The sequence below is a fragment of the Streptomyces sp. 2A115 genome, assembly GCF_052245575.1.
Classification (GTDB): domain Bacteria; phylum Actinomycetota; class Actinomycetes; order Streptomycetales; family Streptomycetaceae; genus Streptomyces.
The window spans coordinates 112,676-154,006 of sequence record NZ_JBQQCG010000018.1; the positions used below are offsets into that span (position 1 = coordinate 112,676).

Here is a 41,331-nt window from a genome sequence, read left to right on the forward strand (position 1 = left end):
TGCTGGAGCTGCTCTTCGCTCTCAACCGTCGCCCCCGCCCCTACAACAAGTATCTGGAGTGGGAACTCGACCGTTACCCTCTGCCCGACTGGGACACCCACATGCTGCTCGCCGCCGTGGAACGCATCTCAGCAACGGGCGACGTGCCCCTACAGCGGCGGCTCTTTGCCCGTGTCGAGGCAGTGGCCCGGCGGGACGGGCACGACGCGGTGCTGGACGCGTGGGGCGAGGACCTCGACCTGATGCGACCGTAATAGGAGGATGGCGGCGCGGCCGGCCCAGTATCACGGCCACCGCTCCGCCCGATGCGAGACCGGCCGCGCCCGCAACTGCGCTTCTCGGCCTTGCCCTTCGGGAGATCCCAGGGGCTGGTCCGGGTCATGCGGCTCAGCGGGGCACGCCATCCGCCGACTCGCGCGATTCGCCGACTTGCGCGGCGTCGGCTCGTGCGGTTCGCCGGCTCGGCTCGTACGAGTCGTACGGCTCGTACGAGCCGTACGACATGACCCTCGAGTCCAGGGGGCGAACACCCGAGGGCGAGGGTCATGACACAGCGTCTGGAGAGGGGCAGCCCTGACCGGGGCTCAGCCCTGCTGGAAGAGCTCCGCCGGCAGCGGCTTCAGGAGCGCGTACAGGTCGTCGGTGATGGGACGGTCCCAGGCGGCGATCGTCACCAGCACGTTGTCACTGCGGTCGAACTGCACGCAGGAGATGCGCGACTCCGAGAGCTTGAGGCGGCGCACGATGAGCAGGTTGTCGCCCTGCATCACCGGCATGTCCTCGGTGCCGACGACCGTGACCTCTTCTTCGTTCTCCAGCGCCAGCAGCAGCTGGGCCACCTCGAACGGGATCTCCCCCTCGGCCACGTCCCGGGCCGGCGATCCCTCCGGCAGATTGCCGATGATCATCGCGGGTCCACGACCGCCGAACAGGTCGTAGCGCAGGAACACACCCTGACAGCTGCCATCGGGCGCGGGCAGCAGGCCCGCGCCGAGATTGCCCGGCCAGTCGCCCGGGTCCATGGCCAGGACGTCGAATTCGGGCCCGGCGGGGGTGGCGCTGCGGCGGCGGAGGAACGACATGCCGCAATGGTACGTGCCCCGACGGGTAGAACGGCGTGGGGTCGACGGCTGTTGGCAAGTGCACGTTGGCCATCACGCGTTGGCTGGGGAACGGTCTGCCGACGGTTGTAGGCCATCGGGTGTTGTCGCTCCGGGTTGGCCTTCGGGTTCGGCCCTCTGGTTGGCCTTCGAGCGCAAACGCGGGACGCATTCGTCAACGGACGTTTGCCAACGCTGGTTGCCTCGCGGCAGGCGTGCGCCACCGGCCGATTGCCCACATCCGTCAGGGCCATAGACGCGCGCCAGCCGCATCACCAACACGCGTTGGTCAACGAGTGTTGGCCTACATACGTTGACCCACGCTGGTCGGCCCCGGTGGTTGCCCTCACGCGTTGGCCCACATCCGTTGACTACGACCGCCGCACCGAACCGCCGAGCCCGGTTCACCACCTCGAACGCCCAACACCTCGTCCACGGCGGCGAGTTCACTTTCGCGTTCGAAGAGTGACCTGCTGCCATGGTGGTGCAGCCGACGCGATGAGCAAGTGCGCACCGTGACCTGCAGACACCTCAGCGTGCGCCCGGAGCGGGAGCGACCGCCGGGAAGTCGTCGACCGTTACCGACCGGAGCGGTCGGCCAGCTGTTCCAACAGGGCCACGGCCTCGGCGGCCCGCGCGTGCGGCACGAAGAGGTGGTCGTGGTGGAAGCCGGCGACGACGTTGCAGCTCAGGCCGGCTTCGGCCAGGGCCTGAGCGACGGCTGCGGTGAGGCCGACCGCGTCCAGCGCCGAGTGGATGCGCAGAGTGATCCAGCCCGCCACATAGTCGTACGGCAGGCGTGCGGCGTCGGCGTCCTCCTGCTGTACGACCAGCGTGAGCCCTTCGTCCTCGACGACCGTGACGACCGGGGAGAGTCCGGGTGGTGCCGTGCCGCCGGGGACGGTGGTGAAGACGTAGCGGCCGGGGTGGAGGGCCGGTTGCATGCCGCTCAGCAGTCGACCGAGGTCGCGTTCTGCGCTTGCGTTCATATGCGGAGGTTATGCCGTCTTCTTGTGCCGCTCGTGGTGGCGGGCGACACGGGCCCGGTTGCCGCAGGAGGGCTTGCACCACTCCTGGCGCGGGTGGTCCTTGAGGAAGTAGCGCACACAGCGCGGCGCGTGGCATGCGCGCAGCCGCTGTCGATCGGGGCTCGCGAGGAAGGCGATGGCCGCACGGGCGAGCGTCGCGGTGAGCCCGGCGCCGCCGTGCACGGGTTCCTGGCGTACGACGGGGTCGGCTCCCGCGGGCCACGACAGTACGGGGACGGTCGGCGCCAAAGCCGCCCGGGCGTTGAGCCGCTCGACGGCGTCCCGTACGGGCATCAGCCGGGCGGCGTCGGCCGGGCTCGGCTCACCGGGGCGCACGGAGTGAGCGAACAGGGCGCGGACCGCGGCGCGCACGTCGCGTACCGCGGCCAGCTCGGCCTCGTCCACCCCGTTCGCCCCCTCCGCCCAGCCCACTCCCTCCGCCTCGAACCCGTCGGCTCCGGCCTCCGGGTGCTCGCGCACCCAGGCCGTGAGGCCCGCCGTGGTGGCGAGGTCGTCGGCGACGCCGCCGTGGCCGTCGTGGCGGATGGTCAGGGCGAGGTCCAGGGCGAGCCGTGCGTCCGGGCCGATCGAGGCGTTCATGGGCTAATGATAGATTCAACCGCATCCATTAGTGAACGAGCGCATCGATGAACGCACGAGCGGGGAGTGCCTGTGGAGGATCTGCGTCAACTGCTGCGTGGCCTTGAGGTGTTCGCGGGTGAGCTCCCCGTGTTCGATCCGTCCGCAGCCCCGGATACGCCGACGGAGCTGTTCACGGAGTGGCTGCTCGCGGCCGTGGACGCCGGGGTGCGCGAGCCGCACGCGATGACCTTGTCGACGGCCGGCGCCGACGGGAATCCGACGGCGCGGACGCTGATCCTGAAGGGGCTCGGCCCCGACAGCTGGCGGTTCGCGTCGGACGGCGGCAGCGTCAAGGCGCGGAACCTCGCCGAGCGGCCGTACGCGGCGCTCACCTTCTACTGGCCGCAGCTCGCCCGGCAGGTCCGGGTACGCGGCCCGGTCGTACCCGAGAGCCCGGAGGACAGCGCGGCCGACTTCCTGGCGCGCGGCGCCGGGGCTCGCGCGGAGGCCCTCCTCGGCCGTCAGTCGGGCCCCCTCACGGACCTCGCCGAGCGCGATACGGCCGTCAAGAAGTCGCTGGCCCGCCTGGCGGCCGAGCCGGATCTCGTGGCGCCGGGCTGGACCCTGCACTCGGTACACGCCGAGTCCGTCGAGTTCTGGCAGGGCGACAAGGAGCGACGGCACACGCGGCTCGCGTATCTGCGGTCCGGAGAGGGCTGGGGCAAGCAGCTGCTGTGGCCATGAACAGGCGAGGTGCACGCGGAACGCGGCGTACGCGGAACGCGGCGTGCACGGAACGCGGCGTGCACGGAACGCGGCGTGCACGGAACGCGGCGTGCACGGAACGCGGCGTGCACGGAACGCGGCGTGCACGGAACGCGGCGTGCACGGAACGCGGCGTGCACGGAACGCGTACGTATACGTGCCGGTCAGCGGTCAGCGCCCTCCGCCCCGCCCGGACTCAGCTCTCATCGCTGTCGGGCGGCACCACCGCCACCGGGCTCGCCGCGTGCAGCAGTACCGCCTGGGTGACCGAGCCCATCATGCGGGCGGGTGCGATCAGCCGTCGGCGGTGGCGACCCACCACCACGAGGTCGGCGTCCTTGGAGGCCGCGACGAGGTGACCGGCCGCGTCGCCGGGTACCGCGTACAGGTCGACGCGGACCTCGGGATGCCGCGCGGTGTGCGGGGCCACGAAGCCGTCCGCCAGCGTCCTGGTCTCGGACTCGATGGCGTCCTGGTCGATGATCATGGACGACGGGAAGTCGCCGGCCTGTAGCGGCCAGGGATAGGCGGCGACCACCTGGACCCTGGCCTCGCGCCGGGCGGCCTCGGCGAACGCGAAGGCGAGGGCCTCGTCGTTCGGGCTGTCCACGTGCAGACCGACGACCACGCGCGGCCCTGGTCGGACGAGCTCGGAGTCGTGCACCTCGCGTCCGGGCCGTGGCACCACGACGACGGGACACTCCGCCTCGCGCGCGGCGGCCAGGCCGTTCGAGCCGAGCAGCAGGCTCGCGAAGCCGCCGCGGCCGCGGGAGCCGAAGACCATCAGCTGTGCGTCGGAGCCGAGGCCTGGCAGCACGGCGGGGGGCCGGCCGTCCAGGGCGACATACTCCGTCACCGGCTGGTCGGCCCGGCCCTCCAGACGACCGCGCACCTGGTCGAGGACCCGGTCCGGCTCCTGCTCCGGCTGTCCGGCGGTGAGGATCTCGGGCCGCGCCCAGGGCGCGTACTCCCGCACATGGACCACCCGCAGCGGCGCCCCGCGCCTACGTGCGGCGTCGAGAGCCCACTCCAGGGCGCGCATGCTGTCGTCCGACCCGTCGACCGTCGCGATGACCGGCAGGGTGCTCATGGAATCCTCGCCTCCGCAACGCCGTCTTCCGTTTCCTGGGGCCAGCCTCGCTCAGGCCTGACCCCAGGAAGGGCTCGAAGATCGCGTGTCCGGAAAAAGGGAAGGAAAACACCCCTGGTGTCGTGTCGGCGTCCCTCACGTCCTCTTACGTGAGGTCGAACTCCCCCTCCCGCGCCCCTGACACGAACGCGCCCCACTCCGCGGGCGTGAAGATCAAGGAGGGGCTTTCCGGGCGGCCACTGTTGCGCATCGCGATGAATCCCTCGACAAAGGCGATCTGCACATCTCCCAGCCCACGGCTGCTGGAGTGCCAGTCGGCGTTGCTGAGGTCAAGCTCCGGCTTGTCCCAGCCCGCGAGCGGGTGCTGCTGGATGGTGCTCTCGGCCACGTCCGTGCTCCTCCCGGTTCGTCGTCCGCGGCCAGCCTAGCTTTCGCTTACTGCCGCGCACAGGCCACGTGAGGGGGACAGCTTCAGGAGACGGGCGGCACGGCTCCGACCAGCCACATCGAGAAAAACTGGGACCCACCGCCGTAGGCGTGCCCGAGGACGCGGCGGGCGCCGTCGACTTGATGCTCTCCGGCCTGCCCACGCACCTGAAGTGCGGCTTCGGCGAACCGGATCATGCCGGAGGCCCCGATCGGGTTGGTGGACAGCACTCCGCCCGACATGTTCACCGGCAGGTCGCCGTCCAGCTCGGTGACCCCGGACTCGGTCAGTTTCCAGCCTTCGCCCTCGTCTGCGAAGCCCAGATTCTCCAGCCACATCGGCTCGTACCAGGAGAACGGGACGTACATCTCGACCGCGTCGATCTCGCGGCGCGGATCCGCGATGCCCGCCTGCCGGTACACGTCGGCCGCGCAGTCCTTCCCGGCCTGCGGCGACACACCGTCCTTGCCGGCGAACATGGTCGGCTCGGAGCGCATCGCGCCGCCGTGCATCCAGGCGGGCGGCCGCGGCGAACGGGCCGCTCCCGCACGGTCGGTGAGGATCATCGCGCAGGCGCCGTCCGAGGAGGGGCAGGTCTCCGAGTAGCGGATCGGGTCCCAGAGCATGGGTGAGGCCTGGACCTTCTCCAGGGTGATGTCGTGCTCGTGCAGGTGCGCGTACGGGTTCTTGAGCGCGTTGCGGCGGTCCTTGTACGCGACCAGAGAGCCGACCGTGTCGGGGGCGCCGGTGCGCCGCATGTACGCGCGCACGTGCGGGGCGAAGAAGCCGCCGGCGCCCGCGAGCAGGGGCTGTTGGAAGGGGATCGGCAGGGACAGGCCCCACATGGCGTTCGACTCGGACTGTTTCTCGTACGCGAGGGTGAGGACGGTGCCGTGGACGCGGCTCGCGATCAGGTTCGAGGCGACGAGGGCGGTGGAGCCGCCGACGGATCCCGCGGTGTGCACGCGCAGCATCGGTTTGCCGACCGCGCCGAGCGCGTCGGCGAGGTACAGCTCGGGCATCATGACGCCCTCGAAGAAGTCGGGTGCCTTGCCGATGACGACGGCGTCGATGTCCGCCCACGTCAACTCGGCGTCCGCAAGCGCGCGTTGGGCGGCCTCGCGGACGAGTCCCGCGATCGATACGTCCCTTCGCGCCGCGACGTGCTTGGTCTGGCCGATCCCGACGACGGCCACGGGCTCCTTGCTCATCGCGGTGCTCATCGCGGGTCTCCCTCCAGTACGGCGACCAGGTTCTGTTGCAGACACGGGCCCGAAGTGGCGTGCGCGAGCGCGCGGTTGGAGTCGCCGCGCTGGATCCGGGCGGCCGCCTCGCCGATGCGGATGAGGCCCGCGGCCATCATGGGGTTGGCGGCGAGCGCTCCCCCGGAGGGGTTGACGTCGACGCTCGCGTCCAGCCGCAGGGCCTTGCGCAGGACGACTTCCTGGGCGGTGAAGGGGGCGTGCAACTCGGCTGTGTCGACGGGCCGTTCGAAGGCTCCGGCCTTCTCGGCGGCCAGCCGTGTGGACGGCGAGTCGGTCAGGTCGCGTACGCCGAGACTGTGTGCCTCGATCCGGTGGTCGATGCCCCGGATCCAGGCGGGCCGCTCGCACAGTTCGCGGGCCCGCTCCCCCGCCGCCAGGATCACGGCGGCCGCCCCGTCTCCGATGGGCGGGCAGTCGCCGGTACGGAGGGGACGTACGGCATAGTCGCCTTGCGGCACCGAACCTCTCAGCTGGGCATGGGAGTTGGCCGTGGCCGACTGGCGGCTGCGGGAGGCGACGGCGGCCAGGGCCGGCTCGTCCGTGTCGCCCGCGTCGATGAGCGCCTGTGCCTGAAGGGCGGCCAGGGCTATGGAGTCCGGCCACAGGGGCGCCACGTAGTACGGGTCGAGTTGCCGCGTCAGTACGTCGCGTACGGAGCCGGGTGAGGACTTGCCGAACCCGTACACGAGCGCGGTGTCGGCCTCGCCGGTGAGAAGCTTGTTCCAGGCCTCGTACAGGGCCCATGCCCCGTCCATCTCCACGTGCGACTCGGAGATCGGCGGCCAGGCGCCGACCCCGTCGAGCGCCATCGTGAAGGAGAAGGCGCGGCCCGCGAGATAGTCCGTGGACCCGGAGCAGGTGAAGCCGATGTCGCTGGTCTTGAGGCCGGTACTGGCCAGGACTTCGTGCAGGACGGGCATGAGCATCTCCACCTCGGAGAGCTCGTCGGTGGTGCGGAGGTGGTCGGTCTGCGCGAAGGCGACGACGGCGACGTCCCTCAGCGGCCTCGGGGCGGGCATCTACACCAGCTCCTTGTACGTGTCGTAGTCCGCGTCGGGTTCGCCGGTGGGCCGGTAGTGGTCGGGGTAGCGGCCCCCGTCCGTCCACACCGGCTCGACGCGCAGGCCCATGCGTACCTGGTCGTAGGGGATGCCGCCAATACGGCCGTGCAGGGCGAGGTCGGCGCCGTCGAGGGCGATGTGCCCGTAGACGTAGGGCACTTCGATGTCGAGGTTCTTCGCCTTGATGTTGACGATGCAGTAAGTGGTGAGGGTGCCGCGCGGCCCCACCTCGACCTGTTCCGACGTGGCCACACCACAGGTGGGGCAGGCACCCCGCGGCGGGACGTACACCTTGCGGCAGGACGGACAGCGCTCACCGACGGCCCGCCGCCCGGCGAGGGCGTTGATGTAACCGGACGCGGCGCGGCCGGGCGAGTAGGTGTAGTCGAGACGGGCGGGGGCGACGATGCCCGTCACCGGGTTCTCGAACCGGCCGTCGTGGACGGTGGGTTCGGGGGTTTCGTGGGCTTCGGGGGTGCCCTCGTACGGTTCGAAGCAGGCGATGTCCGTGATGGCGCCGGCGCGTTCCCCGGCCCAGCGGATACGGACGCGCATCCCGGTGCGTACGGCATCGGGTCCGGTGGCGTCGAGGGCGTGCAGGAGGGCGGTGTCCGCGCCGTCCAGTTTCACCAGGATCCAGGCGAACGGGGTGTCCAGGGGTTGGCCTCGGCGGGGTTCGTGGTTCCAGGCCCAGGTGGTGACCGTGCCGGTGGGGGCGACCTCCACGAGGTCGCGGAGGTCTTCGGAGGTGACGGGGTCGTACTCGACGGGCGGAACGAGCGTCCGGCCGTCGCCGGTCTTCACTCCGAGCACGACGCGCTCGCGCAGCCCGGTGAGGAACGCGCTCTGGACGGGGCCGAGGGAGCGAGTGAAGGGAAATTCGACGACAAGGGGAGCTTTGAGGACTTCGGGCACGGGGTTTCTCCTCACAGGACGGGGCTGCGCCCCGTCAGGGGCACGGGACTGTGACACATGCGGCCGCGACCAGCGCCCCTGAGGGGCGCGGGGAACTGCGCGACCAGCCACAACGGACCCGCAGCTCCGAACCGGCCTCCAGCAGAGCTCACTCCCGCCGATACACCGGCGGGCGCTTCTCGGCGAAAGCCCGCGCCCCCTCCTTGGCATCGGCCGTATCGAAGATCGGCCACCCCCGCTTCAGCTCGGCGGCAAGCCCATCGGCCTCGGTCATCTCCGAGGTCTCGTACACAGACGCCTTGACGGCCTCGACGGCGAGCGGACCACACGCGTTGATCTGCTCGGCGATCGCGAGGGCCTTCTCAAGAGCCGTCCCGTCGGGCACGACATGCCCGATCAGGCCGATGTCGGCGGCCTCCCGCGCCGAGTACGGGCGGCCGGTGAGCAGCATCTCCAGCGCATGCGTGCGCGGAATCTGCCGCTGGAGGCGCACCGTCGAACCGCCGATCGGGAACAAGCCGCGCTTCACCTCGAAGAGGCCGAACGTGGCGGACTCCCCCGCGACCCGGATGTCGGTCCCCTGGAGGATCTCGGTACCGCCGGCCACACAGTGGCCCTCGACCGCCGCGAGCACTGGTTTGCGTGGCCGGTGGTGGCGGAGCATCGCCTTCCAGTGCAGATCGGGATCGGCCGCGAGGCGGTCCCGGTACTGCTGCCCCTCCATCCCCTTGCCCGCCAAAGCCTTGAGATCCATGCCCGCGCAGAAGGCGCCGCCCGCGCCGGTCAGGACGATCGAGCGGATGGCGTCGTCCTCGTCGGCCTCGACCCAGCCGTCGTACAGGCCGACCAGCATCGGCAGCGAGAGCGCGTTCTTCGCCTCGGGCCTGTTGAGCGTGAGCACCAGTGTGGCGCCTTCGCGCTGCACGGTGAGGTGTTCCGTCCCACCCATTGCCGTCCTCCCGTCTCAGGAACGAGAACAGGTTGCAGTAGGCGCGGGATCAGTTCAAGGGTTTTCTGACAGTCAGTCAGATTTCTTCTGCGCGGACCCTTCACAGTTGTGGCGGGCTTTGCTCTGATGACCGGCGAAGCGATGGACGACGTGGCTCAGCGATCGGCGGAGGTGTCGAAGCGATCGGCGCACGTCTCTTCGTCGATGGTTGCCGGGGTCAGGAGGAGCGGTGGAGTACAACCTTGCCGACCTGTTCGAGTCGGTTGTCGACGTGGTCCCCGACCGCGAGGCACTCATGTACATCGACCACCCCGGCACGGGCGCGGAGCACCGTCTCACCTACGCGGAGCTGGACTCGGCGGCCAACCGGATCGCGCACCACCTGATCGACAGCGGCATACGCCCTGGCGAGCATCTCGGGCTGCACCTTTACAACGGCATCGAGTATCTGCAGAACGTGCTCGGGTGCCTCAAGGCGCGGATCGTGCCGGTCAACGTCAATTACCGGTATGTGGAGGAGGAGTTGGTCTACCTCTACCGGGACGCGGATCTGGCGGCGCTGGTCTTCGACGCGGAGTTCACCGAGCGGGTGGCGGCGGCGCTGCCGCACGCTGCGACCTTGCGGCATCTCATCCGGGTGGGGGCTCCGGCACCGGACGCGCCCGCGCTGTCGGCGGTGGCCTTCGCCGACGCCGAGGCCTCCGGATCACCTGAGCGTGGGTTCCCGCCCCGCTCGGCCGACGACCAGTTCATCATCTATACCGGCGGCACGACCGGCATGCCCAAGGGCGTGATGTGGCGTCAGGAGGACTTGTTCTTTTCGGGGTTGGGCGGCGGCGCCCCGACCGGTGAGCCGGTGAAGAAGCCGGAGGAGCTCGCTGAGCGGGTCGCGGCGGGTGGTGACGGGATCACGTTCTTCCCCACGGCTCCGCTGATGCACGGCACTTCGACCCTCACGGCGCTCATCGGCTTCAACTTCGGCCAACGCGTCGTGATCCACCGCAAGTTCGCGCCCGAAGAGGTACTGCGGACGATCGAGAAGGAGAAGGTCACCAGCGTTTCCCTGGTCGGCGACGCGATGCTCCGGCCGCTCATCGACGCGCTCAACGGACCCATGAAGGGCACCGACTGCTCCTCCCTGTTCAGCGTCTCGTCCTCCGGCGCGATCATGTCGGAGACGGTGCGCGAGCAGTTCCAGGCGCTTGTGCCGAACGTGATGCTGCTGAACAACTTCGGCTCGTCGGAGTCCGGTTTCAACGGCACGGCGACGGAGGACTCGGGCCCGGACCGCGGCTTCCGGATACGCGTCAACTCACGTACGCAGGTGGTGGATCCGGCCACGTACGAGCCGGTCGCCGTCGGTGAGCCCGGTCGCATCGCGCAGCGCGGACACGTGCCCCTCGGCTACTACAACGACCCGAAGAAAACCGCCGAGACCTTCTTCCAGAAGGACGGCGAGCGATGGGTCCTGCTCGGCGACATGGCAACCGTCGACGAGGACGGCATCGTCACGGTCCTCGGCCGCGGCTCGCAGTGCATCAACACCGGCGGCGAGAAGGTGTATCCGGAGGAGGTCGAGCAGGCGCTCAAGTCCCATCCGGACGTGTACGACGCACTGGTCGCCGGGGTGCCCGACGCCAAGTGGGGCAACCATGTGGCTGCCGTGGTGCAACTGCGCGAGGGAGCGGGGCGCCTGTCCCTGGACGACATCCAGAGGCACTGCCGCACCCACCTCGCGGGCTACAAGATCCCGCGCCAGCTGGTGATCACGGACACCATCCAGCGTTCGCCGAGCGGCAAGGCGGACTACCGGTGGGCCCGTTCGGTGGCGGCGGCGGACCACTGAGCCCGCGCCACCCCCGCGGCGAGCGCGCCCACTCCCACCACCGGCCCGGTCATCATCGGCGGGACGCGGGCCGTACCGGGCTGAGCGACACGTTCGGGTCCCCGTCCGAGCGGCACGTTCGGGGTCCCCTTCTGAGCGCCCGGCCCGGCGAGGTGCGTCGCCGAGGGCTCAGGGCGTGGGCTTCGAGCCGTACGCCGTCAGGAAGCGGTCGCGGAAGGCGTCCATGCGCCAGACCGGGGCCGTCGAGTCGGGCTTGAGGCCGTCCGTCCAGTTCCAGTCGTCGATCTTGTCCAGTACGGACTTGTCCTGGGCGACGATCGAGATCGGCACGTCCCGGCTGGCGTTGTTGCCGCTGACCTTGGCCATGGGCTGGTGGTCGCCGAGGAAGACGAGCACGGTGTCCTTGCTGCCGTACTTCACCACGTAGTCGATGAGGCTGGTCACCGAGTACTGGATGGACTTCCCGTACTCCTCCTTCGCCTTGTCGGAGTCGTAGAAGACGTCCGAGGCCTCCTTGCCCGCCTTCTCGATGTCCTTGTAGACCGAGCCGTTGCCGACCTGGTCCCAGGGGACCGTCTCGGGGAGGGGCGCCCAGGGCTGGTGGCTGGAGGTCAGGATGATCTGCGACATCAGCGGCTTGTCCTGCTTCTTGCCGTGCTCCAGTCGCTCGAAGGCCGACAGAGCGTACTGGTCGGGCATGGTGGACCAGCTGAACTTGGGGCCCTGGTAGCCGAGCTCCCGGGAGTCGTAGACCTCTTCGAGGCCGTAGAACTTGCCCTCCGGCCAGTTCTTCTGCACGCCCGGCATGATGCCCACGGTCCGCCAGGCGCCGGTGCGCTTGAAGGCGCCGGTGAGGGTCAGGTGCTCGCCCGCGGTGACGGTGCGGTACCGGTTCTGGTTGTTGATCCACAGGCCCGACAGGAAGGTGGAGTGGCCGAGCCAACTGCTGCCGCCGTACGTCGCCGAGGTGAGCCAGCCGCTCTTCGCGGCGAACCCCGCCTTGCCCAGCTCCGCGTTCTTGGCCGCGAGGGTCGCGTCGACGCCCGGCGCGATGTCCTCGTCCTCGACCGCGCTGCGGCCGTAACTCTCGATGAAGGTGAAGATGACGTCCTTGCCGCGCAGACCGGTGAGGAGCTGATCGCCCGGGGTCTTGCCGAAGGTGTCCTTCTTGGCCTCCTTGGCGAACGCCGCCTCGTCCTTGAGGGTCGCCTGCACCCGGTGCAGACGGTCCTCGACGAGGGCGAACGTGCTCCTGGCCGCGATCGGCGACCCGGTGCCGAGCTGCAGGCCCAGCGCCGCGCAGGTCACCCAGACGGTCCCGGCCACCAGCGTGGCGCGGCTCGCCACGTCCCGGTTCCGGGCCATGACGTTGCTTACCCGGAGCACCGCCAGGATCATCAGGGCGAGCACGAGGAGAACGAGGACGACGACCCCGATCACTGCGCCGATCGCGCCGCCGTTGCCCATCGAGTCCTTCATGTACGCCTGGGCGTCGTCGAAGAGGACCCAGTCGAGGACCACGTTGAATCCCCGGCCGAGGAACATGTTGAACCCGATGTCGAGGAGACTCAGGATCGTCAGCAGGCCGAGCCCCAGGCCGGCGAGGCCCGCCATCACCAGCCGCGGTCTGCGCGGCAGGACGAACAGGACAGCGGCGCCGAGAACCGCCTCCACCGGGATGCGTACGAACAGGCCGGGCCGGAACTTGTCCAGCGAGGTCGGCATGAGCAGCGCGAAGCACACGAGCGCGAGGGACAGGGCCGTGACCGCCCACCCCACGTTCCGCACCGCGACCGGGTGCCGGTCCCGCCAATTGCGAGCGGCGGCGGGAGTGTCGGGCTCGTCGGGGGCCGGGGCCTCGGACGGGCCGTCACTCGCGGAGGCATCCTCCTCGGATACGCCCTCTTCGGAACCGGTGCGCTCCTCGGCCGCGGGGTCACCCCCGGAGGGGGTGCTGCTCTCGCCTGCGGGAGCCTCATGGGACGCGGTGCCGTCCACGGCCGCGGGAGCCTTCGGCGACCCTGCGCTCGCCTCGACAGCAGGGCTTTCGTCAGACGTGGCCGTCGGAGGTACCTCCGACGGCACGTCCTCCTCCGGGGTCGTCCGGTCCATGTCCGGCAGTTGACGAGAGCTCGTGGTGCGCGACAACCCGAAGGTCCTTCCTTGCGAAACCCGGTGGCGACACAGCGGACCGGGCTCGGGACAGTCCGAGCCGCCGTTGTCTTCCCTCTGTACGGCTCACCGGCGGTTTTCGTTCAATCGCCGGGATTTCCCTCATCGGAGCTTCCGTCATCGGAGCTCCCCTCCTCGGGGCCGCCTGCCCGGGAAGCCTCCCCGAACCGGTCCCTCAGTTCCCGCTTGAGGATCTTCCCGCTCGCGTTGCGCGGCAACTCGTCCACGAACAGCACCCGCTTCGGCGCCTTGAAGTGGGCCAGCTTCTCGCGCGCGTGGGCGACGAGCTCGTCCTCGCTGACCTCACCGCGGGGTACGACCACCGCGGTCACAGCCTCGATCCACCGCTCGTCGGGCAGCCCGATCACCGCGACCTCCGCCACCTCGGCATGCGTGTAGAGGGCGTCCTCGACCTGCCGCGAAGCGACCAGGACGCCGCCGGAGTTGATGACGTCCTTCACCCGGTCGACGACGGTGAAGTACCCCTCGGCGTCCCGCACGACCAGATCACCGGAGTGGAACCAGCCGTCCCGGAAGGCATCCGCCGTCTCCTCCGGCTTGTCCCAGTAGCCCTCGCACAGCTGCGGCGAACGGTAGACGACCTCACCGGGAGTGCCGTCGGGCACGTCCTTGCCGTCCTCGTCGACGACCCGGGCATCGACGAACAGCACCGGACGGCCGCACGAGTCCAGCCGCTTCTTCCTGTGCTCGCGTGGCGCGAGGACCATGGAGAGGGGGCCGATCTCGCTCTGGCCGAAACAGTTGTAGAAGGCCAGCTTCGGGAGCCGTTCGCGCAGCCGCTCCAGCACGGGCACCGGCATGATCGACGCCCCGTAGTACGCCTTGCGCAGCCCGCTCAGGTCGCGGGTCGCGAAGTCGGGACGGTTCGACAGACCGATCCACACGGTGGGCGGTGCGAAGAAGCTGTCCGCGCGACCGGCCTCGACCAGGTCGAAGATCTGCTCGGCGTCGGGCGCGTCGAGGATGGTGTTCCGGGCGCCGACCGCGAGATACGGCAGCAGGAACACGTGCATCTGCGCCGAGTGGTAGAGCGGCAGCGAGTGCACGGGCAGGTCACCCGCGCTCAGGTCCAGGGCGGTGATCGCGCTCAGGTACTCGTGCACCAGCGCGCGGTGCGTCATCATCGCGCCCTTGGGCAGGGCCGTCGTGCCCGAGGTGTACAGCAGCTGCACCAGGTCCTCGGTGCGCGGCTCGGGTCCGTCGTACGGAGGCGTCGAGGCCAGCCGTGCGAGCAGCGAGTCGTCGGCGTCTCGCAGCGGCACCACGCGTACGTCGTCGGGCAGTCGCCCGGCGAGGTCCGGGTCGGCCAGGACGAGCGTGCTGCCGGACTGGCCGACGATGTACGCGAGGTCGTCGCCTGTCAGGTTCTGGTTGACCGGCACGTGCACGAGTCCGGCCCGGGCGCATGCCAGGAAGCCGATGAGGTACGCGTCAGAGTTGTGGCCGTAGGCGCCGACGCGGTCGCCGGGGGCCAGGCCCGAGGAGTGCAGCACCTGCGCCGCGCGGGAGACCGCGTCGTCGAGTTCGGCGTACGTCCATGAGCGCTCGCGGTAGGTGACCGCTACCCGAGCCGGGGTGCGCCGGGCGCTGCGCCGCAGCACCCCGTCAACCGTGCTGCCGTGTCCAGGCGTCATGACACGTGATCCTCGTTGCGTCCGGCGAGCGGGGTCAAGTCTCGCGGAGGACGCCGAGTGTCGCCGAAGGAGGTCAGGACCGAAGCACCGTCATGGTGCATACCCGTTGGTACGCTCAACCGCCCCTTCCCTCAATGACGTTGGGACACGATGCGCACCCGCCGGGACGACAGCGCCTGGCACGGCAACAGGGAGCGGCGGCACGGCAGGTGACACTCCGAGGCCTGCGGCGTGCTCAAGGCGTGGGACCCCGGCACGGACACCGAACAGCCGGGGCGCTGCTCTTCGACCGGTTCTGGCGGAAGCCGCTCCTCGCCCGCGCCGAAGGTGGTGCGGGTACACGAGTGAGCTGGTCCTGTGGTCCCGTCCCACATGGGGCGGGACCACACGGGACAGAACCACACCGCGCGTCACCCCACTCAGGTGCGCCCCTCCCAATAGGGTTCCCGCAGCCGCCGCTTGTACAGCTTCCCGTTGGGATCGCGCGGCATCGTCTCGATGAAGTCGACGCTCTTGGGCCGCTTGTACCCGGCCAGTTGGCGCTCACAGTGTCCGAGGATCTCGGCGGCCAGTGCCTCGCCCGGTTCGAAGCCGGGGGCGGGTTCGACGACCGCCTTGACCGCCTCGCCCCAGTCGTCGTGGGGAATCCCGAAGGCGGCGGCGTCGGCCACGGCGGGGTGGGTGAGCAGCGCGGCCTCGATCTCGGCCGGGTAGATGTTGACGCCGCCCGAGATGATCATGTCGATCTTGCGGTCGCGGAGGAAGAGGTAGCCGTCCTCGTCGAGATAACCCAGGTCACCGACGGTGAAGAAGTCGCCGATGCGGTTCTTCTTCGTCTTCGTATCGTCCTTGTGGTACGAGAACCCGCCCGTGCTCATCTTCATGTAGACGGTGCCCAGTTCACCGGCCGGCAGCCGGTTTCCGTCGTCGTCGAAGACCGCGAGTTCGCTGATGGGCCAGGCCTTGCCGACCGTGCCCGGCTTCTTCAGCCAGTCCTGGGCGGTCGCGAAGGCACCACCGCCCTCGCTGGCCGCGTAGTACTCCTCCACACTGTGGCCCCACCACTCGATCATGGCCCGTTTCACATGGTCGGGGCAGGGGGCGGCGCCGTGGATGGCGTGCCGCATCGACGACACGTCGTACGCCGCCCTCGTGGGCTCCGGCAACGCCAACAGGCGGTGGAACTGGGTCGGGACCATATGTGTGTGCGTGCACTTGTGGGTGTCGATGAGGCGGAGCATCTCCTCGGGCGTCCACTTGTCCATCAGCACCAGCCGGTGCCCGATGTGCAGGGACGCGCCCGCGAACTGGAGCACCGCCGTGTGGTAGAGCGGCGAGCACACCAAATGCACATTGTCGTCGAACGGCTTGATCCCGAAAATGCCGAGGAAGCCGCCGAGATACGCCTCCTCCGGGAGCTTGCCGGACAGCGGGCGCCGTATGCCGCGCGGGCGGCCCGTCGTGCCCGAGGTGTAGTTCATGACCCAGCCGAGGGTGCGGTCCTCGGGCGCCGACTCGGCCTGTCCGTCGAGGAGTTCGGTGTACGGCCGGAAGCCCTCGACCGGGCCGACCGCGTACCGCCGGTCCGCCGGGAGCTTCGCCTCGTCGGCCGCGTGGCGTGCGGAGTCGGCGAACCGCTCATGGGCGATCAGCACTTTGGCGCCCGAGTCGGAGACGATCCAGGCGATCTCGGGGCCGACGAGGTGGTGGTTGACGGGCACGAGATAGAAGCCGGCCTGCGTGGCGGCGAGGTACGCGGTGAAGAACTCGATGCTGTTGGGCAGTACGACCGCGAAGGCGTCGCCGCGTTCGAGCCCGGCGGCGCGCAGCCCGTGCACCAGCCGGTTGGCCTCGGCGTGCAGCCGTCCGGCGGTCCACTCCTCTCCGTCCGGCGCGACGAGGACGGGGCGCTCGGGGTCGGCGGTGGCCTGAGCCCAGAAACCGATGGGGGGCTGGCTCACTCCTGGCTCCTTCCGGCGATCCGGTTGACGCGGTCGACGGCCTTCTCGAAACCGCGCGTGAGGTCGTCGAAGACCTCCTGGACACTGCGTTCGCTGTTCATCCGGCCGACGATCTGCCCCACGGGCGTCCCTAGCAGCGGCTCCACCTCGTACTTCTGGATCCGTGAGACCGCGTCGGCGACCAGCAGGCCCTGCAACGGCATGGGGAGCGGGCCGGGTCCGTTCGGGTCGTCCCAGGCGTCGGTCCATTCGGTACGCAGCTGCCGTGCGGGTTTCCCGGTCAGTGCGCGCGAGCGGACCGTGTCGCCGGACTCGGCGGCGAGCAGCTTCTGGGTCAGGGCGCGCGAGTGCATGTCGGCCTCCGTGGTGGTGAGCCATATGGAGCCGAGCCACACGCCCTGGGCGCCGAGGCTGAGCGCTGCGGCCACCTGTTGCCCGCTGCCGATGCCGCCCGCCGCCAGTACGGGCAACGGGTCGACGGCCTCGACGACTTCGGGCGTGAGCACCATCGAGGCGATGTCCCCGGTGTGGCCGCCCGCCTCGTAGCCCTGCGCGACGACGATGTCGATGCCCGCCTCGGCGTGCTTGCGGGCGTGCCGGGCGCTGCCCGCGAGCGCGGCGACGAGCACGCCCTGGTCGTGGGCGCGCTCGATGACATCGGCGGGCGGTGACCCGAGCGCGTTGGCCAGCAGTTTGATCGGGTAGTCGAAGGCGACGTCGAGCTGGTTGCGGGCGACCTGCTCCATCCAGCCGGTGATGCGCCAGCCGGAGGCCTCCCCCTCGGCGAGTTCCGGCACGCCGTATTTGGCCAGGGTGTCTTTGACGTACTGGCGGTGTCCCTCGGGGATCATCGCTTCCACGTCGGCCTCGGTCACGCCTTCGACCTTCTTGGCGGGCATGACGACGTCCAGTCCGTACGGCCTGCCGTCCACGTTCGCCTCGACCCAGTCGAGGTCGCGTTTGAGGTCGTCCGGCGCGGTGTAGCGGACCGCGCCGAGCACGCCGAATCCGCCCGCCCGGCTGATGGCAGCGGCGACAGCGGGGAACGGCGTGAAGCCGAAGAGGGCGTGCTCGACTCCCAGTTTCTTGCTCAGCTCCGTCTGCATGGGCGCAGGATGCCGCAGTCCTCCGGACGAGGGAAGGCCTTTTCTGATGCTCCGTCAGATTTCTCGGGTCAGGGTGGCACCGTTGACACTTCCCGCGTCTGACACAAAAGTTTCACCGGGCACAGCGAACTCGGAAAGATACTTTCAGGCGGCACGGCGGGAGGCTCTCAGATGACGGACAGAGCGGGCGGCGGGCCCACCCGCCGCCAACTGGGCCGGGGCTTGACGGCGTTCGGCGGCGCGCTGATCCTCGCGCCCCTCCAGGCGGCGTCGGCCGCGCCCCGCACCACCGAGAACCACGGCCGGCCGACCCTGCGACGCGGCTCCGCCGAGCGAGCCGGGCTGCTCCCCGCCCAGCTGCGCCAACTCGTCGTCGACGCCGAGACGTTCCTCGTGCCCTCCCCCAAGTACCCCTGGTACGCCGGCGCCGTGCTGCTCGCCGGACGCGGCGGCACGGTCGCCCTGCATCAGCCGATCGGCAAGGCGGTGCGCTACTCGGCGTACGACGAGAAGACCGACACCGGCCTGGAGTTCGCCGCCGACCAGCAGATTCCGATGGCCGAGGACACGGTCTTCGACCTCGCCTCCGTCTCGAAGCTGTTCACCTCGATCCTCGCTGTGCAGCAGATCGAGCGGGGCGCGCTGGAACTGGAGGGGAAGGTCGCCTCGTACCTGCCGGACTTCGGCGGCGCGGGCAAGCAGGACATCACGATCCGCCAGCTCCTCACCCACACCTCGGGTTTCCGCGCGTGGATCCCGCTCTACAACGCGCCGACGTACGAGGAGAAGCTCCAACTCATCTGGAACGAGGCGCCGCTCAACCCGCCCGGCACCAAGTACCTCTACTCGGACCTCAACCTGATCTCACTCCAGCTCGTCCTGGAGAAGATCACCGGCCAGGCTTTGGATGCCCTGCTCCGAAACGAGATCACCGCGCCGCTCGGGATGCACCGCACCCGCTTCAACCCGCCGGCCTCCTGGAAACCGAAGATCGCCGCCACGGAGGACGCCCGCGAGCCCTGGTCCGGGATCGACCGCGGTCTGGTGTGGGGCGAGGTGCACGACGAGAACGCATACAGCCTTGGCGGGGTCGCGGGTCACGCCGGTGTCTTCTCCACCGCGTGGGATCTCGCCGTCCTCGGCCGTACGCTGCTCAACGGCGGCTCGTACGGCAGGGCCAGGATCCTGTCGCCCGAGTCGGTGGAACTGATGTTCACCGACTTCAACACCGCCTTCCCCGGCGACGAGCACGGCCTCGGCTTCGAGCTCTACCAGCACTGGTACATGGGCGCGATGGCCACACCGCGCACGGCGGGCCACACCGGCTTCACGGGCACGTCCCTGGTCCTCGACCCGACGACCGACTCCTTCCTGATCCTGCTGGGCAACTCCGTTCATCCTGTGCGCAGTTGGCGTTCCGGCTCCGCACCCCGGGTCGCCGCCGCCAACAATCTGGCCCGCGCGGTACCGGTCCGGCCGGCCCGGGGGCGTACGGCCTGGTTCTCCGGCATGGCGAACGCGACGGCGGCGACGCTGGCACTCCCCGCCCTCGACACAGCCCTCCCCACCTTCGCCGACCGCGCTCGACTGCGCTGCGCCCTGTGGTGGGACATCGAACCCGGGTCGGACTCCCTCCTCCTGGAGTCCACGGCCGACGGGGGAGCGAGCTGGCAGCCGCTCCCCTTCACGACCACGCGCCACGGTGAGGATCCGCGGGAGCACCCGGCCGGTTCGGTCACCGGCTGGTCGGGCCGGGTGTGGCACCGGCTCACGGCGGACCTCCCGCCGGCCCGGCAGCTCACGCTTCGCTGGCGGTATGCGACCGACCGGCTGTACGTGGGCCGTGGCGCGTACGTCGAGAGCCTGCGGGTGGAGGTCGGCGACGACGTGGTCTTCGACGCGTCACGGCCGGCCGACGCCGCGCGTATCGAGGCGACGGGCTGGACCCCTTCGGCCGACTGAGGGTGGCCGAAGGGGCAGATCGGCCGCGTCAGCTCAAATGCACCCACTCGGCCATGGACGGCACGCCCTCCTCGTCGACGAGGAAGAGCATGTACCAACCCGGCGGCGCGATATTGCGGTTGTCCGTCACTCGCGCGTCGAGTGTCCCACCGCCCTGCCGTGCGATCGCCAGCTCGACAAGTCGCTGACTGCTGTCGAAGGAGTGCGTCGTGACCCCGTTGCGCACCAGCGAGGCCCATCGGATGGAACCCGCCTGCGGAGTCACGACCGTCACCGTCTCTCCGTACTGCCACTCCTCGGGAACCGAGCCGATGGTCGGTCGCGGTCCTCGGAAGAGGTAAGGCGGGCTGAAGACCTCCAGCCGCAGCTCCTCGTTCTCGTCCGGCGGCTCCCAGAAGACCGAATCGCCGCCCTCCGGGTTGCCGCCCGCCGCGACAACCCGGCCGTCCGGCAGCAGCACGGCCGTCGAGTGGTAGAGGCGTGACACGGTGGCGGCCGCCATCAGGCTCCAGCTTCCCGAGACGGGGTCGTAGATCTCCGCCTCGTGCCGGGCCAGGGGCTCGTCCTCCTGCTTCAGCGAACCGCCGCTGACGAAGACCGTGCGGTCGGGCAGCAGCACGGCGTTCAGGTGCAGCCGCGGCAGGCCCAGTGGCGCTGCCGCCGTGTAGCGGGGCTCGCCGACGGTGAGGTCGACGACGCTGACCGCGTCCGTCGCGTCCGTCTTGTCGGGTATGCCGACCGGACCGCCGCCGATGACCATCACCCGCTGGTCCTGGGCCGGGGGAAGGATCACGCTGGCGGACTGGTTGCGCATGTCGGGCACGAACAGGTCCGGGACCGCGACGACCTGAACGGGGTTGTGCGCCAGGTCGAGGATGCCGGGCTCGACGTCGAGCGGGTCGTCCATCCGCCCGCCGGAGAAGAAGACCCGGCCGTCGGCCATCAGGAACAGGTGGGCGTACAGCGGCAGTCCGGGGAAGCCGTGCTCCAGGTTCGTCACCTGCCAGCTGTCCGTCGCGGGCGAGTAGGTCTCCAGCGTCTGGTTGTGACCCGCGCCGGACTCGTCGAGTCCGGTTGTGGCCAGCACGGTCCCGTCACCGAGCGTGATCAGCGTCGGGTACCAGCGCCCGTGCGCCATCGGCGCGGCGAACGACCACTTCCCGCTGGTCGGTTCGAAGACCGCGACGTCCTTGCGGCCCTTGAACGGGCCGTAGTCGAGCGTGCCGCCGGCGGACAGCATCCGGCCGTCGGGGAGGAAGGCGTCGCCGCCGCAGAACATGTCGAAGGGCCGGTCGTCGGCCGTACGCAGGGTCCCCGGGTGAGTGAAGGTGTTGCCCGGCGGGTCCCAGACGACGCTGGTGAAGACTCCCTTGTCCTCGTCGCCGAAGACCGGGCTGTCGAACCGCTTCTCGCTGCTGCCCGACCCGGCGAAGAACAGCACGTCGCCCTTTGGCAGCAGCGCGGTGTGCACCGCCAGGACGCCCGAGTGGAAGGGCAACAGCTCCCAGCTGCCCTCCCGTGCCGGGTCCGGGTCCAGCTCCAGCACCTCGTACAGGCCCTGGTTCTGCTGCGGTGGGGCGTCGGCCATCGAGGCGAACAGCCTCAACCGCCCGTCGAGTTCCGCGACGGCGATCCCGCCGCCCTGGTTCTGCCAGGAGAACCAGTTCGGCACGCCGCGCCACTCTCCCCACCCGCCGCCGGGCAGGCCGTCGGGACCGAGGTCCCGGGCGATCCGGTAGAAGGCCTGGTTCTGGTCCGGGGCGTCGTCGATCTGGAAGACGATCAGGTCGCGGCCGCCGTCCCGGTCGAGGTCGGCGACCGCGACGCCACAGGCCGCGTTCTCCCACGAGAACCAGCCGGGGACGTCCCGCCACGGCGTCCAGCCGCCGGTCACGGCACCGTCCGCGCCGAGTCCGCGGCCGATCCGGTATAACCCCCGGTTCTGCTGCGGCCCGTTGTCGATCATGAACACGAGCAGGTCGCGGACGCCCCCCGGGTCCGGCGGCGTCACGGCGACGGACACCCCCTGGTTCTCCCAGGAGAACCAGTCGGGAATGCCGATCCAGGGTGTCCAGCCGCCGGTCACGGCACCGTCGGCGGTCAGGCCACGGCCGATCCGGAACAGCCCGCGGTTCTGCTGAGCCGCGCCGTCCACCATGGCGACGACCAGGTCCTGGCGGCCGTCGGCGTTGAGATCGGCGAGGGCGACCCCGGCGCCCTGGTTCTCGTGGGAGAACCAGCCGGGGACATCGGCCCACGGCGTCCAGCCGCCGGTCACGGCACCGTCGGCGGACAGGCCACGGCCGATCCGGAACAGCCCGCGGTTCTGCCCCGGCGGGTTGTCGACCATGAACACGAGCAGGTCATGGCGGCCGTCGCCGTCGAGATCGGCGACCGCGACCCCGGCGCCCTGGTTCTCGTGGGAGAACCAGCCGGGCACGGGCCGGAACATATTCGGCATGGCGCATTCCTTTCGGTTCGGCAGTGGGCCGGAATCCGGCGGCCAGATTCCTGTTCCTGTTGTTGCTCTTCCTGTTGTTGCTCTTCCTGTTGTTGCTCCTCCTGTTGTCGCTCCTCCTGTGTTGCTCTCCCTGGATCGAGGCTGCGCCTGCCGCCGTCGAGCGCGCGCAATCCCCCCTCGGCTCGCCGCCCAGGTAACCGGGGACGGCGGGCGGGCGCATCGGGGAAATCCCTCGAACCCGGGGAATCGGTCCAGTTCGGGTCCAGGCCGTCCTGCCGGTCATGAATCGGCTGCGGCGCCTGGCGCTGGAAGAGCCGGAGATGGTCCGGCTCGGCTCGCCGGCCGGGTGGGGCGGAGACCGGGCCGTGGGGCATCAGCGTGCGGGTGAGTTCGGTGCGGGAGCGGACGCCCAGCTTGCGATAGATGCGGGTCAGGTGGACCTCGACGGTCCTGTGCGACAGGAACAGCGCGCCAGCCGTCTCGACGTTGTTCATCCCGTCGGCGATGGTCCGGGCGCGACCTGTGTTTCCTGCGGCGTGAGCCGGTCGAACGCGGGGGAAAGGTACTGGGCACCGGGCGCTCACCCGCGGCGGCCAACTCCACCGCGGCCCTGGCCGCCCAGGCCCGGGCTCCCAGCGACTGGGACGTCACGCAGGCCGCCGGCAGCGGCAGTCGGGCCACCGCCGGACGGCGGAATCGGCGTAGCACTCGCCGAGGCAGAGCCGGGTGCGGGCGGCCAGGCCAGACCGGTGGCCCGGGCCCGCCCCTCCAGCTGAAGCACAGACGGCAGTCCGCGACACTTGTCTCCAACCGGCCTGTATCAGACGGGCGTTCGCGAAACGGGCCGCCCGCACGGGACCCATCGCGGCCATCCACCATCTCGGCGAGCACTGCATCCGCAGCACACAAGGGCCCCGGCCGAGCCGCTCACGCCCGCCCTCAGGCGGGCTGGTACTCGTCGTGGCGGCGCCACCAGAAGCCGGACTCGTTGCGACCGAGCGGGGCGCGATCGAGCCACTTGTACATGCCCCAGAGGTCGTCCACTCCTCGCTCGTACGCGGAGTAGGTGTGGTGGACGACGCCGTCGTCCAGCACGAAGGCGCTCACGCCGGGCCCTTCTCGCCGGTACGTCGCCCAGTCCGTGCCCACGCTCGACGCGAACTGGCCGAGCACGGGATTGCCCTCGCCCTCCGGCGGCCGGAAGTCCACCGTGCGGAAGTTGTACTCGACGGCGCCCGAGTCCCACTCCTCCTTGGTGTGCGACGTATGGAAGTCGTACTTGAAGTCGCCGCCGAACGAAGACGCCCAGGGGAAGCTCCAGCCCATCCGCCGCTTGTACGCCTGCAGTTTCGGGAGCGGAGCCTGCGAGACCGCGCAGAGCGTGACGTCGTGGTTCGCGAGGTGGACGACGGTGCCGTCGAAGCCGTCCGCGATCGCCGAGCAGGACGGACACCCTGCCTTGTAGTCGGGTCCGAACATGAAGTGATAGATGATCAGTTGCGAACGTCCCGCGAAGAGATCGGCGAGGGACGCGGTGCCGTCGTCGGTCTCGAAGCGGTACTCCTTGTCGATGCGAACCCAGGGCAACTCCTGCCGCCGCCGCGCCAGTTCGTCACTGCGCCGCGTCAGCTCCTTCTCGGCCTCGAGCAGCTCCAGTCGGGCCGCAAGCCACTCTTCTCGCGTTCCGGTCTTGTGATCGGTCATCGGTTCCTCTCCTCCCTCTCCGCCGTCTCCGCCCTCTCCGCTGCTTCGGCGACGTGTTTGATGTTCGCCAGCCGTCGGTCCCAGTCGGCCGCGAGGCCGGCCATCCACCGGGCCGTCGCGTCCAGCGCCGCGGGCCGCACCGCGTAGCGCACCTCGCGTCCGACCCGGCCGCCGGAGACCAGCCCGGCGGCGTCCAGCACGGCGAGGTGCTTGACCACCGCCTGCCGCGAGACGGGCAGCCGTGCGGCGAGCGTCGTCGCGGTCGCCTGCCCGTGCGCGGCGAGCAGATCCAGCAGCCGGCGCCGCGTCGGGTCGGCCAGCGCGGCCAGGACGCTGTCGACCGCCTCCCCGTCACCGCGGCGTTCGTCCGTCACGCGGATGACTGTTCGGCGCGCTGCTTGAGCGCGTCCAGCTCCAGCGGCCAGCCCGCGGTGTGGTCCTTCAGGTTCTGGCTGCGCAGCTCCTGGGACCCGGCCAGCGCCGCGAACCCGCTCTCCACCACCCGCAGCCGCGTCCCCTCACCCTCCTGGGTCAACGTGAACTCCACCAGGGTGCTGTTGTCCTCACGCAGCTCCTCTCCGGGAAACGCACTGGTCCAGCGGTACGCCAGATACGTCGGCGGCTCGACCTTCTCCACCCGCACCGGGAAGTCGCCGTGCTCTGGATGCCTGGCCACCATCGACTCACCCTCCTTCGCCACCGTGCCGGGCAGGCTCGCCTTGTCGGCCACCCAGAACCCGGGCTGGGCCACCAGCGACCAGACCCGTTCCAGGGACGCCGCGATCAACGTTTCGCGTTCGATCCGGTCCTCGCTCATGAGTGTCTCCTCCACCGATTCCACCACTGCCCTTGAATGCAACCCCAGAGTTGCACATGGACGCCTGAGGAGCAACCCCACGGTTGCACTCCATTCGCCGCATGCCCGCATGCCCGCATGCCCGCATGCCCGCATACCCGCATGCCCGCATACCCGCATGCCCGCTGGGGCCGGTGGACCAGCAGGCCGCCATCGCCTTCGGCGTTAAAACTGCGGCGCGCAGGGAACTCGGAGTCCACAGTCGGTACCAGGACGCCGTTCCACGTGCGGCGTCCGTCCCGGGAGGCACGCCGTGCGAGACAGATGGCGGATCAGCCGTTCCCTCTGCGATTTCGACTCGTCCGTGGCGGCCGTCCGCGCCGTGAGCCGCTTCCTGCACGGACGTGACTTCCGCGCCCTCGGCGTGGGACCGGCCTCCGCGCCGCTGGCCGGGCTCGCCTCGGGCCTGCCCCCGGCGGCCCGGCGTCAGCTGTTCGTGACAGCGGGGCGGATGCAGGCCTCGCCCGTGTCCCGGGTGCGCAGACTGACCGGCGAGGACCTGTCCGCCTGGACGGCCGACCAGTACGGACCCGGCCCCTATCCCGCCGTGTTCATCGGATCCGTCAGCGGCGCGGCCGTGCACCTGGCCTCCGCCCTGGGCGCACCGGTCCTCCCGCAGACCTTCCTGGTTCCGGTACGGGCCCGTGTGGACCCCGACCGACCGCGAGCCGCACTGGCCGCGGGCCTCGAACTCGGCCGGCGCATGGTCGAGCGCAACCCCGAGCTGTCGCTGAGCCATATGCACGACCCGAGCCAGGACCGGGCGATGCTCGTGCGCTTCCTGTACTTCCGGTTCAAGCGGCTCCGGCTCGGCCCGACGCTGGAACGGTTCCTGGAGGAGCGGCTGCGGCCCGGCGCGACGATCTTCATCGTGGACTGCACCCTGGACTGGCCGGTCTCCGTGCTCGGCGAACGCCATCGGTTCCAGTTCGGCGCCCTGGGCGGCATGTCTCCCGAGGAGTACGTCCACGGCAGCGACCGTCTCGCCGAGCACCTCGCCGAGCAGGGCTCCTCGTTGCGCCGATGGGACGCGCCGGAGACCGACGGGCGGTACGCCGAGGCGGAGTGGGGATACGACGACAGCCTCACCGAGGACATCAGCGCCGTCGCGGCACGCCGCGGATACCGCGTACAACGGGTCAGCGTGCACGAGCCCGAGCACCTGAGCCCCATGGTTTCGGAGCTCTACCGATGGTGGCACCGGCGCCGCGGACTGGCCGCCGACCGGCTGCTCGTCGAGACGTACAACCAGTGGGAGCCCTACTGGACGCTGCGCCTGGGCGCCGTGCCGTTCTGGCTGCAGTTCACCGCGCGGTCCTCCCACGACCTGCTGGAGCGCTACCTGCGGGAGGCGGAGCCGTACGAGAAGATCGGCGTCAACCTCTTCTCCAACGGCCTGCGTTCGGTCGGTCAGGTCCCGGCCGAGGAGTGGCACGACCTCGCCGACAAATACGCGCAGACGACCGGTGGCACCATCGGCGTGGACGAACGGGCCTTCCCGGAGGACTTCGGTGCCACGATGCGCCACCGGCCCGCGCTCACCGCTCTGCCCGAACGGCACCCCCTGCCGCCGCCGCTGAGCCTCGCCGAGTTCGACGACTTCCTCTCCCGGCTCCCTGGACACGCGGCCCACTGGCTGCCCCGGATCGAGAAGTTGGACTCGGCGAACCCAGGGCCCGGCTGACCCCGTCGGGCGCGGCAGAGGAGGACGTACACGCCATGGACCGCACCCACCGAGACCCGGATCTCCGCCACTTCCCGGGCGAACGCACTCCCCCGTTCCCGAAGGACGTCGAAACCACCTACTGCGACACCGCTTTCGGGCGGATGCGCAGCCGCGCCGTCGGACGCATGCGGGCGCCGCTGCCCGAGGTGGTACTGGTCCAGGGCATGGGCGTGGCCGACTACCTGCTGCCCGGACTCGGGTCGTTCGGCACATGGACGCGGGCCCATCTCCTGGAGCTGCCGGGCTTCGCGGGCAGCTGCGATCCTCCGCACGAACTCGATGTGCCGGAGTTCGGCAGGTCCGTCGCGCACTGGCTGCTCGCCCGCGACCTTGGCCGGGTGATCCTCGTGGGGCACTCCAGCGGAACCCAGGTCGCCGCCCGGGCCGCCCTGGACCATCCGGGCATCGTGGGAGTGGTGCTGGCGAGCCCCACCGTCGATCCCATGGCGCGCAGCCTCCCGCGACTGCTCCTCCGGTGGCGGCTGGACTCCCGCCGGGAACCGCCTGGACTGTCCGAGTCCCACCGGCCGGAGTGGAAGAGGGCGGGCCTTCGCCGCATGGTTCACATCGCCCTCGTCCACCTGAGGGACAACCTGGAGGACTCCGTCGTCCAGCTGCGGGTGCCGCTTCTCGTGATCCGCGGACGGGAGGACCGGATCAGTACCGCCCGATGGGGCAGGCAGCTGGCCGACCTCGTACCTGACGGGCGATATGTCGAGGTACCCGGTGCGCACACCTTTCCCTGGCTGGTCCCCGACGCGTGGTCGGAGCCGGTGCAGCAGCTGGCGAGTGCCGCCGCCGAGTAAAAGTGACGGCGCTGAGTAAATGGATACGCGAGCGTCCCGGGAGACGTGCGCGCATGGGTCCGGGCTACGCCTGCGGGGCCCGCCCGGCACTAGGGCCTGGTTGAGTCCGGTGCGCTACCGCGCCCCGTAAGGGGCGCATATGCGGCTCCGCCGCGGGGCGCGACCAGCCCCCAACCGGCCCGGGCGCCCGCGGCGGAGCCGCACATCGACACAGCGTCACCGTTTCCAGCGGAGCGCTCAGCGGCCGCGTGGCGCGTGGGCGACGCGCTCCCGCGCTGGGCGGCGCGCGCCATGCTGTCGTGTCCGTATCGTCCGGGTGACCTCGTCGGGGTCCGGCACGGAGACGGCCAGGCGGGTGAAGGGCGCGGAGTGCCGAAGGTCCACGCAGACCACCGGGTCCGCGGCGCGTACCGCGACGAAGTCACGGCCGTCGCGGTGCTGCCACTTGCCCAGGCAGAACCGGCCGGGGCTGTACCGGCCGAGCCGCCGGCCGCCGCGCAGAGCGCGCCACCAGTCCGGTTCGACCCACACGTCCTTCACTTCGGTCAGCGGTATCCGCACATCCCGGCACCTGGCCGCGGCCTTCTCCCGCCAGGACAGCCGGACGACGACGTCTTCCCCGTCCACCACGAGCCGTGCCATCGAAGCATCACTCCCTCCGACAACCCCGCCGCCGGAGCTTCAGCCCCGGGTCCCACCGGGCAACAACGTCGAGTACCCCGGAACCCAGGTGCCGTCACGCCCGTCCCTTGGCGCCGAGATCCTCGAGCAGTGCCATGGCCGCGTTGTGTCCGGGCACCCCGCTCACTCCGCCGCCGCGCACCGCGCCCGCGCCGCACAGCAGGACGTTCGCGTGCCGGGTCTCCACGCCCCAGCGGCCGGTGCCCGCCTGTGCGTAGGGGAAGGCGAGGTCGCGGTGGAAGATATTGCCGCCGGGCAGCCGCAGGTCCCGCTCCAGGTCCAAGGGGCTCTTCGCCTCGATGCAGGGGCGGCCGTGCGCGTCGTTCGCCAGGCAGTCGGCGAGCGGTTCGGCCAGGTGGGCGTCCAGTTGCGCCAGGGTCGACTTGAGCAGTTCCTCGCGTACGCCGTCGTTGTCCCGCTCGAAGAGCCGGGCGGGCGTGTGGAGGCCGAAGAGGGTGAGGGTCTGGTAGCCCTGATGGACGAGGTCCGGGCCGAGGATCGTCGGGTCGGTGAGCGAGTGGCAGTAGATCTCGGAGGGCGGTGCCTGGGGCAGCACCCCGGACGCGGCCTGCGCATGCGCCGCCGCCAGCTGCTCGTACCCTTCGGCGATGTGAAAGGTCCCGGAGAAGGCCTCGCGCGGGTCGACGGACGTGTCGCGCAACCGGGGCAGCCGCTTCAGCAGCATGTTCACCTTCAGCTGGGCGCCCTCGGCGGGGGCGGGCGGCTCGTCGCCGGTGAGCCGCGCGAGCTCCTGCGGGGAGGCGTTGACGAGGACGTGCCGGGTGGAGACGGTTCCTTCTCCGTCCTCGGTCCGGTACGTGACCTCGGCGGAGCGTCCGTCGGTCCGCACGCCGAGCGCCTCGTGCCCGGTCGCGAGGACCGCGCCCGCGCCGCGCGCCGCCCCGGCCAGTGCGTCGGTCAGCGCCCCCATACCGCCCACCGGCACGTCCCAGGCACCCGTGCCGCCGCCGATGACGTGGTAGAGGAAGCACCGGTTCTGCCGCAGGGTCGGGTCGTGAGCGTCGGCGAAAGTGCCGATGAGGGCGTCGGTGAGCACGACCCCGCGTACGAGATCGTCGGTGAAGGTGTCCTCGACGGCGACCCCGAGCGGCTCCTCGAAGAGGATCCGCCAGGCCTCCTCGTCGTCGACGCGGCGGCGCAGTTCGTCGCGTGTGGGCAGCGGTTCGGTGAGGGTGGGGAACACCTGCTTGGCGACCCGGCCGGTCATCCCGTAGAAGCGCTGCCAGGCCTGGTACTCGCGGTCCGAGCCGGTCAGCCGCGCGAAGGCCTCGCGGGTGCGGCGCTCACCGCCGCCGACGAGCAGTCCGGTCGGCCGCCCGTCGCGCTCGGCGGGGGTGTACGAGGACACGTTGCGCCCGCGGACCCGGAAGTCGAGGCCCAGGTCCCGCACGATCTTCCGGGGCAGCAGGCTGACCAGGTACGAGTAGCGCGACAGGCGGGCGTCGACGCCGGCGAACGGCCGGGTGGACACGGCGGCGCCGCCGGTGGTTCCCAGGCGCTCCAGGACCAGGACGGACTTCCCGGCGCGGGCCAGGTATGCGGCGGCGACCAGACCGTTGTGGCCTCCGCCGACGATGACGACGTCGTATCCCCGGTTTCCCTCGTGTGCAGGCATGCTTCTTGGTAGCACGCGATGATCTAGGTCGGCCAGAGGTGCGCGGCAGGCGGCGGGCGGCCGACCGGGTGCGGGTGCTGTCGCCTGCCCCGGGACTTCAGTGGCCCCCGGACGCCCGCTGTTGTCGCAGCGCCGCCACCCTCCGGTACAGCTCGACCGCCTCCGCGCCACGCCCGAGTTGTTCCAGGCAGTGGGCCTCGTCGTTGCGGCTGGCGAGGGCGTCGGGGTGGTCGGCGCCCAGGACGCGTTCGCGGGCGGCGGCCACCTGGCGGTACTCGGTGAGGGCGTCCGCCCAGCGGCCGAGCCAGCCGAGGCCGACGGCGACCTCCCGGCGGCTGACCAGGGTGTCCGGGTGGTCGGGGCCGAGCACCCGCTCGCGGATCGCGCACACGTCACGGGACTCGGCGAGGGCCTCCTCCCATCGGCCGAGCCGGCCGAGGTTGACGCCCAGGCCGTGCCGGGCGCGCAGGGTCTCGGGATGGGCGGGACCATGGACGCGGGTGCGGTCGTCGATCAGGGCGCGATACAGCTCCAGGGCCTGGGCGCTGCGGCCGAGCCGGCCGAGGCTGATGCCGACCTCGTAACGGGCGGCGAGCGTGTCGGGGTGGTCGGGCCCGAGCGCCTGCGCCCGCGCCTCGGCGACCTCCTGGTACGTCTGCAGCGCCTCCGGCCAGCGTCCCAACTGGCCGAGCGCGTATGCCACTTCGTACCGCGTGACGAGGGTGTCGGGGTGGTTCGCGCCGAGCACCCGGGCGCGGGCCGTGGCCACCTCGCTCGCCATCCGGTACGAGTCCTCCAGGCGGCCGAGTCTGCTGAGGTTGAAGGCGAGGTTGTGGCGGCAGCGCAGTGTGTCGGGGTGGTCGGGCCCCATGGCGCGCTCCCGGGCGGCGAGCACCGACGTGTACACCTGGTGTGCCTCGAAGTGACGGCCCAACTGTCCCAGTACGTAGGCCATTTCCTGGCGTGCGGCCAGCGTGTCCGGGTGCTCGGGGCCGAACACGTGCTCCCGGGCTTGCGCCACGTGCGCGTACTCGCGCAATGCGTCGGCGGGGCGTCCGGTGCGGCTGAGCGTGAAGCCGACCTCATAGCGGCTGGCGAGCGTGTCGGGGTGGTCGGGGCCGAGCGCGTGCGCGCGTTCGGCGGCGACCGCGCGGTGCACCTCGCCCGCCTCCGCCCAGCGGCCGAGCCGACCCAGACTCAGCCCCGCGTTGTGCCGGCCCGCGAGGGTGGTGATCAGTTCCGGCGAGGGGGTGGGCGGTTCGGCGGGCAGCGGCTCCTGGGCGCCGCGGGTGTCGGTTCGGGCGATCCAGTCGCCGGTGAGGCCCGCGGCGGCGTCCGGCGGCGTGGTGCGCAGGCCGGCGCCGGTCGCCTTGTGGCCGGTGGTCATGCCGCGGGTCCAGGAGGGCAGGCGTGCTTCGCGGGGGGTCGGCCGGTCCGTCGTCGCGCGCTGCACCGACGGGGACACCACGGTCGGCACGTACGCCGGCGTGGTGCGGCCCGCGCCGATGCGGCGGCCCAACTCGCGGGCATCGTCCGGGCGTTGCTCCGGCTCCTTGGCCAGCAGGTCCAGGATGATCTGCTCCATGAACTCGGGGAGTTCGGCGCGATGGCTGCGCGGCGGCTCAGGAGTCGTGTCCCGGTGCCCGACGAGGACCGCCCACGCGTCGTCGAGGTCGAACGGCGGAGCACCGGTGGCGATCTCATAGAGCACGCAGCCGAAGGAGTAGAGGTCGCTGCGCTGGTCGACGTGGGTGCCGCTGATCTGCTCCGGCGACATGTAGTGCGGGGTGCCCATCGCGATGCCGGTCCCGGTCAGGCGGGACGTGAACCCGATGTCGTGGCCGAGACGGGCGATGCCGAAGTCACAGATCTTCACCGTGCCGTCGCCGAGCCGCATGATGTTCGCGGGCTTCAAGTCGCGGTGCACGATGCCCTGTTGATGGGTGTACGCGAGGGCCGCGGCCACCTGTTCGGCGATGTCCACGATGTCGGCGACCGGCAGCGGATGGTGCTTGTTGTCGTCCATGAGCTGGCTCAGGTTGCGCCCGTCGAGCAACTCCATCACCAGATAGAGCACGCCGTCGGACTCGCCGAAGTCGTGGACGACAGTCACCCCACGGTGCTGGAGGGCGGCGGCCACCCGGGCCTCGCGGCGAAACCGTTCCCGCAGGACACGGCTGAACGACTGGTCGTGATGGTGGCCCATCGGTTTGAGGCACTTGACGGCCACCTGTCTGCCCAGCGACTCGTCGCGGGCACGCCACACCTCCCCCATCCCCCCTCGACCGATCAGGTCGAGCAACCGGTACCGGCCCTGGATCAGCCTGGTCTCCCCCATCTCCCGCGATCGCCCCCGTCATTCGGCCCCACCCTCCCCTGGCTCGTCCAGTATGGCGAGCTATCGTCCGAGTTTGTACGGTGCCGGGCGCGAGCCGGGGCCGAGCCGTGACATGGCGCGGAGAATGTGTTTGGGCGGCAGTTGCCAGCGAAGACGTTCGGGAACGCTGCGCAACACGGTGCCGGTGAGACGTAGTTGGCGGGTCACTGTCTCGGGCGGCCCTACGGATCTTCCGTACAGCTCATGCGCGTACGGCGGCAGTGAGGCATATGCCAGCTGCGCCACGCGCCGCCACAGCAGTGCGCGTGCCGGGACGAGCAGCGGGTGGGTCGGCGGCCCGCGCAGGAAGTCGTCGACGTCCCGCGCCTCCGGTCCCGCGGCCAGCTCGGGGCGCACCTTCTCGAAGTACGCGGCGAGTTGAGCCTGGTCAGCGGGTACGCCGTCGGGGTCCAGCCCCACCAGCCGGGCGCTGACGCGGTGTTCGCCGATGTAGCGGTCGGCCTGCTCGTCCGTGAGACTGAAACCCGAGCGGCGCCCGACGTGGAGGTACGAGTCGATCTCCGCGCAGTGCACCCACAGCAGCAGTTCGGGCTCGTCGATCCGGTAGGTCTCCCCCGTGTCGGGGTCGGTCGCCGTGAGCATCGTGTGAATCTTCCGTACCCGCGCACCAGCACTCTCTGCCGCCTCCTTCGTCCCGTACGTGATCGTGCCGACGAAGTTGGCGGTGCGCAGCAAGCGGCCCCAGGCGTCCTTCCGGAAGTCCGAGTTCTGCATGACGCCTCGCACCGCGCGAGGGTGCAGGGCCTGGAGGTAGAGCGCGCGGATGCCGGCGACCCACATCATCGGGTCTCCGTGCATCTGCCAGGTGACCGAGTCGGGGCCGAAGAGTCCCGGGTCGGCTATGTGATCCGCGTCCACGCTGCCAGTGTGGCCAGGATTCCTGGTTGACACCAGAAGCTCCGCAAAGACAGCCTCCATGAGGTACGGAGGGCATCAAAAGTCTGCAAGCCAGAGAGCGGAACACTGGATCGCCTACGTAAAAAGTGGAAGAACTTCTGCAACAACGCGCATAGATATGATCGTGACTGACGAGTACTGTCTACCGCGTGCTGGCTGAGCAACGACACCAACTCATTCTGCGAGCTCTGCGCTCGGGTGGCCCCGCATCCGTAACGGACCTCTGCGGGCAGCTGGGCGTGAGCGCCGCGACCGTCCGGCGAGACCTTGTCCGGCTGGAGGAGGAGGGGCTGCTCACCCGGGTTCACGGGGGCGCGGTCCTCGGACAGGGCGACCAGCAGGGCGACCAGCCGTTCGCGGAGGTCGTCGAGGTGGGGGTGGCCGAGAAGGACGCGATAGCGGTGCGGGCCGCCGCCATGATCGAGGACGGTCAGTCGGTCCTTCTCGACATCGGAACGACCGCCTATCGGCTGGCCCGGCAGCTCCATGGTCGTCAACTCACCGTGATCACCAGCAATCTCGTGGTGTACGAGGAGCTCGCCGAGGAGGAGAGCGTCGAGCTGGTGCTGCTCGGCGGAATGGTCAGACGCGAGTACCGCTCGCTGGTCGGCTTCCTCACCGAGGACAATCTGCGGCAACTGCACGCCGACTGGCTGTTCCTGGGGACCAGCGGCGTCCGCCCCGGCGGCCAGGTCATGGACACCACCGTCATCGAGGTGCCCGTCAAGCGCGCCATGATCGCGACCGGCGACCGGGTGGTGCTCCTCGCCGACGAGCGGAAGTTCCCGGGCACGGGCATGGCGAAGGTCTGCGGGCCCGAGGAACTCGATGTGGTCGTGACCAATACCGCGGCGGACGCGGCGACATGCGCGGCTTTGGAGGAGGCGGGCGTAACGGTCGTACGGACGTGACCACCGCAAACACCGCAGCGGTGGTGCGGATATAGGCATCGCGTCCGAGTCGGCCCGCGGAACCCAGGTGAACCGCGGAACCGGGCTGGACCGCGGAACCGGCCGCTTCTGACGGGCACTCAGCACACCGGTCTCGTATCTCGATATACAGGTCTCATGCCTCGATCACCTCGACTCCGGCCGCCTGCAGCGCGGTACGAGTCGTCCGGTCCATGGGCGCGTTGGTCACCACCATGTCGAGGCTGTCGGGTCCGCACACCCGGGCCATACCGGTGCCGGGGAACTTTCCCGTGTCCGCCATCAGTACCACCTGATCGCTGGCGGCGATCATGGCGCGTTTGACGGGCACCTGCACCGAAGTGGTGTCCAGGACCTGGCCGTCCGGGCGAATGCCACTGGTGCCCAGGAACAGCCGGTCGGCGTGGATCTGCCGGAGATTGTCCTCGGTGAGGAAGCCGGCCAGAGAGCGGTAGTTGCTCCGGACCACTCCGCCGAGCATCACCAGTCGGATGCACGGATCGTCGGCCAGTTCCTCGTACACGGCGAGACTGCTGGTGATCACGGTGAGGGAGCGGCCCCGCAGTCGGCGTGCCAACCGGTGTGCCGTGGTGCCGATGTCGAGCAGGAGGATCTCACCGTCGCTGACGAGGTCGGCGCACTTGTCGGCGAGGGCGTCCTTCGCCGCCACTCGCACGGTTGCCACTTCCGTAAAGGGTTCGTCGCCGCCCTCCGTCGGCATCGCGCCACCGTGGACCCGTCTCAGGAGGCCCTCATCCTCCAATTGCACGAGGTCACGGCGGATCGTCGCCTGGCTCACGCCCAGCCTCTCGGTGAGGGCGACGACGGCGGTGGGACCGTCGGAGCGAAGTGCTCGCAAGATCAGTTCATGTCGGCGATCGGGAAGCATGCCGGTCACTCCACCCTCCAAGTTCAATCAAACTCGCGCAGGATCGCGATGAAGTCTTGCCAGACCTGCGCACTGGGTGCAAGCTTCTGCGTAATTCGAGCAGAGGTAATCACTGCACCGGTGCTTCCTGAGCAAAAGGCACCATGCTGCCATTCGGCGTCGGCGGCTCCGGGGGAGGGGAAGCGCTCATGCCTCAGGCCCTGCGACACCACAGCTCTGAGAGCCGGACCGCCGACCTCCTTCGGTCCGGTCCGCTGTTCTCATCGCCGCCCTCCTGGAGCAGCTCAAAGCGGCGGGCGCACGGGGCGCACGCCGGCCCACCGCCCCCGGAACCGGACGGATCTCCGTCCCGGACACAGCACGGCCGGTACCCGGGCGAAACGCCCGTGGCCACCGATCACGTCGAACAGTAGGAGAACGAAAGTGGATCTGTCCCGTAGACGGTTCGTCCAGACGGCCCTGCTCGTCGCGGCGGGCGCCGGAGTCACCGCGGCATGCGGCGGCTCGGACAGCAGCGGTACGAAGGACGGCAAGGACCTGACCCTCTGGTACTGGGGCGGTGGCCTCAGCGACAAGGTCGTGGCGGACGCCAAGAAGCAGTTCACCGACGTGACGCTGAAGTCCTCGGTCATCGGCGGCACGTTCAAGCAGAAGCTGCTCACCACGATGAACGGCCGCAGCTTCGTGCCGGACATCACCGGGATCAAGGGCGAGGACATCGCCTCCTTCCTGCCCAACTCGAGCCGGTTCCTCGACCTCAACACCCTGGGGGCCGACAAGATCGCCTCGGAGTACCTGGACTGGAAGCTGAAGCAGGGACAGACCCAGGACGGCAAGCAGATCGGCTTCCCGATCGACATCGGTCCGACCGCGATGTACTACCGCGAGGACATGTTCGCCAAGGCCGGACTGCCCACGGACCCCGCCAAGGTCGCCGCGGAGATATCCACTTGGGAGGACTACTTCGCGATCGGCGCCGAGATCCAGAAGGCGTACCCCAAGGCGTTTCTGCTCAACAACATGACGGCCGTCTTCGACATGTCCATCGGTCAGGGCAGCAAGCGCATGATCGACGAGAACAACAAGTTCATCGGCGACCAGGAACACGTCCGCAAGTGCTGGGACCTCGCCGTAAGCCTCTACGACACCGGCGCCGACGCAAAGATCAACGACGAGAGCCTGAGGGCCGCCGTGGCCAACGGGACGGTGGCCACCCAGCTGGGTGCCGCCTGGATGGCGCTGGACGTCAAGGACATGGCACCGGACACCAGCGGCAAATGGCGAGTCGCTCCCCTGCCGGGTGGCCCCTCCAACATGGGCGGATCGTTCCTGGCCCTGCCCAAGGAGTGCCGTAACCCGGAAGCCGCCTTTGAGATCATCAAGTGGCTGCTCAGCCCGGAGAACCAGGCCCGCGGCTTCACGGACGCGGCGCTGTTCCCCTCGGCCCCCGCCGCCTATGAGCTGCCCGCCCTGACCGGCGGCGACCCGTTCTTCGGCGACCAGAAGACGATCGAGGTCTTCGGCCCGGCCGCCGAGAAGGTTCCGGCCTTCTACGAGGCCCCGGCGAACGCGGCGGTGGCCGTGCCGTTCTACAACGAGCTGACCAGCATCGAGTCGAAGGGCAAGAAGCCCGACGACGCATGGAAGGACGCCGTCGAGCAGGCCAAGCAGATCGCCAAGCAGCAGGGCGTGAGCTGAAGTGGCAGCACCCCCCACGGCCGGGCCCGTCGCAGCACCCGAGGTTCCTCAGAAGCACCGCCGGACCGCCCGGAGTACCGGACGGCCCGAACGGCGCCGGGGGCTGCGGCGGCTTCTGTCCTTCTGGCCGCAGTACGTGGCGGTGTCGCCGTTCTTCCTGCTGTTCCTGACCTTCCTGTTCTTCCCGATGGTCTATTCGCTGTACCTGGCGTTCCAGCGCTGGGACGGCATCGGCGAGAAGACTTTCGTGGGGCTCGAGCAATTCCGCTTCCTGCTCGACGACCCCACGTTCTGGCTGGCGATGCGGAACACCCTGGTGATCTGGGTGTTCGCCACGTTCCCCATGTTGTTCATCGCGCTGGTGCTGGCCACCATGCTCAACTCCACGCGCCGTCTCACCAGCTTCTACCGCGTCGCCTACTTCATACCGAACGTCACCTCTGTGGTCGCGGTCTCCATCTTCTTCTTCTCGGCGTTCAGCGACCGGTACGGCGTCGTCAACGCGGTATTGCAGGCGGTGAACATTCCGTCGGTCCCCTGGCTGAACAACGAGTGGACCATCAAGGCGGTCATCGCGATGCTGATGACCTGGCAGTGGACCGGCTACAACATGATCATTTACCTCGCCGGCCTGCAGGCGATTCCCTCAGATGTCTACGAGGCGGCCAAGCTCGACGGCGCGGGGCCCGTACGGACATTCTTCTCCATCACCATTCCGATGATGCGTCCGATCATTCTGTTCACGGTGATCATCTCGACGGTCAACGGCCTGCAGAGCTTCACCGAGCCCCAGGTCCTGTTCGGCAGCAACGCGGCCAACAATCCGAATTCCGGCGGGCCGGGACAGGCCGGACTGACCACGCTTCTGTACTTCTACCACCAGGCTTTCGACAACAACAACTTCGGTTACGCAGCCGCGATCGTGTGGGCGTTCTTCCTGGTCATCCTGCTGTTCGTGGTCATCAACTGGCGAGTCGTACAAGGAAGGAGGAAGGTATGAAGGCACCCCGTGTCCGCAGGCCCACGACCGCCAGAGGACTGCTCCTCCATGTGGCTCTCATGGCCGGTGTCCTGATCTCGATGTTCCCGTTCTACTGGACCATCGTGATGGCGACCAACACGACGCAGGACATCTCCAAATATCCGCCGAAGCTCACCTTCGGGTCTCATCTGTTCGAGAACATCGGGCGGTTGCTGGACACCATCGACTTCTTCGGGGCGATGTTCAACACGGTCATCGTGGCCGTGAGCACGACGGTGCTCGTCCTGCTCCTCGACTCCCTGGCGGCGTTCGCCTTCGCCAAATACGAATTCCCCGGCAGACGTGCGCTGTTCGCCATGCTGATGGGCATCTTCATGCTGCCGCTCCAGCTCGCGATCATCCCCCAGTACCTCATCATGGCGGAACTGGGCTGGCTGGGCTCACTCAAGGCCGTCATTTTTCCGGCGACAGCGAACGCCTTCGGAATCTTCTGGATGCGTCAGTACATGATCGGCGCCATTCACGACGAACTCATCGACGCCGCCCGCATGGACGGCTGCGGCTTCTTCCGGCAGTACTGGCACATAGGGTTGCCGGCCGTCCGGCCCGCGCTCGCCTTCCTCGGCATCTACACCTTCGTCGCCGCGTGGAACGACTACGTCTGGCCGCTCGTCGCCCTGGTAAACCCGGACAAGGTGACCCTGCAGGTCGCCCTCTCCCAGCTCAATGTCTCGCAGGGCCGACAGGACTACGCCATGGTGATGGCCGGCGTACTGCTCGCCGTACTGCCGCTGGTGGTGGTGTTCTCCCTGTTCGCCCGCAGCTTCATCGCCGACGCCACCAAGGGGGCAGTGCGCGAGTGAACGACCCGGTCGGTCAGGGGCGCGGGCGGGAGCGGGCCCGCTGCTCCGGCCGCGGGCGGACTCAGCGGTCCGGCAGGAGACGTGCGTCCCGACGCGGGCGCCGAGACACGATCACAACGGCCGGCGGACCAGCGGCAGGAGCAGGCGGGTCGGGATCGCGTCGCCGACGTGATCCGTGCATGGCCCAGGTGGTCCGTACGTAGCGGAGATGCCGTTGACGCCGGTCGTGGCCACTGGCGGACTTCGCCTACCGCTCGGCCGTCCACCGCGTGGGATTGCCGCGGATGCGGGTGGAGTTCACCAACGTGCGGGCGTCGACGACTGGTTGGCGCCGCGCGGATTGACCGACGTCCTTGTGTTCGGCAAGCTCCCCGAGCAGGACGTGGGCGCGCGAGTCCGTCGAAATGGGGCCGTGGCATGAAGGCGATCGTCGTGGGCGCGGGTATCGGTGGACTGGCCGCCACGCTGAGCCTGCGCCGCGCCGGCCATGAGGTCACGCTTGTCGAGCAGACGTCGCGGTTCACCGATGTCGGCGCGGGCATCCAGCTCGCGCCCAACGCCACGCGCGTACTGCGCCGACTGGACCTGCTCGACGCGGTCGCCGCACAGGCCGCCCGCCCGTCCCACGTGAGCTTCCGAACCTGGTCCAACGGCGCCGAGATCTGCCGCTACACGCTCGGACGCGAGGCCGAGGACGAGTTCGGGGCGCCCTACCTGCTACTCCACCGGGCCGACCTGCACGATGCCCTGGCCACCGCGGTGCCGTCCCGGTCGGTGCGCCTGAACACGACTGTCGTGGGAATCGACCAGGACGACGAGGCCGCCCACGTGACCACGGCAAGAGGCGAGCGGCTGAGTGCGGATCTGGTCGTGGCCGCCGACGGGATACGGTCCGCGGCCCGCCAGTGGCTCTTCGGCGCGGACGAGGCGGTCTTCTCGAAGACCGCTGCCTACCGGGCGCTGCTCCCAGCCGCCGAGGTGGCCGATCTGGACCTGCCGGAACTCGCCGCCTGGCTCGGACCGCACCGGCACTTCGTCCACTACTGGGTGCGTCGTGGGGAACTGCTCAACGTCGTGGCCGTGTTCACGGCGGAGGGGGCGGAGGCGGCGCAGGAGTCGTGGACCGCTCGGGCGGAACCGGGCGAGCAGCTGCGCGAGTTCGAGGGATGGGACTCACGGGTGCTCAGTGTCCTGGAACGCGCGGGACAGGTGTTCCGCTACGGCATCTACACGCGTGCCCCGCTCGAGCGGTGGAACGTCGGGCGAGTGACCCTGCTGGGCGACAGTGCCCACGCGATGGCGCCGTTCCAGGCCCAGGGTGCGGCGCAGGCGATTCTGGACGCGGCCGTGCTCGGCGACGCCCTCGCGGGTGCGACACCGGCCGAGGTTCCCGACGCGCTCGACCGGTACGTACGCCGACGACTCTCGACCGCCACGAGCATGCAGGCCGGTGCCGCGCGGGCGGGCGAGGAGTTCCACCTGCCGGACGGGCCCGAGGCCCAGGCGCGGAACGCCCGCATGTCGGCATACGCGGCCGAGCACGGGTTCCTGCCTCAAGCGACCGCGTGGGCGGCCGACGTCCTTGACGAACAGGCACCACCGTGACCGGCTACGGTCGTGACTGGACACGGTGTCGGCGGTTGACCGCACCGCTCCGGCGGCGGTCATCTCCTTCCGCCCAGTTCTACGTCGCGGCCAGCTGCCGAGTGCGTCGAGTGTGCTTGGCGGCCTGGATCCGATCCCGGTCGTGGTCGACGGTCAGGACGTCTTCCAGGCAAGTGAGATTGCCCGACTGTGCCGCGGCGACGAACGCTTCCAGAAAACGCCGGTGTTCCCCGGTGCTTACTGTTTTGCGTCGCCGCTCGGCGAACAGGCGCTTATGGGCCCGGCTCACGAGCTGGCGGGTGTTGACTTGGCTGAGCTGGAGATTGTCGGCGATCTCGCTGTAGGAGTATTCGAACGCCACGCGGAGAACGTAGGCGGCCCGTTCCGTGGGGTCCAGTTTCTCGAGGAGCAGAAGTAGGGCCAGTTCCAGTGCTTCCGCTCGTTCGGCCAAGGCGACCGGGTCCGTGCGGGTGTCGACCGGTTCGGCGAGCAAGGGACCGGCGGTCTCATGACGTGAACGGGCGGACTGGGCGACGTTGAGGGCCAGACGGGCTGTGGTCCGGGTCAGGTAGGCCGGAGGGTTCAGTACCTGAGCACGGTCGGTGTTCTGCCAGCGCAGCCATGCGTCCTGGACTACGTCCTCGGCCTCTGCCGTGCTGCCCAGTATGCGGTGCGCTATGTGAAACAGCCGTGGGCGGAGTCCTGCGAAGGCGGACACCGCATCCTCCAGCGCTTTGGTGGAAGTCATTTTTGCGGGGTGCATTTCGTCTCCTTGTGCCGCGGCTTGTCGCTGTGGTCCTGCGGATGCTCGACCAGCCTTCGCAACCACGCCGCCCCGAACATCGGTCATCCGACTGCGCTCCGTGGAGGGGGACATGGTCAGGGGTGGGAGGAGGCCCCGAAAGCGGGCGAGTTGATGCCGTGATCCGAGTCGGTTCCCGACGAGTGGCTTCCCGTTCTTGACCCGCTCCGCGGACGGACCTGACTGCTCGTGGTCATCTGACTGATCTCCAAGGCATCGGCCTGGTCCAAGACCTCCTGGGAACCGATCAGCCGGAGCAAGTGACGACGTACCGAACCAACCGTTTACGCAATTCACGGCTCTGCGCGGATACCGATCAGCCGCCGCAGGAGGCCGGGAAGCGCCGAGTCATCCGTAGTCGTTCGACTGATGTTTAGTCGCATCTGGGATGGTGTCCCTCGTCGTGGTGTACGGGATCAGCGGCTGGGAGTGCGCGGGCGTCTGCCCGGGGCGCACTTCCACGGATGGGTACCGCTCCCTGAACAGGAGGTGGGCCACCGCGTAACTCTCCTTG

Annotated in this window: 34 protein-coding genes and 1 pseudogene (1 of these 35 running past the window's edge); 11 read left to right on the forward strand and 24 right to left on the reverse strand. The window is 69.7% G+C overall.

What is annotated here, in order from left to right; genetic code table 11:
* On the forward strand, positions 1-254 hold the end of the coding sequence (locus ACTWQR_RS18125; protein WP_443228119.1) for a hypothetical protein. The gene continues 481 nt to the left of window position 1, outside the view; only the last 254 of its 735 coding nucleotides appear in the window; its start codon lies beyond the left edge, outside the window; its stop codon occupies positions 252-254.
* Positions 255-584: 330 nt separating this feature from the next.
* Here the strand turns inward: ACTWQR_RS18125 and ACTWQR_RS18130 are convergent, their stop codons facing one another.
* The 3 genes from ACTWQR_RS18130 to ACTWQR_RS18140 all read right to left on the reverse strand — a co-directional run bounded on the left by ACTWQR_RS18130 (position 585) and on the right by ACTWQR_RS18140 (position 2,728).
* Positions 585-1,082, reverse strand: a complete 498-nt coding sequence (locus tag ACTWQR_RS18130) for a hypothetical protein (protein ID WP_443228120.1) — start codon at positions 1,080-1,082, stop codon at positions 585-587.
* A 596-nt stretch (positions 1,083-1,678) separates the two neighbouring features.
* Complete coding sequence (locus ACTWQR_RS18135; RefSeq protein ID WP_443228121.1) at positions 1,679-2,089, reverse strand: ACT domain-containing protein; 411 nt, start codon at positions 2,087-2,089, stop codon at positions 1,679-1,681.
* Positions 2,090-2,098: 9 nt separating this feature from the next.
* Positions 2,099-2,728, reverse strand: a complete 630-nt coding sequence (locus ACTWQR_RS18140) for a CGNR zinc finger domain-containing protein (RefSeq protein WP_443228122.1) — start codon at positions 2,726-2,728, stop codon at positions 2,099-2,101.
* 72 nt (positions 2,729-2,800) lie between these two features.
* Between ACTWQR_RS18140 and ACTWQR_RS18145 the strand changes: the two genes are divergently transcribed.
* On the forward strand, positions 2,801-3,454 hold the full coding sequence (locus ACTWQR_RS18145) for a pyridoxine/pyridoxamine 5'-phosphate oxidase (RefSeq protein ID WP_443228123.1): 654 nt from the start codon (positions 2,801-2,803) through the stop codon (positions 3,452-3,454).
* Positions 3,455-3,671: 217 nt separating this feature from the next.
* Here ACTWQR_RS18145 and ACTWQR_RS18150 read toward each other — a convergent pair whose 3' ends face one another.
* The 6 genes from ACTWQR_RS18150 to ACTWQR_RS18175 form a co-directional block, all read right to left on the reverse strand.
* Positions 3,672-4,565: a universal stress protein gene (locus ACTWQR_RS18150; protein ID WP_443228124.1), complete on the reverse strand. Its 894-nt coding sequence runs from the start codon at positions 4,563-4,565 to the stop codon at positions 3,672-3,674.
* 145 nt (positions 4,566-4,710) lie between these two features.
* Positions 4,711-4,953, reverse strand: coding sequence for a DUF397 domain-containing protein (locus ACTWQR_RS18155; protein ID WP_151478766.1), 243 nt, complete (start codon positions 4,951-4,953; stop codon positions 4,711-4,713).
* A gap of 83 nt (positions 4,954-5,036) precedes the next feature.
* Positions 5,037-6,203 carry a thiolase domain-containing protein gene (locus ACTWQR_RS18160; protein WP_443228158.1) on the reverse strand — a complete coding sequence of 389 codons (1,167 nt, stop codon included), beginning with the start codon at positions 6,201-6,203 and terminating at the stop codon, positions 5,037-5,039.
* Positions 6,204-6,211: 8 nt separating this feature from the next.
* Entirely contained in the window at positions 6,212-7,276 is a 1,065-nt protein-coding gene (locus ACTWQR_RS18165) for a thiolase domain-containing protein (RefSeq protein ID WP_443228125.1), read from the reverse strand.
* The gene (locus ACTWQR_RS18170; RefSeq protein WP_443228126.1) at positions 7,277-8,233 is read right to left on the reverse strand and encodes a Zn-ribbon domain-containing OB-fold protein; all 957 of its coding nucleotides are present in this window, start codon (positions 8,231-8,233) and stop codon (positions 7,277-7,279) included.
* A gap of 148 nt (positions 8,234-8,381) precedes the next feature.
* Positions 8,382-9,182 carry a crotonase/enoyl-CoA hydratase family protein gene (locus ACTWQR_RS18175; protein WP_443228127.1) on the reverse strand — a complete coding sequence of 267 codons (801 nt, stop codon included), beginning with the start codon at positions 9,180-9,182 and terminating at the stop codon, positions 8,382-8,384.
* Positions 9,183-9,411: 229 nt separating this feature from the next.
* Here ACTWQR_RS18175 and ACTWQR_RS18180 point away from each other — a divergent pair, with 229 nt between their 5' ends.
* Positions 9,412-11,028 (forward strand): acyl-CoA synthetase, encoded by a 1,617-nt coding sequence (locus ACTWQR_RS18180; RefSeq protein ID WP_443228128.1) that lies wholly within the window; start codon positions 9,412-9,414, stop codon positions 11,026-11,028.
* Between the two features lie 168 nt (positions 11,029-11,196).
* Here the strand turns inward: ACTWQR_RS18180 and ACTWQR_RS18185 are convergent, their stop codons facing one another.
* The 4 genes from ACTWQR_RS18185 to ACTWQR_RS18200 all read right to left on the reverse strand — a co-directional run bounded on the left by ACTWQR_RS18185 (position 11,197) and on the right by ACTWQR_RS18200 (position 17,922).
* Positions 11,197-13,140 (reverse strand): sulfatase, encoded by a 1,944-nt coding sequence (locus ACTWQR_RS18185; protein WP_443228129.1) that lies wholly within the window; start codon positions 13,138-13,140, stop codon positions 11,197-11,199.
* A gap of 143 nt (positions 13,141-13,283) precedes the next feature.
* Positions 13,284-14,855: an acyl-CoA synthetase gene (locus ACTWQR_RS18190; RefSeq protein WP_443228130.1), complete on the reverse strand. Its 1,572-nt coding sequence runs from the start codon at positions 14,853-14,855 to the stop codon at positions 13,284-13,286.
* A 419-nt stretch (positions 14,856-15,274) separates the two neighbouring features.
* The gene (locus tag ACTWQR_RS18195; RefSeq protein WP_443228131.1) at positions 15,275-16,816 is read right to left on the reverse strand and encodes an acyl-CoA synthetase; all 1,542 of its coding nucleotides are present in this window, start codon (positions 16,814-16,816) and stop codon (positions 15,275-15,277) included.
* On the reverse strand, positions 16,813-17,922 hold the full coding sequence (locus tag ACTWQR_RS18200) for an NAD(P)H-dependent flavin oxidoreductase (protein WP_443228132.1): 1,110 nt from the start codon (positions 17,920-17,922) through the stop codon (positions 16,813-16,815). Before ACTWQR_RS18200 ends, ACTWQR_RS18195 begins: the two co-directional genes overlap by 4 nt.
* Positions 17,923-18,093: 171 nt before the next feature.
* Between ACTWQR_RS18200 and ACTWQR_RS18205 the strand changes: the two genes are divergently transcribed.
* Positions 18,094-19,884, forward strand: a complete 1,791-nt coding sequence (locus ACTWQR_RS18205; protein ID WP_443228133.1) for a serine hydrolase — start codon at positions 18,094-18,096, stop codon at positions 19,882-19,884.
* A gap of 28 nt (positions 19,885-19,912) precedes the next feature.
* Here ACTWQR_RS18205 and ACTWQR_RS18210 read toward each other — a convergent pair whose 3' ends face one another.
* The 5 genes and pseudogenes from ACTWQR_RS18210 to ACTWQR_RS18230 form a co-directional block, all read right to left on the reverse strand.
* A complete protein-coding gene (locus ACTWQR_RS18210; protein ID WP_443228134.1) occupies positions 19,913-22,345 on the reverse strand; it encodes a galactose oxidase-like domain-containing protein in 2,433 nt (810 codons plus the stop codon).
* 440 nt (positions 22,346-22,785) lie between these two features.
* Positions 22,786-22,839: pseudogene (locus tag ACTWQR_RS18215) on the reverse strand (hypothetical protein); the annotation flags it as partial.
* A 445-nt stretch (positions 22,840-23,284) separates the two neighbouring features.
* Positions 23,285-24,049: a DUF899 domain-containing protein gene (locus ACTWQR_RS18220; protein ID WP_443228135.1), complete on the reverse strand. Its 765-nt coding sequence runs from the start codon at positions 24,047-24,049 to the stop codon at positions 23,285-23,287.
* Positions 24,046-24,423, reverse strand: coding sequence for an ArsR/SmtB family transcription factor (locus ACTWQR_RS18225; RefSeq protein ID WP_443228136.1), 378 nt, complete (start codon positions 24,421-24,423; stop codon positions 24,046-24,048). The genes ACTWQR_RS18220 and ACTWQR_RS18225 overlap by 4 nt, the downstream gene beginning before the upstream one ends.
* Complete coding sequence (locus ACTWQR_RS18230; RefSeq protein ID WP_443228137.1) at positions 24,420-24,866, reverse strand: SRPBCC domain-containing protein; 447 nt, start codon at positions 24,864-24,866, stop codon at positions 24,420-24,422. Before ACTWQR_RS18230 ends, ACTWQR_RS18225 begins: the two co-directional genes overlap by 4 nt.
* A gap of 292 nt (positions 24,867-25,158) precedes the next feature.
* Here ACTWQR_RS18230 and ACTWQR_RS18235 point away from each other — a divergent pair, with 292 nt between their 5' ends.
* Together ACTWQR_RS18235 and ACTWQR_RS18240 are read left to right on the forward strand one after the other, a co-directional pair.
* Positions 25,159-26,589 (forward strand): hypothetical protein, encoded by a 1,431-nt coding sequence (locus ACTWQR_RS18235; RefSeq protein ID WP_443228138.1) that lies wholly within the window; start codon positions 25,159-25,161, stop codon positions 26,587-26,589.
* Positions 26,590-26,624: 35 nt separating this feature from the next.
* Positions 26,625-27,437: an alpha/beta fold hydrolase gene (locus tag ACTWQR_RS18240; protein WP_443228139.1), complete on the forward strand. Its 813-nt coding sequence runs from the start codon at positions 26,625-26,627 to the stop codon at positions 27,435-27,437.
* A 237-nt stretch (positions 27,438-27,674) separates the two neighbouring features.
* Here the strand turns inward: ACTWQR_RS18240 and ACTWQR_RS18245 are convergent, their stop codons facing one another.
* The 4 genes from ACTWQR_RS18245 to ACTWQR_RS18260 all read right to left on the reverse strand — a co-directional run bounded on the left by ACTWQR_RS18245 (position 27,675) and on the right by ACTWQR_RS18260 (position 32,950).
* Positions 27,675-28,079, reverse strand: a complete 405-nt coding sequence (locus ACTWQR_RS18245) for a hypothetical protein (protein WP_443228140.1) — start codon at positions 28,077-28,079, stop codon at positions 27,675-27,677.
* A 94-nt stretch (positions 28,080-28,173) separates the two neighbouring features.
* Positions 28,174-29,754: a phytoene desaturase family protein gene (locus ACTWQR_RS18250; protein WP_443228141.1), complete on the reverse strand. Its 1,581-nt coding sequence runs from the start codon at positions 29,752-29,754 to the stop codon at positions 28,174-28,176.
* Between the two features lie 97 nt (positions 29,755-29,851).
* Positions 29,852-32,092 carry a tetratricopeptide repeat protein gene (locus ACTWQR_RS18255; RefSeq protein WP_443228142.1) on the reverse strand — a complete coding sequence of 747 codons (2,241 nt, stop codon included), beginning with the start codon at positions 32,090-32,092 and terminating at the stop codon, positions 29,852-29,854.
* Between the two features lie 60 nt (positions 32,093-32,152).
* Positions 32,153-32,950 (reverse strand): oxygenase MpaB family protein, encoded by a 798-nt coding sequence (locus tag ACTWQR_RS18260; RefSeq protein WP_443228159.1) that lies wholly within the window; start codon positions 32,948-32,950, stop codon positions 32,153-32,155.
* Between the two features lie 248 nt (positions 32,951-33,198).
* On the opposite strand from ACTWQR_RS18260, the gene ACTWQR_RS18265 reads away from it, so the two are divergent.
* On the forward strand, positions 33,199-33,960 hold the full coding sequence (locus ACTWQR_RS18265; protein WP_443228143.1) for a DeoR/GlpR family DNA-binding transcription regulator: 762 nt from the start codon (positions 33,199-33,201) through the stop codon (positions 33,958-33,960).
* A gap of 154 nt (positions 33,961-34,114) precedes the next feature.
* Here ACTWQR_RS18265 and ACTWQR_RS18270 read toward each other — a convergent pair whose 3' ends face one another.
* The gene (locus tag ACTWQR_RS18270; RefSeq protein ID WP_443228144.1) at positions 34,115-34,867 is read right to left on the reverse strand and encodes a DeoR/GlpR family DNA-binding transcription regulator; all 753 of its coding nucleotides are present in this window, start codon (positions 34,865-34,867) and stop codon (positions 34,115-34,117) included.
* Between the two features lie 423 nt (positions 34,868-35,290).
* Between ACTWQR_RS18270 and ACTWQR_RS18275 the strand changes: the two genes are divergently transcribed.
* From ACTWQR_RS18275 to ACTWQR_RS18290, 4 genes are all read left to right on the forward strand, one after another.
* A complete protein-coding gene (locus ACTWQR_RS18275; RefSeq protein WP_443228145.1) occupies positions 35,291-36,565 on the forward strand; it encodes an ABC transporter substrate-binding protein in 1,275 nt (424 codons plus the stop codon).
* Between the two features lies 1 nt (position 36,566).
* Complete coding sequence (locus ACTWQR_RS18280) at positions 36,567-37,565, forward strand: carbohydrate ABC transporter permease (protein ID WP_443228146.1); 999 nt, start codon at positions 36,567-36,569, stop codon at positions 37,563-37,565.
* A complete protein-coding gene (locus ACTWQR_RS18285; RefSeq protein ID WP_443228147.1) occupies positions 37,562-38,410 on the forward strand; it encodes a carbohydrate ABC transporter permease in 849 nt (282 codons plus the stop codon). Before ACTWQR_RS18280 ends, ACTWQR_RS18285 begins: the two co-directional genes overlap by 4 nt.
* Positions 38,411-38,827: 417 nt before the next feature.
* Positions 38,828-40,015 (forward strand): FAD-dependent monooxygenase, encoded by a 1,188-nt coding sequence (locus ACTWQR_RS18290; RefSeq protein ID WP_443228148.1) that lies wholly within the window; start codon positions 38,828-38,830, stop codon positions 40,013-40,015.
* Between the two features lie 79 nt (positions 40,016-40,094).
* Here ACTWQR_RS18290 and ACTWQR_RS18295 read toward each other — a convergent pair whose 3' ends face one another.
* The gene (locus ACTWQR_RS18295) at positions 40,095-40,763 is read right to left on the reverse strand and encodes a sigma-70 family RNA polymerase sigma factor (protein WP_443228149.1); all 669 of its coding nucleotides are present in this window, start codon (positions 40,761-40,763) and stop codon (positions 40,095-40,097) included.
* Positions 40,764-41,331: the final 568 nt, after the last annotated feature.

What these genes read in the sequence shown, in the direction of transcription:
- ACTWQR_RS18130 (WP_443228120.1), bottom strand. Translation starts at nt 1,082, where the DNA reads ATGTCGTTCCTCCGCCGCCGCAGCGCCACCCCCGCCGGGCCCGAATTC.
- ACTWQR_RS18135 (WP_443228121.1), bottom strand. Translation starts at nt 2,089, where the DNA reads ATGAACGCAAGCGCAGAACGCGACCTCGGTCGACTGCTGAGCGGCATG.
- ACTWQR_RS18140 (WP_443228122.1), bottom strand. Translation starts at nt 2,728, where the DNA reads ATGAACGCCTCGATCGGCCCGGACGCACGGCTCGCCCTGGACCTCGCC.
- ACTWQR_RS18150 (WP_443228124.1), bottom strand. Translation starts at nt 4,565, where the DNA reads ATGAGCACCCTGCCGGTCATCGCGACGGTCGACGGGTCGGACGACAGC.
- ACTWQR_RS18160 (WP_443228158.1), bottom strand. Translation starts at nt 6,203, where the DNA reads ATGAGCAAGGAGCCCGTGGCCGTCGTCGGGATCGGCCAGACCAAGCAC.
- ACTWQR_RS18165 (WP_443228125.1), bottom strand. Translation starts at nt 7,276, where the DNA reads ATGCCCGCCCCGAGGCCGCTGAGGGACGTCGCCGTCGTCGCCTTCGCG.
- ACTWQR_RS18175 (WP_443228127.1), bottom strand. Translation starts at nt 9,182, where the DNA reads ATGGGTGGGACGGAACACCTCACCGTGCAGCGCGAAGGCGCCACACTG.
- ACTWQR_RS18185 (WP_443228129.1), bottom strand. Translation starts at nt 13,140, where the DNA reads ATGGACCGGACGACCCCGGAGGAGGACGTGCCGTCGGAGGTACCTCCG.
- ACTWQR_RS18190 (WP_443228130.1), bottom strand. Translation starts at nt 14,855, where the DNA reads ATGACGCCTGGACACGGCAGCACGGTTGACGGGGTGCTGCGGCGCAGC.
- ACTWQR_RS18200 (WP_443228132.1), bottom strand. Translation starts at nt 17,922, where the DNA reads ATGCAGACGGAGCTGAGCAAGAAACTGGGAGTCGAGCACGCCCTCTTC.
- ACTWQR_RS18205 (WP_443228133.1), top strand. Translation starts at nt 18,094, where the DNA reads ATGACGGACAGAGCGGGCGGCGGGCCCACCCGCCGCCAACTGGGCCGG.
- ACTWQR_RS18210 (WP_443228134.1), bottom strand. Translation starts at nt 22,345, where the DNA reads ATGCCGAATATGTTCCGGCCCGTGCCCGGCTGGTTCTCCCACGAGAAC.
- ACTWQR_RS18220 (WP_443228135.1), bottom strand. Translation starts at nt 24,049, where the DNA reads ATGACCGATCACAAGACCGGAACGCGAGAAGAGTGGCTTGCGGCCCGA.
- ACTWQR_RS18230 (WP_443228137.1), bottom strand. Translation starts at nt 24,866, where the DNA reads ATGAGCGAGGACCGGATCGAACGCGAAACGTTGATCGCGGCGTCCCTG.
- ACTWQR_RS18240 (WP_443228139.1), top strand. Translation starts at nt 26,625, where the DNA reads ATGGACCGCACCCACCGAGACCCGGATCTCCGCCACTTCCCGGGCGAA.
- ACTWQR_RS18245 (WP_443228140.1), bottom strand. Translation starts at nt 28,079, where the DNA reads ATGGCACGGCTCGTGGTGGACGGGGAAGACGTCGTCGTCCGGCTGTCC.
- ACTWQR_RS18250 (WP_443228141.1), bottom strand. Translation starts at nt 29,754, where the DNA reads ATGCCTGCACACGAGGGAAACCGGGGATACGACGTCGTCATCGTCGGC.
- ACTWQR_RS18255 (WP_443228142.1), bottom strand. Translation starts at nt 32,092, where the DNA reads ATGGGGGAGACCAGGCTGATCCAGGGCCGGTACCGGTTGCTCGACCTG.
- ACTWQR_RS18260 (WP_443228159.1), bottom strand. Translation starts at nt 32,950, where the DNA reads ATGCACGGAGACCCGATGATGTGGGTCGCCGGCATCCGCGCGCTCTAC.
- ACTWQR_RS18270 (WP_443228144.1), bottom strand. Translation starts at nt 34,867, where the DNA reads ATGCTTCCCGATCGCCGACATGAACTGATCTTGCGAGCACTTCGCTCC.
- ACTWQR_RS18285 (WP_443228147.1), top strand. Translation starts at nt 37,562, where the DNA reads ATGAAGGCACCCCGTGTCCGCAGGCCCACGACCGCCAGAGGACTGCTC.
- ACTWQR_RS18290 (WP_443228148.1), top strand. Translation starts at nt 38,828, where the DNA reads ATGAAGGCGATCGTCGTGGGCGCGGGTATCGGTGGACTGGCCGCCACG.
- ACTWQR_RS18295 (WP_443228149.1), bottom strand. Translation starts at nt 40,763, where the DNA reads ATGACTTCCACCAAAGCGCTGGAGGATGCGGTGTCCGCCTTCGCAGGA.